This is a genomic window from Polaromonas sp. (genome assembly GCF_036676035.1).
GTDB lineage: Bacteria > Pseudomonadota > Gammaproteobacteria > Burkholderiales > Burkholderiaceae_C > Polaromonas.
In genome coordinates this window covers 1-56,423 of the sequence record NZ_JAKFDR010000005.1, presented here as the reverse complement: position 1 = coordinate 56,423, position 56,423 = coordinate 1, and the positions used below count along the sequence as shown (strand labels likewise).

Genomic DNA, 56,423 nt, shown 5'->3' with positions numbered 1-56,423 from the left:
CTGCGCAGCATTCCCAAGTTGTTTTGCGTGAGCGACTCCACCGCAGCCACCGGCATGCCCGACGGGCCCTACCTGCTGGGCCGCCAGGCCGTGCACAAATGCCTGGGCGGGGTGCGCCTGGCCGACGGGACGCTGGCCGGCAGTACGCTGACACTGGACCAGGCCTTGCGCAACCTGGTGCATGAAATCGGGCTCACGGTGGCCGAGGCCTCCATGCGGGTATCGACCTATGCGGCCGATTATTTGGGGTTGACAGAACGCGGTCGACTGTGCGTCGGCGCGTATGCCGACATGGTGGTTCTGAATGCCGGACTTGAAGTTCGGCAGGTGATGGTGGAGGGGGTGAAGATTGAACTCGCGGATGTTTGAAGAACTGCGCGAGGCCCCGCAGGTGGTGGCGCGCGCGCTGCAGCACGACCACCAGGTCTACGCCGAGGTGGTGCGCGCCCTGGACGCGCGTGCCGCGTCGGCCTGGCTGACCATTGCCCGCGGCAGCTCCGACCATGCCTCGGCCTATCTGGCTTACCTGGTGATGGCCAGGCTGGGCCGCATCGTGACCACGCTGCCGCTGTCGCTGCTGACTTTGTACCATGCACCGATTCGTGGGCGCGACGTGGCGGCGTTCGCGTTTTCGCAATCGGGCGCCAGTCCGGACCTGGTGCTGCCAACGCGCCAGTTGCGCCAGGGCGGCGCATGCACGGTCGCTTTCGTCAACGAGATGCAGTCCGACCTGGCCCGTGCGGCTGAATGGGCCATTGATCTGCGCGCCGGCGCTGAACGCAGCGTGGCCGCGACCAAGAGTTTCATCGCCCAACTGCTGGCCGGCGCGCGGCTGGTGCAGTTGCTGTTGGACGATGCCGGTTTCAGCGAGGCCTTGCAGCGTCTGCCCGACGATCTGGACGTGGCCCTGCGGCAGGACTGGTCGCCCGCACTCGACGTGTTGCGCGAGGCGCAGGGCCTGTATGTGATCGGCCGTGGCATCGGCCTGCCCATTGCGCAGGAAGCGGCCCTCAAGTTCAAGGAAACCTGTGGCCTGCATGCCGAAGCCTTCTCCGGCGCCGAAGTGCAGCACGGCCCCATGGCCCTGGCGCGGCCCGAGCACCCGCTGCTGATTTTTGCGCCTGCCGGGCCGGCTCAGCAGGATTTGCTGGCTCTAGCGGCCAACATGCGCGCACGTGGCGTGGTGGTGTTGCTGGCGGCGCCGGTCGGCACCGTCGGCGCCAACCTGAGCCTGGCGCCCGCCAGCCACGAAGATCTGAGCCCGATGCTCACGATCCAGAGCTTTTATGCCTTTGTGGAGCGGTTGTCGCGCGAACGCGGCTTCGACCCCGACGCGCCACCGCACCTATCGAAGGTGACGCGCACGCACTGAAGGTGCATGCATCCAGCCTGGGCGCTTGAAATTGGGTGGAGCGGGTGAAGGGAATCGAACCCTCGTATGAAGCTTGGGAAGCTGCCGTTCTGCCATTGAACTACACCCGCAGTGCTGTGATTATAAAAGCAGAGCTCAGGGCCGCAGGTAGGCCCAGCCTTCGCTTTGCTTTTTCATGATTTCGGTCACGCCGGCAGGCACGTAGCCCACGGCGGCATGCATGTCGTCCTTGGTCAGCTTCTGGCCGCGCATGGTGTTTTCGCAGGCCAGCACTTTCACGCCGGCCTTGCTGGCGTCGCTGATGCGGCTCGCCACCGGGGCGTCGAATTTGAGCATGCCGATGCCGGGCCCGTAAGCGACGATTTCCACGTCCACATGGGCCGCGCCCACGTCGTCCTGCAGGTTCCTGGCATTGTTGAGCGCCAGGTTCCACTTGGCCGGGTCCGCATCGCTGACCTGGATCACGATCTTGTGGCGTTTTTGAGTTGCAGCCACCGTTGTTTGTGCGTTGGCAGCTATCAAAAGTGTAGCGCTTGCGGCCAGCGCACCGGCCTGGATAAAGCTGCGGCGGTTCATTTGAGAATGTCTCCCAGGCAAAGGTATTTCATTTCAATGTATTCCTCCATGCCGTGGCTGGAGCCCTCGCGGCCCAAGCCTGACTGCTTGACGCCTCCGAAGGGTACATGTTCGGTGGCAATCACGCCAGCGTTGATGCCCACCATGCCGTATTCCAGCGCTTCAGCCACGCGGTAGATGCGTCCGATGTCGCGGCTGTAAAAGTAGCTGGCCAGGCCGAACTCGGTGTTGTTGGCGGCGTCAATCGCCTCCTGCTCCGCCTTGAAGCGGAACACCGGCGCAAACGGGCCGAAGGTTTCTTCTTTCGCGCACAGCATGTCGCCGGTGGCTTCGGAGACCACGGTGGGTTCAAAAAACTGGCCTTGCAGCTTGTGGCCGCCGGCCAGCAGCTTGCCGCCCTTGGCAACGGCATCGGCCACATGGCGCTGCACCTTGTCCACGGCCGAGTCTTCAATCAGCGGGCCTTGCATCACACCGTCTTCAAAGCCGTTGCCCACCTTGAGGGTTTTGACTTTTGCGGCAAACTTCTGCACAAACTCGTCGTACACACCGTCCTGCACATAAATTCGGTTGGCGCAGACGCAGGTCTGGCCGGCATTGCGGTATTTGCTGGCCATGGCGCCCTCGACGGCCGAGTCGATGTCGGCATCGTCAAACACGATGAAAGGCGCGTTGCCGCCCAGCTCCAGCGCGAGTTTTTTGACCGAGGGCGCGCTTTGCGCCATCAAAATACGGCCGACTTCCGTGGAGCCGGTGAAGCTGATGTGGCGCACCACGTCACTGGCGCAAAACACCTTGCCCACGGCGATGCTGTTGGCACTGTCGGCCGTGATCATGTTCAGCACGCCGGCCGGGATGCCCGCGCGCACGGCCAGCTCGGCGGCGGCCAGCGCCGTCAGCGGTGTCAGCTCAGCCGGCTTGATGACGACCGGGCAACCTGCGGCCAGGGCCGGGGCCACCTTGCGCGTGATCATGGCCAGCGGGAAGTTCCAGGGCGTGATGGCGGCGCAGACGCCGATAGGCTGCTTGATCACCATCAGGCGGCGGCTGTTGTCAAACTGGGGCAGGGTTTCGCCGTTGACGCGCTTGGCTTCTTCGGCGAACCACTCGACAAAGCTGGCGCCGTAGGCCACCTCGCCCTTGGCCTCGGCAAAAGGCTTGCCCTGCTCGGCCGTCATGATGCGGCCAATGTCTTCCTGATTCGCCATCAGCAATTGGTACCACTTCATCAAAATCGCGTGGCGCTCCTTGCCGGTCTTGCTGCGCCAGGCCGGCCAGGCGGCGTTGGCCGCAGCCACGGCGGCTTCGGCGTCGGCCGGACCCAGGTTGGCCACATCGGTGAGCTTCAGGCCAGTGGATGGGTCGTTCACGTCAAAACGGGCAGCACCCTTGACCCACTGACCGTTGATCAGCGCGTCGGTCTTGAGCAGAGATGGGTCTTTGAGCAGGGCGAGGGGCGATGTCTTCATGTCCATGGGGAGTTCTCCTGAGAGGATGGGGGCAGATGGCCCGGGTGATTATTTAAGCGGTAAAGTCGTTTTGTCAGTTTTCGAGCAAGGCTCATGGCGGGAGCTGACGCAACTGTTGCAACGGCGGTTTTCAGCTGTCAATCACCCGCCGGGCAAAGCGTTCAAGGTAGTCCATCAGTTGATCGGCGCCGTGCACGGCTGCTTTCTCGTCGCCGGTGGCAATACCCTGGGCCAGCTCCATGTGGTGGCGGGCGCCTTCGGCAATTTCCCCCTCGTGCTGGTAGGCATACCAGAATCGCCGGCATTGCACGACCAGCGGCACCACGCATTTGACCGCCGAATGGTTCTGGCTGGCCTGGTGGTTGACCTCGTCGAGTTCATGGTCGGCCCGCATGTAGTCTTCGAGGTGCCCACGTGCCGCCGCCTTCATCATTTTTTCGGCACAGCGCACGATCTCCTGGCGCTGCGCTGCCGTTGCGCGGCGCGCAGCGCACGCGGCGATGAGGCGTTCGAGCACCCGGCGCGTCTGGATCACATCCAGGTGGTCTGCCAGATCGATGTGGGAGACCAGTAGTCCGCGTCGTGGCTGCTGGTCTATGAGTCCGGTCGACACCATGCGCAGCAGCGCCTCGCGCACCGGCGTGCGGCCGAGCTGGGTCAGCTCGACCAGTTCCGCTTCGACCACCGGGCTGCCCGGCTCGAGCCGCAGCGTGGAAATCAGCGCCTCGATCGCATCATAGGCAAGATCAGCGGCGCGACGCTTCGTTGGGAAGGGAGGTCTAGGCATCGAGGACTGTGGCATGGTGGCGTTTGAGTTGTCGGCGCTGCAGCAGAGCTTGCCACTCACCGACCAGGCCTCTTCGGAAGAACGAGACGCATACGATGAAGGTCAGGCCAATAATGATTGTAACGACACCGCCGAGTTGGGCCAGATGGTTTTGCAGGCTGACCACCAGCGTGGCGCCGACCACCGGCCCCCAGCCCGTGGCAAGACCGCCGAGCAGCGTCATCAGCAGTACTTCGGTCGAAGTCGAGAGCATGACATCGTTGAGCGCCGAGAGCTGCAGGACCAGGGCCTTGAGCGAACCGGCCAGACCGGCGAGCGCGGCCGACAGCATGAAGGCGTAAAGCTTGCAGCGGTCGGTATCGTAGCCCAGCGAGATGGCGCGCGGTGCGTTGTCGCGCAAGGCCTTGAGCACCTGGCCGAACGGGGAGTGCACGATCCGGTGAATCAGCAGGAACGCGAGCACGAACACGCCGAGCGTGAAGTAGTACATGTGGTTATCGGCTGACAGGTCGACGAGCCCGAGCAGCTTGCCGCGCGGAATGCCCTGCATGCCGTCTTCCCCGCCGGTCCAGGGGATTTGCACCGCCAGAAAGTAGGCCACTTGCGAGAGCGCGAGCGTGATCATCGAGAAATAGATGCCGGTGCGCCGGATGGCCAGCTTGCCAATCGTCCAGCCAATGCCGGTGGCGACCACCACACCCGCAAGAATCGCGAGTTCGACCGGAAAGCCTTTGTTGGCGAAGCGGATCATGAGGATGCCGGTGGTGTAGCCGGACCAGCCGAAAAAGGCGGCATGGCCGAACGACACCAGGCCGGTAAAACCGATCAGCAGGTTGAAGGCCAGTGCGAAAAGCGCATAGCACAGCACCTTCATGATGAAGACCGGGTAAGCGATTTCCGGGAAGGCCGGTACCAGCAAGGCCGGTAGCAGCAACACCAGCAGGATGCGGATGGAGGTGGGGACCGCCGGGAGGCGGGAGGCGGGAAGGGTGAATGGGATGGATCGGGTGGATGAGGCGCTCATTTCATTTCTCCTTGCCGAACAGGCCGGCGGGCCGGGTGAGCAGCACCAGCGCCATGATGACGAACACCACCACGGTGGCGGCTTCCGGGTAAAACACCTTGGTCAGCCCTTCCAGCAGGCCGAGGCCCAGGCCGGTGAAGATCGCACCGAAGATAGAGCCCAGCCCGCCGATGACCACCACGGCAAACACGATGTTGAGGAGGTTGGCGCCCATCAGCGGATTGACCTGCATGATGGGCGCTGCCATCACGCCGGCAATGCCCGCCAAGGCCACGCCGAAGCCGTAGGTCAGCGTGATCATCAACGGAATGTTCACGCCAAACGCCTGCAGCAGCTTGGGGTTTTCGGTGCCGGCACGCAGCAGCGCGCCCAGCTTGGTTTTCTCGAACAGGTACCAGGTTGCGGCGCAAATCGTGAGTGAGGCCACGACCACGAAGCCGCGGTAGACCGGCAGGTACATGAAACCGAGATCCACGCCGCCCTTGAGCAGGTCCGGCGGGTCATAACTGGCGCCTGAGATGCCGTAGAAATGGCGCAGCGCGCCTTCCAGCACCAGCGCCACGCCGAAGGTCAGCAGCAGCCCGTAAAGATGGTCGAGGTGGTACAGGCGTTTGAGCAGCGTCTTTTCCAGCAGCACGCCCAGCGCCCCGACGATCAGCGGCGCCAGGACCAGCGCCACCCAGAAGTTGATCTGGAACTCCGGACCAAGCAACAGGGGAAGTTGCGAGAAACCCATCCACGCCAGGAACGCAGCCAGCATGAACTGCGCGCCATGCGTGAAGTTGATGATGTTGAGCAGGCCGAAGATGATGGCCAGCCCCATGCTGAGCAGTGCGTAGAAGCAGCCGTTGATGAGCCCGACCAGCAATTGGGCCAGAAGGGCTTGTGAGGAAATATCGAACATGGTGTGTGCGTGCTGGCTGGAGGTACGACCGCCGTCCTCTTGTTGGAGGGACGGCCGCACGCAGCGCTTGCTTAGTGGCTGATGGCGCAGGCCGGATTGACGGGCGGAAATACATCGGGACCCTTGAGCACCGCCTTGACCTTGTAGTAGTCCCAGGGCGCCTTGGACTCGGCCGGGCTCTTCACCTGCAGCAGCAGCATGTCGTGCACCAGCGCGCCGTCCTCACGCAGCTTGCCGTTGCGAATCACGGCATCGTTGATCGTCATCTTGCGCAGTTGCGTCATCACCGCCTTGGCTTCGTCGGTGCCGGCGGCCTGCACGGCCTTCAGGTAGTTGAGCGTGGCCGAGTAGACGCCAGCCTGGGCGGCCGTCGGCATGCGCTTGTGCTTTTCGAAGAACTTGCGCGACCAGGCGCGCGATTTGTCGTCCAGATCCCAGTAGAAGGCTTCGCTCAGGTACATGCCCTGGGCCTTGTCCAGGCCGATGCTGTGCACATCGGAGATGTAGGTCAGCAGCGGCGCCACCACCTGCTTGCGGGTGATGCCATATTCGTTGGCCTGCTTGATGGCGTTGATCGTGTCGTTGCCGGCGTTCGCCAGTGCGATCACATCGGCCTTGGAGGCCTGCGCCTTGAGCAGAAAGGAGGAGAAGTCATTGCCCGGGAACGGATGGCGCGAGTTGCCGACGATGCTGCCGCCGTTGGCTTTGATGACTTCGGTGGCGTCCTTCTCCAGTGAGTGCCCGAAGGTGTAGTCGGCGGTGATGAAATACCACGACTTCTTGCCTTCCTTGACCAGCGCGCGCGCCGTACCTGCCGCAAGCGCATAGGTGTTGGTGGTCCACTGCGCATTGAGCGGCGAACATTTCTCACCCAGAATCGCGGTGGCGAGCCCCGAGGAGGGCATGCTCACACGGTTTTTCTGCCTGGCAATCTCCATCACGGCCAGCGCGGTGGAGGAGGTCGGAAAGTCGGTCACCATGTCTACCTTGCTCTGGTCGAACCAGCCGCGCGCGAGGTTGGCCGCCACGTCGGGCTTGTTCTGGTGATCGGCAAAGACGAGCTCGACGGGCTTGCCGAGCACCTTGCCGCCCATTTCCTCGATGGCCAGGCGTGCGGCAACCACCGAGCCCTGGCCCGAGAGGTCGGAATAGACGCCGGACAGATCGTTGAGCACGCCGATCTTGACCACATCGTCACTGACTTGGGCCTGCGCCGCGAAGCCCATGCAGGCGACGAGGCAGGCGCTGAGTTTGTTGAGATTCATGAGGAACTCCATGGAAGATTGAAAGGAGAGGGGTGGGGAGGGAAACGGTGGAATGGTCGGCTCAAATGCCCAGCAGTTCATTGAGGCGGTCCTGCCTGGCATCGACTTCGCTGCGGTCAATCATTTCGACGACCTGGCCGTGCTCGATCACGTAGTGGCGGTCGGCCAGGTGTTTGGCGAAGCGAAAGTTCTGCTCGACCAGCACCAGCGTGAAACCCTGCGCCTTGAGCTCGCGGATGACCTGGCCGAGCTTTTGCACGATGACGGGTGCCAGCCCTTCGGTGATTTCGTCCAGCAGCAAGAGCTTGGCGCCGGTTCGCAGAATGCGGGCCATGGCGAGCATCTGCTGCTCGCCGCCCGACAGCCGTGTGCCGGGGCTGTGGGCGCGTTCCTTGAGGTTGGGAAACATGGCGTAGATCTGCTCGAGCGTCATGCCGTTGTCGCCCACCTCGGGCAGCAGCGTGAGGTTCTCCTCGGCGGTCAGTGATGCATAGATGCCGCGCTCTTCCGGGCAGTAGCCTATCCCGAAGCGCGCGATGCGATGCGGCGGCAGGGCGATGACTTCCTTGCCTGCCACATGGATGGACCCCGCGCGCTTGTCGATCAGGCCCAGGATGGCGCGCAGCGTCGAGGTGCGCCCCGCGCCGTTGCGGCCCAGCAGCGTCACGCATTCGCCGGCGCGGACTTCCAGGTTGATGCCTTGCAGCACATGGGATTCTCCGTACCAGGCATGCAGGTCGCGGATGGACAGCATGGTTGGGCTTGAATCAGACATTTTCTTCGGTCCCCATATAAGCTTCACGCACCGCGGGATCGACCGACACCTCGGCATACGGTCCCTCGGCCAGGATTTCGCCGCGTTGCAGCACGGTGATCGTGTCGCTGATGTCGGCCACGACCTTCATGTTGTGTTCGACCATGAGAATGGTGCGGTGCGCCGACACTTGTTTGATCAGGTCCTTCACACGGTCCACGTCCTCATGGCCCATGCCCTGCGTGGGTTCGTCAAGCAGCAGCAGCTCGGGGTCGAGCGCCAGCGTGGTGGCGATCTCCAGCGTGCGCTTGCGCCCATAGGGCAGATCGCCGGCCAGCAATGACGCGAAGGAGGCGAGCCCGACCTGCTCCAGCAGGGCCATCGCGCGGGCGTTGAGGCTGTGCAGCGAGGCGCTCGACTGCCAGAAGCGGTAGTCAACCCCCAGCTTGCGCTGCAAGGCGATTTTCACGTTTTCCAGAGCGCTGAACTGCGGAAAAACAGCCGAAATCTGGAACGATCGCACGATGCCGCGGCGCGCGGTCTGCGCCGGCTTTTCCTGTGTGATGTTGGTGTCGTTGAACAGGATTTGCCCTGCGTTCGGGATGTGGAACTTGGTCAGCAGGTTAAAGACGGTCGTCTTGCCGGCGCCGTTCGGCCCAATCAACGCATGGATGGTTCCGCGCTTGACGCGCAGGTTGACGTTGCGCACGGCGACGAAGCCGCGGAACTCCTTGGTCAGTCCCTTGGTTTCAAGAATGATGTCTTTGTTCATGTGGGTGACTTAAGTTTTGACGCGTCTGCGTTGAGCGCCAATGTGGCAATGCGTGCAGGCGAGATTGGCGTACGCGGCGCGGGCTGTGGCCAACCAAACAGAAACTGCGTGGCGCCGCCGCAGACGCGGCCCTGGCAGGCACCCATGCCGCAGCGGCTGTGCAGCTTTGCCGCAGTCCAGCTTTCGAAGCCGCACAGCTGCTCATGGCTCACGTCTTCACACCGGCACACCAGGGTGTCGGGCGCGGCCAGTTGTTTCAAGCCGGGATGGAGCGCGAAGCGGGTGTGCAAAGCCGTTGCGAAGGCCTCCCAGCGCTGCCGCTGGGGCCACAGCTGCCGGGCTTGATCCAGCTGACCCATGGCCGCGTGGCCGGCAATGGCGCCCTGCACCAGGGCGCGCTCGCTGCCGCCGAAGCCGGTGCATTCACCGGCGGCGTAATGGTCGGGCAGGCTGCTGGCCTGCCAGGCGTCGACCGCAATGGCGTGTTGTGCATTCAGGGCGCAGCCCAGCGCCTGGCCGAGCTGGGTGTTGGGAATCAGGCCGAAGCCGCAGGCCAGGCGGTCGCAAGCGATGTCCAGCGTACGTGCACCCTGCTGCAGGCGTACCGACTCCACGCGGCCCTGGCCCGCAGCCGCCACGACGTGGCTGGACAGGCGATAGCCCGGATGCATGAGCGTCAAGGCCTGCAGGGCCTTGCCGGGCCAGCGCACCAGCGAAGCGGCAAAAGCGGCCACCGCGCCGGTGGACGCCTGTTCGGCTACCCGCAGCACCTGCGCACCGGCGGCCTGGGCCGCGGCCGCGACCGCCAGCAACAGCGGGCCGCTGCCCGCCACCACAATGCGCTCGCCGCGTACCGGCAGGCCACCCTTGATCAGGGCCTGCAGTCCACCAGCACCGGTGACGCCGGGCAAGGTCCAGCCCGGAAACGGCAGCAGCAGTTCGCGTGCGCCGGTGCACACAATCAGCTTGTCATAGCTCAAGCTCCAGCCGCGATCGGCGTCTTCCAGCAGCAGCTGTTTGGGCTGCGGCACGGCCACGATGCGGGTGCCGGACAGCAGCCGCACATTGCGGTGGCGGGCCAGGGCTTCACGCCGCTGCAGTGCGGCGCGGGGCAGATGGGCGCCGGGGCCGTCGCGCCAGATCTGGCCGCCGGGGGCCGGGTTGTCATCGATCAGCGTGATGGCCGCGCCCGTGGGGGCTGCCGCCAATGCTGCAGCCATGCCCGCCGGTCCTGCGCCGACGATCAGCAGATCGCAATGTTCCGGGGAAGGGATGGCCATGGTTCAGGCTCCCGCCATGGCTGCGGTCTGCACCGCCATGCCCTCAACGCACAGCGTCTGGCAGGCTAGGCGGCGCTGGCCGTTAATCAAGACCCGGCATTCCTGGCAGATGCCCATGCCGCAGAACGCTGCGCGCCGCTCGCCGCTGACGGAGATGCGCGTGATGCCGGTGCCCACGATGTACAGCGCTGCGGCCACCGTGACACCTTCAGGCACACGTTGTGGCTGGCCATCAAGCTGGATTTCGACATGGCTGGGCAGGCTGTTCATGCGGCCATTCCAAAACGCTGCGGCAGGTAAGGCGCTGGGTCAAGTTCGGCCCGGCGCCCGGTGATCTGTGCGGCCAGCAGCTGGGCGCTGGCCGGGGCGGTCGTCACGCCCAGGCCTTCGTGGCCCACGGCCAGCCAGAGCCCGGGGCGCTGCGGATGTGGCCCCAGCAGCGGCAGGCTGTCGGGGGTGGCGGCGCGCAGGCCGGTCCAGCAGCGGATGGCGTTGAGATCGGCCAGGGCTGGCATATAGCCAAGCGCCCGCTCCAGCATCTGCGCCAGCATATCGGCATCCACTTCGGGGGAGCTGTCATCGAACTGGCGTGACGAGCCGATCAGTAGTTGCCCGGTAGGGCGTGGCTGCAGGTTGAACGCCACCGAGGGGCCGGTGCTGTGGTGTGCGCTGGTGACGTAGCCCAGTTCCACCAGCTGGTGACGGACCTGGCCCGGGTAGCGGTCGGTAATCAGCAGATGGCCCTTCTTCGGGCGGATCGGCAGTTCGGGGCACAGCTGCGTGGCATGGACGCCATTGGCCAGCAGCACGGCGCCGGCGTCAAGCCAGCTGTTGCCGGCCAGCCGAACGCGGGCACCCTCAATCTCCAGCACTTCGGCGTGCTGTACACGAATCTGCTTCGGGTAATGCGCCAGCAGCCAGCGCGCCGCGTTGGGCGCATAGACCACGCTGTCGCCTGGCACATGCAAGGCGCCACACAGGCCGGGGCGCAGTGCCGGCTCCAGGGCCTGCAGTGTTTGCGCATCGATCAGGTCGCAGGCCACCTCGTGCGCGCGCAGCCGCTCCTGCTTGTCATGGGCCGCCGCCATTTCCTCGTCGTTCGCGGCCAGCCACAACGTGCCGCAGGGGTGCCAGGCACAGTCCGCGGCCATCGCGTCGGCCCACTGCCGCCACACGCCAAGCGAATGGCGGCTGAGCGCGAGCTCGGCGGGGTTGTCGTCCATCACCACCAGATGGCCCATGCCCGCCGCCGTGGCACCGCCCCGGCGGTCGTCGAGCACCAGCACGTCCAGTCCGGCACGTGCCAGCTCATGCGCGCAGGCGCTGCCTACGATGCCGGCACCGATGACGATGACGTCTGCGTCCAGGGTCACAACCGTATGCCCCAGCCAAATGGATCGTCGGCCTCGATCAGCAGCGTGGCTTCTGCGCTCATATGGGCGCGCCCGCGCAGCGTGGGGATGATGTGGTCGCCATCGCGCTCAAAGCTGGCTTCGAACTGGCTGCCGATCACGCTGGCCTGGTGCCAGATTTCACCCGGCGCGAGCTTGCCGTCGGCCGCCAGGCAGGCGATCTTGGCGCTGGTGCCGGTGCCGCAGGGCGAGCGGTCGTAGGCCTTGCCGGGGCACAGCACGAAGTTGCGGCTGTCCGCCACCTCATCGTCGGCAAACAGCTCGATGTGGTCGATCTCAGCGCCCTCCGCACCGGTGATGCCCTGGGCCGCCAATGCTTCGCGCAGCGCCCAGCTGTAGGCGGTGAGGGCGTCGAGGTTGTTGCTGGCCACGCGCTGGCCATGTTCACTGACCAAGAAGAACCAGTTGCCGCCCCAGGCCACGTCGCCGCGCACTGTCCCGTGGCCGGGCACGGTCACGGCGACCTGGTGCAGATGGCGCCAGGCGGGCACGTTGCGCACGCTGACCGAGCGATCCGCATGCAGCGTGGCCTCGACCGTGCCCACCGGCGTCTCTATGCGGTGCACGCCCGGCTGGATGCGGCCCATGTGGGCCAGCGTGGCCACCAGCCCGATGGTGCCGTGGCCGCACATGCCCAGGTAGCCGGTGTTGTTGAAAAAAATCACGCCGGCACTGGCATCGGCGGCGACCGGTGTACACAGCAAGGCGCCCACAATGACATCGCTGCCGCGCGGCTCCAGCACCGTGGCGGTGCGCCAGGCATCATGCTGCTGCGCCAGCACGGCGCGGCGCTCGGCCATGCTGCCGCTTCCCAAATCGGGGAAGCCATCAATAACCAGGCGCGTGGGTTCCCCGCCCGTGTGGGAGTCGATGATCTGGATGCGTTTCATGGGTGTTTCCGTCATGCCGTTGATGATTCGTGCCGTGAGACTCACAAGAAAACAGTGAAAACAATAGGGCAGCTGGCATTGCCCTATTCCTCCTATTCCTTCAACTCAGCGGCTCAAGAAAGCAGACCGCATCAATAACTTGCCAGTGGAACCGGCAAAGCATTCTTGAAGGTGAAAACCGTGACAGGAGCCTGTTTCATATTGCCTTTTTCGTCGTAGGCATAGGTGCCGGCAACCCCTTTGTAGCTGGATTTATAGATTTCTGCGCCTACTTTGTTCGGGTCTGTCGAGTTGGCTTTCTGCATGGCCTGGCCAATGAACAAGGTTTGGTCGTAAAACGAAGCCGCATAGGCATCCGCATCAAGATTGAACCGTTTTTTGTATTTCGCCTTGAATGCGGGGCCATCCGTGGCTTTTTCCAGGATCGAGCCGCCTTGCGCGCAGAAAACGGTATCGTTGACAGCGTCCGCTGCAAGCTTTCCCATTTCCGGGCTGCACAGCGTATCGCCGCCCAATAATTTGGCGGGTATCGCCAGTTGCTTCATTTGCCGCGTCAGCGGTGCGGCTTGCGGTGCATAACCGCCGAAGAAAATAACTTCGGGCTGCTTGGCTTTCAAGTTGGTCAATATGGATGAGAAGTCAACCGATTTGTCCGTGGTGTACTCCTGCCCCACGATGGTGAGACCCAAAGTTTTCGCTTCCTTGAGGAATTCATCCGCCACGCCCTGGCCAAACGCGGTACGGTCATCAATCACGGCAACCTTCTTGACCTTGAGCACCTTGGCCGCATAGACCGCCATGCTGGAGCCAATTTGATTGTCGCCGGCAATGATGCGAAACAGGTTTTTGTAGCCGCCCTGGGTGACTTTGGGATTGGTGCCGACCGTGGACATCATGGCGCCACCCTCGCTATAGACCCGCGACGCAGGAATGGCCACGCCAGAACAATAGGGCCCCATGACATATTTGACACCGCCATCCACCAGTTTCTGGGCGGCGCTGACGCCTGATTTGGCGTCACACTGGTCATCCTCGGACTGCAGTTCAAATTTGAGCACCTTGCCCGCGACCATGATTTTTTTGGCATTGAGCTCTTCAATCGCCAGGCGCACGCCATTTTCATTGTCTTTCCCTGCAAACGCGTTGGCGCCTGACAGCGGACCGGTGTGGCCTATTTTGACCACCTGCTCCTGGGCATTCGCATGGCCTGCCAGCGCAATGGCCATGACGCCAAGAAGCGGAATCATGCTTGGTTTGATTTTCATACCTGTCTCCTGAAATTTCGGGTCGTTTTAATAGGGCTGCCGTCAGGCAACCGACTGGTATTGAACCGGCCGTGTCGCCAGCGCTTTTTTCACGATCGTTTCAATGGCTTCGCGCTCGGCGCCTATCAGCGGCAGGCGTGGACGGCGCATGTGCTCGGTGCTCACGCCGGCCAATACGTCGATCAATTTGAGGTTTTGCACCAGCTTGGTGGACACGTCCAGGTGCAGCATGGGCGTCATCCACTGGTAGAGCTTGAGGGCCTCGGCGAACTTGCCGGCCTTCATCAGGTCGTACAGCGCCACGGTTTCGCGCGGGAAGGTGCAGCCGACACCGGCGAGCAGGCCGTCGCAGCCCAGTGCCAGGCCTTCATAGGCCAGGTCATCCACGCCTAGGAAGAGCTGATAGCGGTTGCCCACCGTGTTGCGCAGGTCGGTGATGCGGCGGATGTTGTCCGAGCTTTCCTTGATCGCGACTATCCACTCGCAGTCGGCCAGTTCGGCCATGTGCTCGGGCCTGAGGTCCACGCGGTAGGCGACCGGGTTGTTGTAGACCATGATGGGCTTTTTCGCGGCCTCGGCCATGGTGCGTACATTCAGCATGGCCTCGCGTGCGTCGGCCACGTAGATGACCGAGGGCATCACCATGAAACCGTCCACACCGAGTTCGTTGGCGCCACGGATGTAGCGCAGCGCTTCGCGGGTGCTGGTTTCCGAGACGTTGGCAAGCACGGGGACGCGGCCCTTGCTGGCCTTGAGGGCGATGTCGGCGACCTGGAGCTTTTCTTCCAGCGTCAGCGTGCTGGCTTCGCCCAGCGAGCCGCAGGTGACGAGGCCGTGAATGCCGTTGCGGATCTGGAAGTCGATGTGTTTGGCCGTGCCTTCGGCATCGATGCGCTCGTCGGCGTGGAATTTGGTGGTGATGGCGGGAAAAATGCCTTGCCAGCGTGGGTTGTTCATGAAAATTGCTCTTTCTGCGGTTGGGTTGGGAGGGTGTCAGGTCGATGTATGTAGATATATTAAGAAGATATTTGAAATATCTTTATTGGGGTATTCGGCAGTGTGCAAATTGGCCGTTTTGGTGTATAGGGGACTGTTCACGCTATTTATGGGGGATGCGTTGCGAGCCAAAAAGGCCATGAGCAAGGCGCAAAACCTATAATCTATTGTTCAAATAAATCAAGCAGTTAGCGTGATCTGCGCCTTGTTCCACACCAGGTGGTCAGTTGCAGCGCGTCCCCATCACACCATGAGCACACCCACTTTTACCGTCGCCGACATCCGCAAGAGCTTTCTGGACTTTTTTGCCTCCAAAGGGCATACCGTGGTGGCGTCCAGCCCGCTGGTGCCGGGCAACGATCCGACGCTGATGTTCACCAACTCGGGCATGGTGCAGTTCAAGGACGTGTTTCTCGGCACCGACAAGCGCAATTACGTGCGTGCAGCGAGTGTGCAGGCCTGCCTGCGCGCCGGCGGCAAACACAACGACCTGGAAAACGTGGGCTACACGGCGCGCCACCACACCTTTTTCGAGATGCTGGGCAACTGGAGTTTTGGCGACTACTTCAAGCGCGACAGCCTGAAGTGGGGCTGGGAGCTGCTGACCGAGGTCTACAAGCTGCCCGCCGACAAACTCTGGGCGACGGTCTACATCGACGACGACGAGGCCTACGACATCTGGACCAAGGAGATTGGCCTGCCGCCCGAGCGCGTGGTGCGCATTGGCGACAACAAGGGCGCCAAGTACGCCAGCGACAACTTCTGGATGATGGCCGACACCGGCCCCTGCGGCCCCTGCAGCGAGATCTTTTATGACCACGGCCCCGAGATTGCCGGCGGCCCTCCGGGCTCGCCCGAGCAGGACGGCGACCGCTACATCGAGATCTGGAACCATGTGTTCATGCAGTTCGACATGCAGCCCGACGGCTCGCTGAAGAATCTGCCCGCGCCCTGCGTGGACACCGGCATGGGCCTGGAGCGCCTGGCCGCCATCCTGCAGCATGTGCACAGCAACTACGAGATCGATATTTTTGACGCACTGATCAAGGCCGCTGCGCGCGAGACGGGTGAGAAAGACCTGGACAACAAATCGCTGCGCGTGATTGCCGACCACATCCGTGCCACGGCTTTCCTGGTGAGCGACGGCGTGAACCCGTCCAACGAAGGCCGCGGCTATGTGCAGCGCCGCATCATCCGCCGCGCGATTCGCCATGGCTACAAGCTGGGCAAGAAGACCCCGTTCTTCCACAAGCTGGTGGCGGACCTGGTCAAGTTGATGGGCGATGCCTACCCCAAGCTCAAGACTGACGAAAAGCGCATCACCGAGGTGCTGAAGGTTGAAGAAGAGCGCTTTTTCGAGACGCTGGAAATCGGCATGCAGATTCTCGATGCGGCGCTGGCCGGTGGCGCCCAGGTGCTGCCGGGCGACGTGGCCTTCAAGCTGCACGACACCTATGGTTTCCCGCTCGACCTGTCGGCGGACGTGTGCCGTGAGCGCGGCCTGAGTGTCGACGAGGTCGGCTTTGGCGTCGCCATGGACAAGCAGAGGGCCCAGGCCCGCGCGGCCGGCAAATTCAAGATGGACCGTGCGCTGGAGTACAGCGGCGCGGGCAATACCTTCACCGGCTATGAATTGCTCGAAGAGCCGGCCAAAGTCGTGGCGCTCTACGCCGACGGCGTGGCCGTGCAGACCTTGAACGCCGGGCAAAGCGGCGTGGTCGTGCTCGACACCACGCCTTTTTATGCTGAAAGTGGCGGGCAGGTGGGCGACCAGGGCCGGTTGACGGCGGGCCCTTCGACAGGCTCAGGACGAACGGAATTCTTGGTGGACGACACCCAGAAAATCAAGGCCGATGTGTTTGGCCACCACGGCACCCTGGAGCAAGGCTCGCTCAAGGTTGGCGATGCCGTGACCGCACAGGTGAACACCGCGCTGCGTGCCGCCACCGTGCGCAACCACAGCGCCACGCACCTGATGCACAAGGCCTTGCGCGAAGTGCTGGGTGAGCATGTGCAGCAAAAAGGCAGCCTGGTCAATGCCGAGCGCACGCGCTTTGACTTTGCGCACAATGCCCCGGTGACCGACGCGCAGATCCGCGAGATCGAGGCGCGCGTGAACGCCGAGATTCTGGCCAACGCCGCCACCGATGCCAGCGTGATGGACATGGAGTCGGCCCAGAAGTCAGGCGCCATGATGCTGTTCGGCGAGAAATATGGCGACGAAGTGCGGGTGCTGAGCATTGGCTCCAGCAAGGAGCTGTGCGGCGGCACCCACGTGGGCCGCACCGGTGACATTGGCCTGTTCAAAATCGTGGCCGAGAGCGGTGTCGCAGCCGGCGTGCGTCGCGTCGAAGCGGTGACGGGCGAGAACGCCCTGGCTTACCTGCAGGAACTCGAAGCAAACAGCGCAGCGATGAGCGGCTACCTGAAGGCATCGCGGGGCGAGCACCTTACTCGCATCGCGCAGGTGCTGGACCAGGTCAAGTCGCTGGAAAAAGAAATTGCCGCGCTCAAGGGCAAGCTGGCCTCGTCGCAAGGCGACGAGTTGATGACGCAGGCGATCGATGTCAAAGGCCTCAAGGTACTGGCCGCCCGGCTGGAAGGTGCCGACGCCAAAACCCTGCGCGACACCATGGACAAGCTCAAGGACAAGCTGAAGACCGGAGTCTTCGTGCTGGCTGCCGTGGACGGCAACAAGGTCCAGATCGCCGCAGGCGTCACCGCTGATAGCGTGACTGTGGTCAAGGCCGGCGAACTGGTCAACTTTGTGGCTCAGCAGGTCGGTGGCAAGGGCGGCGGCAAGGCCGACATGGCCATGGCCGGCGGCACCGATGCCTCCAGACTGGGTGAGGCGCTGAAATCCGTGCAGGCCTGGGTGAGCGAACGGGTTTGAAATTTTCGCTATTAAATTGATAGCTGATGGCGATTGTTTGGCAGGGGCTCAAGGCGTATTTCGCCTTCAATCTGCTGGTGTTGAGCCTGTCGGTCGCTGCCGCGCCGCAAGAGGTCAGCTTCAACAGCCTTGACGGCACGGTGCTCAAGGCCTGGGTGTTCCAGCCGGCCGGCCAGCCGCAAGCGCTGCCGCTCAAAGGCGCTGTCATTGCCTTGCATGGCTGCGGCGGGCTTTACGCCACCACGGGTTCGCGCAAGGGGCTGCTCAATGCCCGGCATCAGGCCATGGCCGAACTGCTGACATCGCACGGCTATGCCGCCGTTTTTCCCGACAGCCTCACGCCGCGTGGCGAGACCGAGTTGTGCACGCAAAAAATCGGCAGCCGCAAGATCGACCAGACCGAGCGCCGCGCCGACGCACTGGCCACGCTGGCCTGGGTGGCCGCACAGCCCTGGGCCCAGCCCGAACGCATCGCCCTGCTGGGCTGGTCGCATGGCGGCAGTGCAGTCCTTTCAGCCACGGATGCGAACCGCAGCGACGTGCGCGGCCAGGCCATTCGGCCGGCGACGGCGATCGCGTTTTATCCAGGCTGCAGCGCTGCGCTGAAGTCGGGCTACAAGCCGAGAGCGCCGCTGGTGCTGATGCTCGGTGAAAAAGACGACTGGACGCCGCCGGGCCCCTGCATCGAACTGGGCAAGGCCGTGCAGGCCGAGGTGAATGTGTACCCCGACAGCTACCACGACTTCGACAATCCCGTGGGCGAGGTGCGCCTGCGGCCGGACGTGCCCAACGGCCTGAGCCCCGACCAGGGCGTGCACGCCGGGCGCAATCCGGTCACCCGCGAACTGGCCTATGCGCGGCTACGCGAGGTGCTGCAAAAGGCTTTCAGGTAGCGCGTTTGGGCATGGGTCAGTCGAGGGCGGGCGTGGTCAAATTCGCTATCGAATTAATAGCTGCTTGCGCGCGTTTTGATTGGGCTCAAGGCACTTTTATCAAGAAATCCCCTCGGGATGCCAATGCCCTAAATCGCCGCCCAGAACACGGCAAACCAGTGCTTCGGGTCGCACCAATGTTCTACATGCCTGAAACCCGCTTGTCGCAGCAAGGCCGTCATGCTCTCCAGCGTGTATTTGTAGGAATTCTCGGTATGGATGCGCTCGCCGCGCGTGAACGCCCGCTGGCCGCCGGGCCAGCGCACCGTCACCTCCGACAAGGCTTGCAGATGCATCTCGATGCGCGATTGCGCTTCGTCAAACAGCGCCACATGCTGCCATTGGCGGACGTCAAAATCGGCTTGCAGCAGTTCATTGACATGCAGCAGCAGGTTTTTGTTGAAGGCAGCCGTGACACCCAGCGTATCGTCGTAGGCGGCTTCGAGCGCGGCCTTGTCCTTGACCAGATCGACGCCCAGCAGCAGCCCCCGCGCCTGCCCCTGGTCGGCTCGGGCAATGCGCTGCAAAAACGCCAGTGCCTGCGCCGGCGTGAAGTTGCCGATGCTGGAGCCGGGGTAAAAAAATACGCGGTCATCCGCCTGAACCTGCGTCGGCAAAGCCAGATGGGCCGAAAAATCCATGCCCACTCCGACGATATCGAGCGCCGGGAAAGCGGTTTGCAGCTGCTCGGCCGCCTGGCGCAGAAACTCGACCGAAATGTCCACCGGCACGTACTGGCGCGGCGTCAGGGTGGGGATCAGCAGGGCCGATTTGGCGCAGTTGCCCGCGCCCAGGTCAATCAGGCAGGGCTGGCGAATGCCGGCATCCGCCACGGCCTGGGCCATGTCGGCCAGGTGGGCCGAAAAAATGCCCGCCTCGGTGCGGGTGGGGTAGTACTCCTGCAAGCCGGTGATGGCCTCAAACAGCTTGGAGCCCAGCGCGTTGTAGAAGTATTTGGGGGCAATGCTGGCCGTGGCCGCGCTTAAACCCCGGGCCAGCTCGGCAGACGCACTGGCCTGACGGCTTGGCAGGGCATCGCCGTACAGATTGATGAGCCGCGGCGAGGCCGCGGGCCGGGTCAGCCCGGGGATGTTTAACGGAAGATTCAAGGTGTCATCCGGTTAATGATGTAATCAGTATAGATTTAAAAACAGCGGTAAAAAGCAAAGGCAAGGCCCCGCATGGGCACCTTCTTTTTCGTGAATCAGTTTTTCAAATGCCTCAAACCTTACAACGTCTACAAGGTCGCCGTCAGTTTTTGCAATCCGCCTTGTGTGTGACCGCCAGTTCGCTGCTCCTGCCTGGGCAGGCGGGCGCGCAGGATGCCAAGGCGCTGGCTTACGAGGTTTCGCGCTGGCCTGCGGCGGCGCCCGTGCCGTCCCTGCAGGCGCTCGACACCCAGGGCAAAACCTGGCGGCTGGCCGACCTGCGTGGGCGTGCCGTGCTGCTCAACTTCTGGGCCAGTTGGTGCGAGCCTTGCCGGGCCGAGATGCCGACCTTGCAGCAGATTGCCGATCTTTACGGCCCCGAGAAACTGCTGGTGCTGGCGATCAATTTCAAGGAGCACCCCACGCGGGCCATCCAGTTTGCCAAAAGCACCGGCCTGAGCCTGCCGGTGCTGCTCGACCCCAAAGGCGAGGTGGCCCGGCAGTGGGGCGTCAAGGTGTTTCCCACGACCATCTTGATAGACAGTGCCGGCCAGCCCCGCCAGCGCGTGCGGGGCGAGGTGGACTGGACCAGCGCCGAGGCTGAGAAACTGATTGCCGGGCTGATGAAGCCTTGATGAAACTCCGGGGGCGCCCGGGGAGACGCCTGGGGGCCTGGCTGCCCGCTCCAGCGATAATTGGCAGGCTGCTCGCGCCTCTGACCGACTTGTCAGAGGCTTGGCTCTAAACATCTCGGGGCACCTTTACATGCCCCGATGCACGTTGCACTTTCTTATCCGGAGATCTCTTCATGACCACCGTACGCCGTACCTTCTTGAAAAATTCCGCTGTTGCCGCCATGGCCGCTGCATTGCCCACCCTCAATTTTGCGCAAACGCCTGTGCAGCGCAGCCACTTTGCACCGCAAAGCGGCGCCTGGCGCACCTTTGAAGTGACCACCCGCGTGGACATCCTCAAACCCCAGGGGGTGACCAAGGTCTGGCTGCCGATTCCTTCGGTCAACAGCGACTACCAGCGCAGTTTCGAAAGCAGCTTTTCAAGCAACGGCAAGACCGACCTGACCGACGACGGCAAGGACGGCGCCAAGATGCTGTATGCCGAGTTTGCGCAAGGCGAAGCCAAGCCCTTCATCGAGCTGACCAGCCGCGTGCAGACCCAGGGCCGCGCGGTGGACTGGTCCCAGAAGACCGCCGTGCGCGAAGACGCCGACACGCTGCGCTATTTCACGCGCCCCACCAAATTCCTGCCGACCGACGGCATCGTGCGCAAGACCGCGCTCGAAACCACCAGGGGCGCCAAAACCGATGTCGAAAAGACCCGGCTGATTTACGACTGGATCGTGGCCAACACCTACCGCGACCCCAAGGTGCGCGGCTGCGGCGAAGGCGACATCAAGACCATGCTGGAAACCGGCAACCTGGGCGGCAAATGCGCTGACCTGAACGCGCTGTTTGTCGGCCTGTGCCGCTCGGTGGGCATCCCCGCACGCGACGTGTACGGCATCCGCCTGGTTCCGTCGGCGTTTGGCTACAAGGAGCTGTCAGGCAACCCGGCCAGCCTCAAGGGCGCGCAACACTGCCGCTCGGAGGTTTACCTGAAAGGCTACGGCTGGGTGGCCATGGATCCGGCCGACGTGGCCAAGGTCATGCGCCTGGAGACCGCCGACTGGATCAAAAACACGACCAACCCGGTGGTCGCGCCCGTGAACCAGGCGCTGTTTGGCGGCTGGGAGGGCAACTGGATGGCCTACAACACCGCGCACGATCTGGCGCTGCCCCATTCCACGGGAGAGAAGCTCGGCTTTTTCATGTACCCGACGGCAGAAAATCCGGCCGGGCGTTTTGACTCGTATGCGCCGGATGATTTCAAGTACCAGATCACGGCCAAGCTGGTATAGCCCCCACGATCGCTCACTCCGTGTAGCTTCCTGCCCCCGAGGGGGCCGCTGCGCCTGCGGCCCGGCAAAGCCGGTTCCGCGGCCCCCGCTGGATGGACCGGGGCAATCTTTCCGCTAGAACTGCAGGCTCAGCCTGCTCTCGAACTGCCTTGGCTGGCCCGTCACGGGGTCGGTGAAGGCAATCGACTTCGCCAGCAGCTGCAGCGGGTAGCGGTAGTCGTCATCGGGTGTGTGCGCCACCGGCGGGTACATCCGGTCATTGAGGATGGGGATGCCCAGCGCGTTCATGTGCATGCGCAGCTGATGCTTTTTGCCGGTGACCGGGCTGAGTGCGTAACGCGCTTTGTCGCCCTTGATTTCCAGCGTATCAATATGGGTTTCGCTGTTGGGCTCGCCCGGCACTTCGAGCTGCCGAAAAAAGGGTTCGTCTTCCACAATCCGGCTTTGGCGCGTGAGCGGAAAGCGCAGGTCCTGGCGCCATGGCGCGATGGCCTCGTAGTGTTTGGCGACGTTGCGCTGCCTGAACAAGGCCTGGTAGGCATCGCGCTCGGCGGGCTGAACTGAAAACAGCACCAGGCCCGCAGTTTCACGGTCAATGCGGTGAATCGGTATCAGCGTGTCAATGCCCAGCCGGTTTTTAAGCCGCACCAGCAGCGTCTCTTGCAGGTAGGAGCCCGAAGGCGTGACAGGCAAGAAATGCGGCTTGTCGGCGACCACCAAGTGCTCGTCCTGGTAGAGCACGGTTTCTTCAAACGGAATGCGGGGCTCATCGTCAATGGCACGGTAGTAGTACACCCGCATGTGGCCCTGGTAGGGGCGCCCAGGCGTGACGGCAGCGCCAAATTCATCGATGACCAAGCCATCCTGCATGCGCTGAAGCCAGACCGCGCGTGTGATGGCGGGAAAGCGCTCCACCAGAAAATCGGTGATGGTGGGCCAGTGGCCGGCGGGCAGGCCAACGCAACTCGGGCTGACCCCGTGACGGGTCACCAAGCCATGTTCGGGTGGGCTGTTCACACCCGCTGGAACACCACGTCCCAGACGCCGTGCCCGAGCTTGAGGCCGCGGTTTTCGAACTTGGTCAGCGGCCGGTAGTCGGGCTTGGGGGCATAGCCGCCCTGGGACTGATCGGCCGTGTTTTTCAGCAGGGGCTCGGCGCTCAGGACTTCGAGGATCTGCTCGGCATAAGGCTGCCAGTCGGTGGCGCAGTGCAGGTAGCCGCCCGGCTTGAGGCGGGCCGCGAGCTTGGCGATCAGCGGCGGCTGGATCAGGCGGCGCTTGTTGTGCTTTTTCTTGTGCCAGGGGTCGGGGAAGAAGATGTGCACGCCATCGAGGCTTGCCGGCGGCAGCATGTGGTCTATGACTTCCACTGCGTCGTGCTGCAGGATGCGGATATTGCCCAGCGAGCGCTCGTCAATGCGCTTGAGCAGCGCGCCCACGCCGGGCGTGTGCACCTCGCAGCAGAGGAAGTTTTTCTCCGGCATGAGCGCCGCGATGTGTGCCGTGGCTTCGCCCATGCCAAAGCCGATTTCGAGGATGGTCGGCGCCGAACGGGCGTAGGTAGCTATTAAATCTATAGCGCCTGGCGCGTAGGGCAGCAGGAATTTCGGCCCCAGATCGGCAAAGGCCTTGGCCTGGCCCGTGGTGGTGCGGCCGGCGCGGCGCACAAAGCTGCGGATGTTTCGGGGATGCGCCACGTCGGCAGGCTGGCCGGGCAGATCGGGCAGATCGCTGGGGGGTAATGTTTCAGTCACCGCCCAATTTTAGTGTGCCGGGCGGCCCATAGCGGCACGGCCTCCTGGAGCCAGCCGGCCGCGGTGCTGGCAGCCGGGTGCAGGCCCAGCAGTTGTCCGGCCTGTGCCAGTACTGCCAGCGGGTCGCGGGTGTCCAGCGGGCGGGCATCGTTTTGCTTGGATAGCTTCTCGCCGTTGCTGCCCAGCACCAGCGGCGTGTGCAGGTAGCGCGGCGTCGGCAGGCCCAGCGCGCGCTGCAGCAAAATCTGCCGGGCGGTGTTGTCGGCCAGGTCCTGGCCGCGCACCACATCGGTCACGCCCTGCGCCGCGTCGTCCACCACCACGGCCAACTGGTAGGCCCACAGGCCGTCGGCACGCCTGAGTACGAAGTCGCCGACCTCGCGGCTCACGTCCTGCTGCTGCTCGCCGAGCAGCCGGTCGTGCCAGTGCAGCTCTTTATTTGCTATTGAATTAATAGCTGACCGCGCAGGATTATCAAGGGCTGATGGCTTGTTTTCCTTTGAAATCTCCGTCAGGAAGCGCCAGGCACGCGCCGGTCGTCCCTTCAGGCCCTGGCGGCAGGTGCCGGGGTAGACCAATTCGCCATGGCGTGCACGCACCTGGCCGGCAGCGGCGAGTGCCTGCGCAATGTCCTTGCGCGTGCAGGCGCAGGGGTAGGCCATGCCCTGGGCGACCAATTGCTGCAGCGCGGCCTGGTAGAGCGCGCTGCGCTGCGACTGGTAGAGCGGCGGCGCATCCGGCACCAGACCGCAGGCGGCCAGTTGATCCAGAATGATTTGATCGGCGCCCGGCACGCAGCGGGGCGTGTCCACGTCTTCAATGCGCACCAGCCAGGTGCCGCCATGGGCACGTGCGTCCAGCCAGCTGGCCAGCGCCGCAACGAGTGAACCTGCATGGAGCGGGCCCGTAGGTGAAGGAGCAAATCGACCTATATAGCCAGACAGATAACAAGCCATAAGAAGGAAGGAACGGTGTTGGGGCTAACTCCAGCGGCCGCCGCGCCGGGCCGCCCCAAGCAAGGCCAGCCCCCTCGGGGGGCAGCGTAGTACGCGAAGCGACAAGCGTGGGGGCTAACAAATTTCCAGCGCCATCTCCAGACCCGATACAAAGCCGTCTTCCACGCGGTGGCCCAGACACCAGTCGCCGCAGGCGCCTATGCCTGACTTGTGGTCCCACAGGTGGGTTTTGCCCAGCGGCTCCATGGTCTGGGCATAGCGCCAGCGGTGCACCGTGGCGTGCGGGGGCTGGGCGCGAATGCCGGTGACTTCGGTAAAGGCCTTGAGAAGTTTGGCCTTGACGCGCTCGGCGTCGTCTTCCAGGTGGCGCTGCGACCAGTCCGGGCTGGCCTGCACGGTCCAGCGTTCGATGGGGTCGCGCCCCGGCTTGGACGACTCACGTGCCAGCCAGGCGATGCGGTGATGGGTGCTGCGCGCGGCATTCCAGTGCGGGCCCAGGTGCGCCAGCGTGGGCTGGATGGCCTGCGGGAAGGCCAGCATCAGGGTCCAGCAGGGCGCCACGCTCACATCCGACAGCTTGGCCATCAGCGGTTTGCCCTGTTGCGAGCTCAGCAGCAGCGCATGCGCCTGCGGGGAGGGCACCGCCAGCACCACCGAGTCAAAGCCGGAGTAGACCGGGCTGCGGGCGCCGGGGCCTTCGGTTTGCAGCTGCCAGCGCCGCGGTTGCAGCCTGTCGGGCTCCAGCCGGATGACTTCGGTTTCCAGCGCCAGGCTGCCGGCCGCGGCCAGTGGCTGGGCCCATTGGCGAACCAGGGCGTTCATGCCCGGTGTGGCCACCCAATGGGCTTCCTTGGGCGGCAGCGCGGAAGCCACCACGCGGCCCAGTTCGTCAAGAATGCGTACGGTGTTGGCGCTCCAGGGGCGTACCAGTCCTTGCGCCGTGGCCAGGGCTTTTTCAAAGCGTGCATCGCGCACCGTGAAGTACTGCGTGCCATGGTCAAAACCGCCAAACTCGGTGTTGCGGGTGGCCATGCGGCCGCCGGCATCCTGGCTTTTCTCGAACACCGTGACCCGGTGGCCTGCCTGCATCAGGGTGCGGGCGCAGGCCACGCCGGCAATGCCTGCGCCAACGACGGCAACATGGCGTGGAGACAAAGAATCAGCAGAAGGGGTGCGGGATTTTTTTGTCATGTCTTTGGGTTTTTCCGGGGTTGATGAAACGGACGAATTAACGGACTCATCAGCGCATTTATAAACGCACTCTACACGCAGACGGGCGCCCTGCGCTGTTCCGCTGCTTTTCCCGCTGTTTTTAAATGGTGGCCTCGCGCTCCAGCAGTGCGGCCCGGGTGGCGGGTTTTTCGAGTTGCGCCAGCCACCACTGCAGGGCGCGCCCATGGCCTGTGCCGGTGGGTGTGCGCCACACATAGCTCAGGCGAACCTGCCGGGTAGGCCGATTCACCTGCTTGGCGACCAGCCTGCCGGTGTCTATGTAGGGCCGGGCCATGTACTCGGGCAAAAAACCACCGCCCAGCCCGCGCAGCTGGGCTTGCAGCTTGGCAGGCATGCCGGGGACCGTGAACACATCCTGGCCGCCCAGCAGGCCCAGCGTCAGGCCACCGCCCCGCTGCACCGAGTCGGCCACGGCGACCGCGCGGTGCTGCTGGATCAGGCTGTCCTGCAGGGGCTCGGGCGCCTTGGCCAGCGGGTGGTGGGGCGCCACGGCGTAGACAAAACGCACCGTGCCCAGGGGCTTGCTTTGAACGGACGTGTTGCTGGTGGCCGGCTCGATGGCGACGCCAATGGCCAGGTCCGCCTGTCCGGAGGTCAGGGCCTGCAGCGTGCCGGACAGCGCCTCTTCGCGAATCTTCACACGGGTCGGCGGGTTCAGCGCAAAAAATGCCTCGCACAACTCCATGAGGGTGGTGCGCGAAATCACGCTGTCGACGGCCAGCGTGAGTTGCGGCTCCCAGCCGGTGGCGACCCGCTTGACGCGGTTGGCAATGGCATCGAGCTCGGCCAGCAGGCGCTCGCCCTCGCGCAGCAGCTCCTTGCCGGCTTCGGTCAGCCGGGCCTGCCGGGAGGAGCGGTCAAACAGCAGCACATCCAGCGCGTCTTCCATCTGGCGGATGCGATAGGTCAGGGCGCTGGGCACCACCCCGAGTTCACGCGCGGCAGCGGCCATGCTGCCCGTGCGATGGACGACGCCTATCAGGCTCAGGGCTTCGGGCGTCAGGACATCGCGGATGCTGTTGATGCTCATTGAAGGTCTAATGATTCAAATAATTTGAATGATGCCATCAAACTGGCGCAACGGCCAGGCCCCGGGTGGGACCTACATTGGAGGCATTGACAAACCTCACGATGAATTGATTTGAAAGGAACCCGCCATGATGACTTTGCGAACTTCCGGTGAACGTGGTTACGCCGACCACGGCTGGCTCAAGTCCTTCCATTCGTTTTCTTTTGCGGGCTATTACGACCCGGCCCACATGGGCTTTGGCAATTTGCGCGTCATCAATGAAGACCGCATTGCACCGGGCACCGGTTTTGGCACGCATGGCCACAAGGACATGGAGATCGTGAGCTATGTGCTCAGCGGCTCCATCGGACACAAGGACAGCATGGGCAACGGCACGGCCATTCCCCCCGGGGATGTGCAGCGCATGAGCGCCGGCACCGGCATCCAGCACAGCGAGTTCAACCACGCCAAGGACGCGACGACGCATTTCCTGCAGATCTGGATTGAGCCCAATGTGCGGGGCATTACCCCTGGCTACGAGCAGAAAACCTTTGCCGACAGCGAAAAGCGCGGCACGCTCAGGCTGGTCGCGTCACCGGATGGTGCGCAGGGCTCGGTGACGATTCATGCCGACGCGAAAATTTATGCCGGCCTGTTGGATGGTCATGAGACGGCCACGCTGCCGCTCGACACGAGGCGCAAGACCTACGTGCACCTGGTGCGCGGGGAACTTAAAGTCAACGGGCACTCTCTGAGTGCGGGCGATGCGGCCATGCTGGAGGCAGAAAGCCGGTTGAATCTCACACACGGCCAATCGGCCGAGGTGCTGGTGTTTGATCTGGCCGCCTGAAGGGGACCTGCAAGGCGGCTTGCACCCACGGCTATTCAAGCTCATGGTTTTCATTTACAACGCGCTATCTACTTTTTAAATTACTTTTTTTTTAACCAAGGAACTCACCATGTTTGCATCACTACAAAACCCCCTGTCCCTCGCTGGCCGCCTGCTGCTGGCGCTGGTGTTTTTGCCGGCCGGCATTGCCAAGATTGGCGGTTTCGCCGGTACCGTCGGCTATGCGGCCTCCGTTGGCCTGCCCATGCCCCAGGTCGGTGTGGCCATTGCGCTGCTGGTCGAGGTGCTGGGCGGCCTGGCCCTGATCGTGGGTTTTGGCACGCGCTGGGCGGCGCTTGCACTGGCGCTGTTCACACTGGTGGCCTCTTACTTCTTCCACAATTACTGGACCCTGCCCGCTGACCAGCAGATGATGCAGCAGCTCATGTTCTTCAAAAACCTGGCCATCACCGGCGGCTTGCTCACGCTGGCCGCCTGGGGCGCCGGTGCCTGGAGTGTTGACGCCAAGCGTGGCGCCTGATGGTTTTTGATACAAGAGATACAAGGAACTTGTGAGATGCCAAAGGTTGTTGTGGTTTACCACTCGGGTTATGGCCATACCCAGCGCATGGCGCAATCGGTGGCGTCAGGGGCGGATGCGCAACTGGTCGCGATCGACGCCGAGGGCAATCTGCCCGAGGGCGGCTGGGACACGCTGGCCGAGGCCGACGCCATCATCTTCGGCTCGCCCACCTACATGGGCAGCATGAGCTGGCAGTTCAAGAAGTTTGCCGATGCCTCGTCCAAGGTCTGGTTTGCGCAAGGCTGGAAAGACAAGGTGGCGGCCGGCTTCACCAACAGCGCCGGCATGAACGGCGACAAGTTGTCCACGCTGAACGCAATGTTCGCCCTGGCCATGCAGCATTCGATGATCTGGGTCAGCCAGGGCCTGATGCCCGCCAACACCAAGAGCGCGAAACGCGACGACGTGAACTACCTCGTGTCGTACAGCGGCGCGATCGCGCAGTCGCCTTCGGATGGCGGGGCCAAGGACATGTCGGCCGGCGACCTGGAAACCGCCAGGCTGTTCGGCAAGCGCGTGGCGCAAGTCGCCGGCAAATTCAGCCGATAAGACCCCATGAGCACGCTCAAACTCACTGGCCATCCCAAAGACCTGGGCGGTGGTTTTGTCGTGCGCCGGCTGCTGCCCGCCATGCAGCGGCAGTCGGTGGGGCCCTTCCTGTTTTTTGACCATTTCGGGCCGGTTACGGTGAGGCCCGAGGTCAACCACGACGTGCGGCCGCATCCTCACATCGGGCTGGCCACCGTCACTTATCTGTTTGAAGGCGCCATCATGCACCGCGACAGCCTGGGTTCGGTCCAGCGCATAGAGCCCGGCGCCATCAACTGGATGACGGCAGGCCGCGGCATTGTGCACTCCGAACGCAAGCCTGACGATTTGCGCGATCAGACCTATGTCAACCACGGCATCCAGCTGTGGGCTGCGCTGCCGCACGAGTACGAAGATGTCGCGCCTGACTTTACCCACACACCTGCCGCCGACATTCCTTTGCTGCAAGTCGGCACGGCGCAGGTACGTGTGTTGATTGGCGAGGCTTACGGCAAAACCTCACCGGTCCATACTTTTTCCAAAACCATTTACCTCGACGTGCAGCTGCAGGCCGGCAGCACGCTGGCGCTGCCCGCACTGGCGCCCGAGCTGGCGGTTTACCCGGTTGATGGCGATGTGCTGATCAATGGCGAGCCGCTGGCGGCCCTTACCCTGGGGGTGCTGCCGTCCGGTGCCCCCGCACAACTGAGTGCCAGCGCACCCGTGCGCCTGATGGTGCTTGGCGGTGATGCGCTGGATGGCCGCCGCCTGATCTGGTGGAACTTTGTCGCCAGCCGCAAGGAACGCATCGTCCAGGCCTCGCAAGACTGGGCCGCGCAGAAGATGGGGCAGGTTGCAGGCGAGACCGAATTCATCCCCGCGCCGCAGCTCAAACTCAACGCAGGCTAAGCGTTGGCAGTGCCTGCATCCACTTGGGGTTTGAGGGCCGGGTCCAGTGCACGGCGTTCGTCAAAGACAAAGCACGCGCCTTCATAGTGTGCGTGGCCAGTTTCTTCGAAGTATTTCAGAATGCCACCATCGAGTTGATAAACATTGGCTACACCGGCTTCGCGCATGAAAATCGCCGCTTTTTCGCAGCGTATGCCGCCGGTGCAAAAGCTCACCACTGTTTTGCCTTGCAGCTCTTCCTGGTGCGCCAGCAGGGCTTGCGGGAACTCGGTGAACTTGCTGATGCGCCAGTCGATCGCATTTTTGAAAGTGCCGACATCGGCCTCAAACGCATTGCGGGTATCGAGCGTGACTACGGGCTGCCCGGTGTCGTCGTGCCCGGCATCCAGCCAGCGCTTGAGTGTGGCCGCATCCACGGCGGGCGCGCGCCCGGCGGCGGGCTGAATGGCCGGGTGGTCCATGCGAATGATTTCGCGCTTGACCAACACCCGCAGCTTGCGAAAGGGCTGGGCGCTGGACCAGCTTTCCTTGACTTCGAGATCAGCAAAGCGGGTGTCGCGCCTCAGCCATGACAAAAAGGCATGAATGCGATCGGCAGGGCCTGCCAGGAAGAGATTAATGCCTTCTTCTGCCAGCAGGACCGTGCCCTTGATGCCGTGCTGTGCCAGCTCCTGGCGTACGGCTTCCTGTCGCTCGGCCAGTTCATCGAGAGAGACAAATTTGTAGGCCGCAATATTCAAAGTCTGCATGATGCCGGCAATTGTAGGCAAGGGTTTCGGGTGAACGCCTCGTGCGGGCTGCATACCACCCTCCCGCACCCTAAAATGGCTGGCATGTTTGTCCATTTACGTATTCACACCGAGTTTTCAGTCGTCGACGGCACCAACCGCATTGATGAAGTGGTGCAGGCCGCTGCCGCGGACCAGCAGCCCGCGCTGGCCATTACTGATTTGGGCAACCTGTTTGGCACCGTCAAGTTCTACAAGGAGTCGCGCGGCGCCGGTGTCAAACCCCTGATTGGGGCCGATGTGTGGACCGAGGTTCCGGGCAAAGGCGTCGCTGCGCCGCCGGCCCGGCTGCTGCTGCTGGTCCAAAACCGCCAGGGCTACCTCAACCTCTCGGAGTTGCTGACGCGAGCCTGGACCCGCAATGTGGTGCGCGAGCAGGCCGTCATCAAGCTGGAGTGGCTGCAGGAATTGGGTGAAGGGCTGATCGCCTTGTCGGGCGCGCAGGGCGGCGCTGTTGGCCAGGCGCTGGTGCAGGGTGATGAGTCACGTGCGCTCGAGTGTGCGCTGCATCTGGCCGGTCTGTTTCCGCATCGTTTTTATCTCGAGCTGCAGCGCGCCCAGCGACCGGACGATGAGCGGCATGTGGCTGCCGCGGTCCAGCTGGCAGCACGGCTCGGGCTGCCGGTGGTGGCGACCCATCCGGTGCAGTTTCTGACCTATGACGACTACGAGGCGCATGAAGCCCGGGTGTGTATTTCCGAAGGTGAAATCCTGGGCAACTCGCGCCGCGTGCGCCGCTTCACCCGCGAGCAGTATTTCAAGTCAGCCGCCCAGATGGCGCAGCTGTTTGCCGACCTGCCATCGGCCCTGGCCAATACGGTGGAGATTGCCAAGCGCTGCAACCTGACCCTGGAGCTGGGCAAGCCCATGCTGCCCGACTACCCCACGCCGGAAGTCGACGGCGTGCGCATGCCGATCGATGCCTACTTTCGCCATGCCTCGTTTGAAGGGCTGGAAGCGCGCTTGCAGCACCTGTATCCCAACCAAGCGCTGCGCGACCAGAAACGGCCGGTGTATGTGGAGCGCCTGGAGTTCGAGATCAGCACCATCCTCAAGATGGGCTTTCCGGGCTACTTCCTGATTGTGGGCGACTTCATCAACTGGGCGAAAAACAATGGCTGCCCGGTGGGCCCGGGCCGGGGCTCGGGCGCCGGTTCGCTGGTGGCCTATGCGCTCAAGATCACCGACCTGGACCCGCTGCAGTACAACCTGCTGTTTGAGCGATTCCTCAATCCCGAGCGGGTGTCCATGCCCGACTTTGATATCGACTTCTGCCAGCTCAATCGCGACCGCGTGATTGATTACGTCAAGGCCAAGTACGGCAAGGAAGCGGTCAGCCAGATCGTGACCTTCGGAACCATGGCCGCGCGCGCGGCGATTCGCGATGTGGGCCGCGTGCTGGACTTTCCCTACGGTTTCTGCGACGGCATTTCCAAGCTGATTCCGAACAAGCCGGGCCAGCACATCACGATCGAAAAAGCCAAGGAGGCCGAGCCGATTCTGGCCGAGCGCGAGCGCAAGGAAGAAGACGTGCGCACGTTGCTGGAGCTGGCGCAAAAGCTCGAGGGACTGACGCGCAACGTCGGCATGCACGCCGGCGGTGTGTTGATCGCCCCCAGCAAGCTCACCGATTTTTGCCCGTTGTATGCCCAGCCGGGCAGCGACTCCGCCGTCAGCCAGTACGACAAGGACGACGTGGAGGCCATCGGCCTGGTCAAGTTTGACTTTTTGGGCCTGGCCACGCTGACCATTCTGGAGATCGCCAAGGACTTCATCATCCAGCGGCACCCGGCCCAAAAGAACTTCCGGTTTGAAGACCTGCCGCTTGATGATCAGCGTGTCTACGCGCTGTTTGGCAAGGGCCAGACCGAAGCCGTGTTCCAGTTTGAAAGTCGCGGCATGCAGGGCATGTTGCGCGACGCCAAGCCGAACCGGCTGGAAGACCTGATCGCCATGAACGCGCTGTACCGGCCCGGCCCCATGGAGCTGATTCCGACCTACATTGCCCGCAAGCAGGGCCGTGAGGTGCCCGAGTACCCCGATCCGCGCGTCAAGCCCATCCTGGAAGAGACCTACGGCATCATGGTCTACCAGGAGCAGGTGATGCAGACCGCGCAGATTCTGGGCGGCTACTCGCTCGGTGGCGCCGATATGCTGCGCCGCGCCATGGGCAAGAAAAAGAAAGAGGAGATGGACGCCCAGCGCGAGGTGTTCCGAAAAGGCGCGGGCATCAACGGCCTGAGCGAAGAGAAAGCCGACGAAGTCTTTGACCTGATGGAAAAGTTTGCGGGCTACGGCTTCAACAAGTCGCACTCCGCCGCTTACGCCTTGCTGGCTTATCACACGGCCTGGCTCAAGGTGCATTACACCGCCGAGTTCTTTGCCGCCAACATGACCGTGGAGATGGACGACACCGACAAGCTCAAGGTGCTGTTTGGCGACGCGCAGAAGATGGGCATTCACTTCGAATCGCCCGATGTGAACCGCGGTGACTACCGGTTTGAGCCCATCAGCGACACCAGCGTGCGCTATGGTCTGGGTGCCATCAAGGGCACCGGCCAGCAGGCGATTGCGGCCATTGTGGCGGCGCGGCAGTCGGGCGGGCCGTTTACCTCGCTCTATGACTTCTGTGTCCGGGTGGACAAGTCCAGGCTCAACAAGCGGACCGTGGAGGCGCTGATCAAAGGGGGCGCTTTTGACAACCTGCACCTCAACCGGGCGGAGCTGCTGGCCTCGGTGGACCGGGCCTTTGAGTTTGCGGCCGCGACCGAAGCCAACGCCAACCAGGGCGGCCTGTTTGACATGTCCGACTCCCACGCGGCAAGCACGCAGGAGCCCCCGCTGGTCGAAGCCGTGCCCTTCGGCGTCAAGACCCGGTTGACCCATGAGAAGACCGCGATTGGTTTTTATTTGTCGGGCCACCTGTTTGACGAGGTGGAGCGCGAAGTGCGCCAGTTTGCCAGGCGCAAGATTGACGACCTGATTGATTCGCGTGACCCGCAGCTGCTGGCCGCCATCGTGAGTGACTTGCGGGTGATCAACGGGCAGCGCGGCAAGCTCGCCCTGTTCAAGCTGGACGACAAGTCGGCCATGATTGAAGCCACGGCCGATGAAGGCGTGCTCAATGCCAACCGCAACCTGCTCAAGGACGATGAACTGGTGATCGTGCAGGGCACCTTGCAGCCGGACCGTTTTTCAGGCGGCTTCAGGCTCAAGGTCACGCAGGTGTGGGACCTGGAAACCGCGCGCTGCCGCTTTGGCAAATACTTGCGCGTGGCCGTCAACGGCACTGCGCCCGACATTTCCAGGCTGCTCAGGGACTTTCCGCCGCGTCGCGAGATGTCGGAGCAGGGCGAGCTCAGCCGCGGCTTGCCGGTGCGCCTGAGCCTCAAGCGCGAGGGGGCCACGGCCGAACTGCAGCTGGGTGAAGCCGCCAAATTCTTTCCGACCGATGCGGCGCTGGCCAGCTGGATGGCGCAGGCCGACAAGGGGATGGCGCAGGTGGTTTATGAGTGAAATCAGGGCTTTGCCCTGGCGGATTGTGCGTAAACAGCTATCGAATTGATAGCGTACTTTTGTTTCATTCTCTGCGCTGGAGCTCGATGATCATCGGTGTGGGCACCCGGCCATCGACATCGCGTGGCAGGGAGCCGGTGCGAATGATGGCCCTCATCACCACCTCATCCCAGGCCTTGTTGCCGCTGGACTTGATCAGCCGCTGGCTGGTGATGGTGCCGTCCAGCGTGGTACGGACTTCGACTTCGGCGATGGGGTTGCCGGGGATGTCGCCGGGGAGCACGATGTTATCTTTGACTTTGGCCCGCACCTTGGCGCCATAGCTGGCCGACGGTCCGCTGGCGCGCTGAGCCGATCCTTTGGCACTGGCGTCACCAGTAGCGCCTGCCAGACCCATCATGCGGTCCAGGGCTTTTTTCCGCTGCTCGGCCAGTGCCGCCGCATTCGCCTGTTCCCTGGCTTCCTGTTTTTTCGCTTCGGTCTTTTTAGCCTCTTCAGTCGCCTTGCGCTTGGCCAGTTCGGCTTCTTTGGCCGCCTTGGCTTTTTGCGCCTGCTCAGCCTGCTGTTTGGCCAGTGCTTTTTTCTCGTCGGCTTCTTTTTGCAGTTGCTTGCGCTTTTTTTCCTGTTTTAGCGCAATATCCGCGTCCGGCGTGCGCGGTGCGGGCCTGGCTTCTGGCGTGCGGGCGGCGGGAGGAGGGGTCGGGGGGGGAGCCTCGGTGAGCCTGGGCGCCGCCTGCTGCGGCAGGGCTGACCACAGCTCGGCTTCAAACGAGGTGTCCCGCTCGTTGCGCTTCCAGTTCACGCCCCAGGTGAGTGCACCGATTAAAAGCGCGTGGACCAGCAATGCCAGCCCGAACGAGCGCAGCGAGTCCGGATCGCGGAGCGGGGCAAATTCAAGGCGGTCGGTGGCGCTGCGCATGGCAATGACTTTCAGCCGGGGCTGCTTCCGGGTTGCAATAGCCAGGGTCAGTTGCTGGTCTGCACGGACAGGCCGACACGGACCACCTCTGCTTTTCGCAGTGCGGCCATGACATTGACCACGGTTTCGTACTTGATGGACTTGTCTGCGCTGATGACGACCGGGGTGGCGTCCGTTGCATGCCTGACCAGCGGTTCCAGCTTCACGACATCATCGGCAACGACTTGCAGGCTGCTCGGCCTTGAATCCGTCTTGAACTTGATTTGAATGGTTTCGTCTTTGCCAATCAGGATCTGCACCGGGTTTTGCGGCTGTACCGGCGCTCGACCGACTTTGGGCAGTGCGATCATGCTGGGCGTGATCAAGGGTGCCGTCACCATGAAGATGATGAGCAGCACCAGCATCACGTCGATAAAAGGCACCATGTTGATCTCGTTGATGGTGCGCCGGCCGCGACCCCGGGATGTGACTGCTGGCATGACGGTCTCCTGCGGCTGGCTAGTGACCTGAAGGCGACGACTGGACGCCCAGGTTGCGCTGCAAAATGTTGGAAAACTCTTCGATGAAGGTTTCCAGCCGGTTGGCGATGCGGTCAATGTCGTGCGCGAACCGGTTGTAGGCCACCACGGCAGGAATGGCGGCAAACAGGGCAATGGCGGTGGCAACCAGCGCCTCGGCAATGCCGGGGGCCACGGTCGCCAGCGTGACTTGCTCCAGCGCTGCCAGCCCGGTGAAGGCGTGCATGATGCCCCAGACCGTGCCGAACAGGCCAACATAGGGCGAGACCGACCCCACGGTGGCCAGAAAAGACAAATTGACCTCAACCACATCGAGCTCGCGCTGGTAGCTGGCGCGCATGGCGCGGCGCGCGCCATCCAGCACGGTGCCGGGGTCGTCAATGCGGCGCTCGCGCAGCTTTTGGTACTCGCGCATGCCGCTGGCAAAGATGCGCTCCATGGGGCCTGACAGCTTGGCGTTTTGCGCGGCTGCGGCAAACAACTCGTTCAAGCTGGTGCCGGACCAGAACTCCCGGTCAAACACGTCGTTGAGTGACTGCACCCGCTTGAGGGCGACGATTTTCCTGAAGATGGCAGCCCAGCTGGCAATGGAGATGCCCACCAGCAGCAGCACGACCAGTTGGACCACCCAGCTGGCATTGAGGATGAGACTGACAATGGATAGATCTTGATTCATGTTGATGAGGTTTTCAGACTGTCCAGGATGGAGGCAGGAATTCTTGCAGGCTTCAGGCTGGCGGTTTCGACCCAGCCAATCCGTATCGTGCCCTCACACAGCAACACTGGTGACGGCCCTGATTTCAGGAGTGCCTGCTGTCTGATTATCAGGGACGCACGGCCGGCCTCCATCAGGCTTGCAGTAACAATCAGTTCATCATCCAGCCGGGCAGGGCGCAAGTAGCGCAGCGAGGTTTCGCTCACCACAAACATGCCATCGGTGCTCTCCCGCAAGCGCTGCTGCTCAATCCCCAGGGATCTGAGCCATTCGGTGCGCGCGCGCTCAAAAAATTTCAGGTAATTGGCATAAAACACAATGCCGCCGGCATCGGTGTCTTCCCAATAAACCCGCAGGGGCCAACGGAAGTCGCTCTTTAGCGAAGCCGGGGGCGGCACGCAATTTTCCGCCGGGCCGCCCCAAGGAAAATTAGCCCCCTCGGGGGGCAGCGAGGACACGTTAGTGCGGAGCGTGGGGGCCATGTCAGCCAAGCACTGCCCTGAGTCGCGCCACGGCTTCCTTCATTTGCGCCATCGAGTTGGCAGTCGAAAAGCGCACAAACTGTTGCGGTGCGGCCTGCCCGAAATCGCGGCCCGGCGTCACCGCCAGATGGGCACGCTTCATCAACTCAAAGGCGAAGTCCCAACTGCCGCTCACGCCCAACTTTATTGCCGCCTGCGAGCAGTCGGCATAGGCGTAAAACGCGCCGTCCGGCATCACCGGGACTCTCAAGCCGAGCCGGTTCAGCTCGGGGATGAAGTAGTCGCGCCTGGCCTTGAACTCAGCGCGGCGGCGCTCGTATTCGGCCAGGCTGTCGGGCTCAAAGCAGGCCAGTGCCGCATGCTGGGCGACCGTGCTGGCGCAGATGAACAGGTTTTGCGCAATGCGCTCGACCACCGGGGCCAGTGCTTGCGGCACCACCAGCCAGCCGAGCCGCCAGCCCGTCATGTTGAAGTACTTGCTGAAGCTGTTGATGCTGATGACGTTTTGACCGAGTTCGCCGGGCATGGCGAGTGCGGTGTGGCCAAAGCGCTCCTCATAGCTCAGGCCCAGGTAGATTTCGTCAATCAGGGTGATGCCACCCTTGCCGTGCACCCACTCATGGATGCGCTGCAGTTCATCGGGCGCTATGGACGTGCCCGTGGGGTTGGAGGGGGAGGCCAGCAGCACGCCGCGCGTCTTGTCATTCCAGGCGGCCTCTACCTTGGCGCGGGTCAGTTGAAAGCGTTCCTGCGCGGTCGTCGGGACCAGGACCGCATTGCCTTCGGCGGCGCTGACGAAGTGCCGGTTGCACGGGTAGCTGGGGTCGGGCATCAGGATGTCGTCGCCCGCCTCGATCAGGGCCAGGCAGGCCAGCTGCAGCGCCGCAGAGGCCCCGGCCGTGATGATGATGCGGCTGGGCGCCACATCGGCATGAAAACGCGAGGCATACCAGCCGCTGATTTTTTCACGCAGGGCCTGCAGGCCGGTGGCCTGGGTGTACTGGGTGCGTCCTTGCTGGATGGCGCGTATGGCGGCTTCCTGCACCAGCGGCGGTGCGGTGAAGTCGGGTTCGCCAATGTTCAGAAAGATCATCGGCTGGCTGGTGTGCGCAACTTCCTGCGCCAGCGCTGAAGCCGCCTTGGCGACCTCCATGACATAAAAGGGCTCAATCCGTTGAGCCCGCTGGGCGATTTTCACGGCACGCCTTTCAAGTCGTCGTTGTTTATCGGGCGTTGTCGGAGGCGACTTCGGCGGCGCGCAGCGCCGGGGCCATTTTGTGCAAAACGCCATTGACGTATTTGTGGCCATCGGTGCCGCCAAAAGCTTTGGCCAGCTCAATGCATTCGTTGATCACAACGCGGTAAGGCACATCCAGGCAGTACCTGAATTCGTAGGCGCCAATCCAGAGCACGGCGTGTTCTATGGGAGAGATCTCCGCCAGCTTTCTGTCGAGCAAAGGCGTGATGCTGTCATCGAGCAGTGACGCGTCGCGAATGCAGCCATGCAGCAAGGCGTCGTAGTGTGCGGAGTCTGCCTTGTGAAAACCCACCAGGTCACGGGTGAATGCATCAATCGACTGGGCTTCGTTGCGCCCGACCAGGTGCTGGTACAGCGCTTGCAGGGCAAATTCGCGGGCACGGGTGCGGGCCGATTTGTCGGCGGCCTTTTTCACACCGGTATCCGTCAGACCGGTACGGGTCTGGGGAGGGCGTTTGGGTTTGGTGGTGTTTTGTTCAGCCATGTGGTACGGGTGTGAGGGGGTGATGACGTTCACTGCCTCAGGCAAGTTCGTTCAGGAGGTTGGCCATTTCGACGGCCACACGGGCAGCGTCGCGCCCTTTTTCGTGCTGGCGGGCTTGGGCTTGTGCGACGTTCTCGGTAGTCAGAATGGCGTTGGCAATGGGCAACTGGTAGTCCAGCGCCAGGCGGGTGACCGCCGCGCCGCTTTCGTTGGCGACCAGCTCAAAGTGGTAGGTCTCGCCGCGGATGATGCAGCCCAGGGCAATCAATGCATCGCAGCTGTCGCGCTCTGCCAGGGCCTGCAGCGCGCAGGGGACTTCCAGCGCGCCGGGCACCTTGACATGTTTGATGTTTTTTTCTTCCACGCCCAGTGCCAGCAATTCATGCCAGCAGGCCTCGGCCAGTGCGTTGGTGATGCTTTCGTTAAAGCGGGCTTGCACAATGCCTATCGAGAGTTTTTTGCCGTCCAGTTTGTCGGATGAGCCTTTTTCTGCACCAAACACGATGAGTTCCCTTTGATTATTTAGTTAGTCTTTTGTGATGTAGCCAACGATTTCCAGCCCGTAGCCGGTCATGCTGGGCATACGGCGCGGGTTGCCCATGAGGTTCATTTTGTGCACGCCGCATTCGCGCAGAATCTGCGCGCCCACACCGTAGGTCCGCAAGTCCATGCGGCCGCGCTCCGGCGCTTGGGCTGCGCGTGCCGTGCCTTCAAACTGGGCCAGCAACTGTGCGGCATCTTCACCGCAGTTCAGCAGGACGACAACCCCCTTGCCTTCATCTGCAATATGCCGCAGGCTTTGGTCGAGGCTCCAGGAGTGCATGGACCGGCCGGTTTCAAGGGCGTCCAGCACCGACAGCGGCTCGTGCACGCGGGCGGCCACGGTGTCTTCAGGTGACCATTGGCCTTTGACGAGTGCCAGATGCAGACCCTGGCTGGGTTTGTCCTTGAAGGCGTGCGCGGTGAATTCGCCGAACGCCGTCTGCAGTGTGCGGCTGCCAATTTTTTCAACCAGGGATTCGTTGCGGCTGCGGTGCTCAATCAGGTCCGCAATGGTGCCGATTTTCAGGCCATGCTCAGCGGCGAAAAGCTGCAAATCAGGCAGGCGAGCCATGGTGCCGTCGTCTTTCATGATCTCGCAGATCACGGCAGCCGGCGTGCAGCCGGCCATGGTGGCCAGGTCGCAGCCTGCTTCGGTATGACCGGCGCGCATCAAGACGCCGCCATCCACCGCTTGCAGCGGAAAGATGTGGCCGGGCTGGACCAGGTCAATGGCGGTGGCATTTTTGGCAACGGCAGCCTGCACCGTGCGGGCGCGGTCAGCGGCAGAAATACCGGTGGTCACACCCTCAGCGGCCTCGATGGACACTGTGAAGGCCGTGCCCATCTTGGTGCCGTTGCGCGCGACCATGGGCGGCAGCTGCAGCAATTCGCAGCGCTCGCGCGTCAGGGTCAGGCAGATCAGACCTCGGCCATACCGGGCCATGAAGTTGACGGCCTCGGCGCTGACGTGATCGGCGGCCAGCACCAGGTCGCCTTCATTCTCACGGTCCTCTTCGTCGATCAGGATGACGATGCGCCCGGCGCGCATGTCGGCAACGATGTCTTCAACAGGGGAAATGGCAACAGTCATGATTTCAGGGTTTCCTTGCGTCTTGGAGCATGCGCTCTACGTAACGGGCAATCAGGTCAATTTCCAGATTGACCAGCGAGTTTGGCTGCAGCCGGTTCAATGCGGTGTTTTGTACGGTGTGGGGAATCAGGTTGATGCTGATCTCGCTGCCTGCCGCGTCACCGCTCAAGTCCGTGACCCGGTTGACGGTCAGGCTCACGCCATTGACGGTGATGGAGCCTTTGTAAGCCAGGTATTTGCTCAGCTCGCGCGGGGCGTGAATGCGCAGCTCCCAGCTTTCACCGACCTGCGCGAAATGGGTCACTTTGCCAATGCCGTCGACATGGCCGGCCACTATATGCCCACCGAGGCGGTCGTGCGCACGCAGTGCTTTTTCAAGATTGATGATGCCGGTTTCAGCCAGACCACTGGTTTTGGCCAGCGATTCGGCTGAAATCTCGATGGAAAACTGGTTTTTGTCGGCATCCAGCGCCATGGCTGTCATGCAGGCGCCGTTCAGCGCAATGCTGTCACCCAAGCCCACATCGTCCAGATAACCGGCCGGCGTTTCGATGGTGAGACGCTTGCCATGGTCTGAAGAGCTGCCCAGGCTATGGATAGCGACGATGCGCCCCACGCCGGTGATGATTCCGGTAAACATCCGGGTATTTTCGCAGGGAATCAAGCCACTTCGTCGGCCAAGGGCGCTAAAGGGGGCTAAAAGCCTGCCATTTGAGGCTCAAAAAATCAGAATCAATGCAAATTAAGCGATTTAGAACTGATCCCGGCCCTCTACCCGCGCCAGCAGGCGCAAGTCAACGCCCACCATGTCAGCCGATAAAAACCGCAGGGGGAGCGCATCGGCCAGATTCTGCAGGGGCCCAAACACCGCCATTCCCTGGCCTGGGCCCAGCAGTTTCGGGGCCATGTAAATCAAAAACTCGTCCACCAGACCTTCGCGGACCAGGGAGCCGTTGAGCTTGTTGCCGGCTTCCACATGGAGTTCATTGATTTCCCGTCGGCCCAAATCCAGCATCATGGCGGCCAGATCGACCTTGCCTCGGGCATCCGGCAGGCAGGTGACGACGGCGCCGCGCGCTTGCAGCGCCGCCTGCTTGCTGGCGTCGTTGGTCGCCGTGTAAATCCACACCTGACCGGCCGCCTTGAAGATATTGGCGTCCAGCGGGGTTTGCAGCAGGCTGTCCACAATGATGCGGTGTGGTTGCCTGGGCGTCTCCACCAGTCTGACATCCAGGCCGGGATTGTCCTGGAGCACGGTGCCAATACCCGTCAGCACCGCACACGAGCGGGCGCGCCAGGCATGGCCATCGGCTCTGGCAGGCCGGGAGGTGATCCACTGGCTTTGCCCGTTGGCCAATGCGGTGGTGCCATCCACGGAGGCGGCGATTTTCATCCGCACCCAGGGCGTTTTGCGGATCATGCGGCTGAAAAACCCGATGTTCAGTTCACGCGATTCCGCAGCGCCGGGGCCCACCACCACCTCAATGCCGGCGGCCCGCAAGCGCTCAAACCCTTGACCCGACACCAAGGGGTTGGGGTCTGCAATGGATGCGACCACCTTTTTGATGCCTGCCGCAATCAGCGCGTCGCAACAGGGGCCGGTGCGACCGTGGTGGGAGCAGGGCTCGAGGGTGACGTAGGCGGTGGCACCCAGCCCCGAGTGATCGTTTTTTGCCGCATCGCGCAAAGCCATGATCTCAGCATGTGGCCCACCGGCTTTTTGAGTGTGGCCATGCCCAAGAGTTCTACCGCTCGAATCGGCAATGACGCAGCCCACTCTCGGGTTTGGTGAGCAAATAGACAATGCCGCGTACGCTGCGTCTAGCGAACCTCGCATAGGCTCCGGAAGGCTTGTTGTCACGGCAGGAGAGGGGGTAAGTTTGAAAAGAAGAACAGAGTTAGCAAGATCCTGTCTTGCAGGACCTCACCCGGCCGGCAGGGTCAATAATGATCGAACTTGAGCGCGGCGTTGTGTTGCTCATGACGATCGTTCCGCCGCCAAAGCCGCCTGCTTTCAATCGCGGGTAGCCGCTGCCGTTAAACAGCAAGTAACCATCTGTCAGACTGCTGGCGGTTGGAATGTTGAGGGTGATATCCGCACTCAATGCTTCATGGCGCAGCACTACTTCGTCCGTGCCGGCGTTATAGACCTGATTCCAGTTGGAATCGGTATAAACCATCCAGCCTGAGCTCCAGTTCGTGCCTGTATTGGGAACCAGGTAAGTGTTAAACCCCTGCTTCATTGCATTGGCTCTGGCGGTATTGGCTGCGGAAATGAAATTGCTGACCGCATCTGACAGCTGCGCATTTTTCTGGAACTGTACAAAGCTCGGTACGGCCACCATCATCAGGATGGTCGCAAGTGCAATCGTTACGATCAATTCGATCAGGGTGAAGCCGCTCTCGCTGCCGGAAGCGCTGGCTTGCAGATTCTGTCTCGATCTGTTGGTGGGCAACATGGCTGCGGCCTTACTTCCAGCACCGCTCAGTATTGGTGCCCGTGCAGGTTCTCCTGCCCTGGGTATCAATTGCCATTGAAGTGATCTGAGGGTCGGAAAAAACGCCGGGGTTCGGCTCCGCAAAAACTTCGACGCAATCCCGCTGGGCGGGGGTCACGCCACTTACCGCCTGGCAAAGTCGTGCGCCGAGCAGGTGACTACTTGTCGCAGATGTACTATCGGACGAGGAATAGTCTTTGAAAGTTTTAGGACTACCTGGGGATGATCCTGCCGCGAAGGTTTGATATGTATTCATTTGGGTCAGGTAGCGTTCCTGCTGCTGCAACAGGTTCATGAGTGCGGCCCGTGCTTCGGCCCGCTTGCCTTTGCGCACCGAGTCTGTGTAGGCCGGGTAGGCAACAGATGCCAGTATCCCAATGATCGCGACGGTGATCATGAGTTCAATCAGCGTAAAGCCCGACTGGGTGCGTTGCCGAACAGACGGCCGTTTTTTTATGGAGCGCATGATTCCCCGCATTGGTTAGTTATTCTTGTTTTCCCGATAACTGTTGATCTGGCGCCAGCTCAGTCTTCCGACCTGTTCGTTGTAGGCCAGTCCGCTTCCACCGGTCGCGGCGACCTTCAGACCTTTGGAGCCCTGTGTGATGATAGCAATACGCCGGGTTGCCGTTCGTTGACCGCTGGTGTCACTGTTGCTGAGTGACGTAGTGCCAATTTCCAGGACCAGGGGGGCGGCCAATATGCCGACCTGGGACAACTCTGACACACCGTTGCCAGTGAGCGAGTTGATTGCATAAAACCGTCCTCCCCCCTCGCCGCAAGAGCCTTTGGTAGGGAACAGGGAGCCAAAAAACAGCTGGCCAAACTCGGCGGTGATATCGCTGATCTGGCGCTCGCCAATGCTTCTGTCGAAATCTATATACCAGCCCATTTTCAGCGTGGGACTGTCCGTGGTTGGGGTGCCGTACACAAAACTCGGAACCGTGACGGTGCCACTGGTCGATACGCTGCCTTGCTGCAATACGGACCGTCCGGTAATCGGCTTGGTGTTATCCAAAAGCGTGTAGAACGAAGTGGTCACATTCGTGGGCACGCTGGTGTCCGGGGTTTCAAGGTATTTTCCGGTGCCAAAGGACACCAGCTTGGCGTCAAAAAAAGCATTGACGACGACGGGCTCACCTGTGATGGGTTGCAGTGTCCCGGCGCTGTCCTTGGCTATGAAAAATGTATTGCTGGTTCCCGTCTTGGCATTGAACTTTGTCAAATTGGTCGTGGCGTCGGTGGTCAGGCTGCCGGTTCCCTTCAAGGTGAAATCAAGCTTCCAGACGTTGCCTTGCATGTCACCCGCAAACAAACTGTCTACCGCGCCCGTCAGGAAGTTTTCAACGGTAGTAAATCCAACCATGCCTTTGGCGATGGCGGTGCTGGTTTGAGGAATCTCGATACGCCAGAAGTTGGTGCCTTCGGTCCAGGGAACCTCGGTCGGGTTGTCGCTTGGTTTTCTCGAGAGGTCGATGATGAAAATGGAGGGATTGCCCGTGGCATGCGCGTAACCATCCGCCGCATAATTGTTCACGCCGCTGGCGACCACTGCATACCATTTATAGACAGGGGTAATGCCTGCGTCGGTGGTGCGAAGTTTTACGATTTGGGGCGTGCCGATCACATTGCCCATCGCGGGATGATCACGCTCTGTGAACTCCCAGAGGACGTTGGCCTTGGTGAAGGTTTCCGGATTGGTCACATCCAGGGCAAAAAGACCCTGGCCACCAGCGCCAACACCGGAAACCAGCACACTGCGCCACTGGCCACCCACATAAGCTTCAGAGACTGCCGGCGTGGCATCGTTAATGCTGGTGTGGCTGTAGTCCTGATCGGGCAGCAGGTTTAATTTGCCCGCTACAAATCCTGGAATGTAGGCGAATGCCTCCTTGCCGTTGGTGTCGTAAAAGGCGTGCAGCATGCCGTCGTTGGCATTGGCAAAAATAACAGGTTTGCGATTTTTGTTGGCATTGAAGAAGGTGTTGTAGTCGGTGCCGGTGATGCTTCCAGATGGCTTGCCCATGTACACCAGGCCGCTGTTGACAATATCGCCTATCACGATGTCGCGCGGCCGGAACGGACCCAGTGGGGTGGTGGGTTTGATTTCCTTGCGCCGGTCGCCGCGCAGGTAATCAAGCCGGTCCGAGCCCAGGTTGTCAATGACAAAGGTGCTGGTGTAGGGCATGGTATTGAGGGCGTCTTTGTGCGCCTGTGCCAAATCAGCCCATTTGAACGGCGTGGGCAAGACAGTTGCTTGCAGTCCAACAGGCGCGCCAATAACAATGTTTCTGGCTGCGCCATGGTCTACCAAGGTTTCATTGGTCAAAACCTGGCCCGCCTCCCAGGTGGGGGTGCTGCCGATGACCAGGGAGGTACCCGCTGCGTCCAGCGAGAGCGGAAATTTGAGCAATCGACCGCTCCAGAAGTTGGCAACCGGGTTAAAGCGAGCCTGAAACACAGCCGCCGCCTGGCCAACCGTGAGGCGTTGTGTGGAAATGGCGCCGCCCGCAATACTGCCGGTTTCCTCAACGACTCGCGCAAATACTTCTGAAAGCGAGTCCAAAAATTTCGCGGCGTCGCTGACCAGGAAATAGTTTTTGGCGTCCCCGTCAGTGGCTTGCCAGAGCACATTGGTGCCACCCGCATAAGGGTTTCCGGTGTTGCCGGCCGCGCTGTCGTCAAAGCCACCATATTTGGCGCCCAGGTACAGCTGTTGTGTCCGGCGAAAATCCACGGGGGCGCTTTTGTTTTTCTCGTTGACATCGATCGAAAATGTTTTGATCCGCCCTTTTGGCAAGTCGGTGCGAAAACTCTGGGTATTGGCCCAGTAAGCCAGGCCCGCCATGTGGTAGGAACCGCCGGTCGATCCGGTATCCATGGTGGCCGCATTGACCAAAGAGGGGTAACGCGTGTTGGCCGGCAGGTTGCCCGCAGTCTGGGTGCGTCCCTGGCTGTCGGTGTAAGTCACCGTCGCTGTGGGGGTTGTTTGGCTCTCAAAGCTGCCAACCACACTGGTCCAGAAAGGAACATCCAGCGCAGGGTTTGTTTCCGCACTGCGGGCAAAGTCGTTATTGCTTGTGTTGCTGTTGCCGGGGACGGATCGGTCACTGTGTGTAAATACATCGGCGATGGTCAGAATGCTGTTTCTCAGGCAGCCTTTGCCCGTATCCGTGGTATCTGTGAAGCCTGTGAAGGGGTCTGTCCAGGTTCGGTAGGCCGGAAAGTTTTCCTGAATGGCCTTGTCGGATGACGTGGTGCCGGTCAAGCCAGAAATAGCCTCGGCGGTAGGCTGCTTGCCCTGCAGGTAGCGGATGGCCTCGTAGTACAGCTCACTGACGGGGTCGAGCCCCTTGTAAGCGCCTACGCTGTCGGGGTTGAGTGTGCCGAACTTGTTGATGTACATGATGGCGCCACTCCTTGGGTAACCCTGTGCACCATACGTGGAATCCCCACTTTGGGGGTTGTCGATAAACACACCTGTGCTGGCATTCCATTCGGTGCGGGCGTTGGCCGCAGTTTCCAGGTTGAAGTTGGCGTCGTAGTTTTTGGGACCCAGGTACTTGAGTGGGGCGCGCAATACGCCGCCGTAACGCGAGCGGTCGTTGTCTTGCAGATAGCCAAAAACAGAAACCCGAAGGTTTTCCGAATTCATCTGGAATTGGCCAACCGGTTTGTATTTGCCGTTCGGGTAGCGATAGCACAGGCCTTTCCATTGCTTGGTGTCCGGGTCGTAGGTCATGAGCCGGTTGGTGGCGCTGTTGGGGTCGCAAACAATATTCCTGACCTCGTAATAGGTATCGTTGTTGTTGGGCCCCACCAGGTCGCTGCTTTGGGCATTGGCCACGCCGAAAGGGTTAGTGCAGCCCCCGGTGGTGTCCTTGGCCTTGGCAAAGTACACCCTGTCCCGGCAGTTGTAGATGTACATGTCGTTGGCACCGATTTTGTTGGCCACTGAAGTCTCAATCATTTGAGAGATCAGCGCATTCGGCAGGACTTTTTCCGTGAAATACGTGCCGTTCCTGTAAAAGTCATCAGGGAGCCAGGCGCGCTCGACAATGGTGAGGCCATTACCTGTACTCTCGTCGGTGGTACGGTTGCCGCCTGTGAGTCCGTAACGCATGATGTCGATGGCCGACGAGGTGGCCCAGTTCATGAAGTTGCCGTTGAAACCGCCACCACCGCAACTTCCGCTCGAGTTGGGCGCGCCACTCCAGTCGAAATAGGCGCCCTTGCCCCCGCTGCCCGGCACATGTTTGTAGCAGCTCTTTGGGTCAAAATAACCCACATATTCTTTGGCCTTGTCAAACGTGTCCCGGTAGGTTTGCCCTACCGTCGGAAATTCAACGGACAGCGCCAGCGTGAGGTTGCCTTTGGTTTTGGCGCCATTCATGTAAAGCGGCTCGGCGGGCAGAACCACTTCGGGCGGCAGGGCAGGCGGAGTGACTGCACTGATGACGACGCCCACCGTGATGGCTGACAAGGCTGACAGCACGGCCAGCCGGATGCCCCAGTTCTTAAATGCCTTGGTGGGTGAGCCTGAAAATGGAATTCGGAAATTCATGACGATTACTCTTTTCGAAAGATCATTTGCAGGACAGCCTGGGTTTCCTTGCGCGGCCCAAAGCCCATGGCGGTGACCCGGAACAGCGTCTTTGGCGCGCTGGCGCTGCTTCCCGGCGTGGTGTCAGGAATCACTTCAATGATGTAGCGGGGCGGCATCTCGGGGCGAATGCCGCTGGTGCCCGTGGAGAGGGTCCGGCCGGTGAATTCGCCAAACTTCGCGGTTTTGGCAGCGGTGGATTCGTCGGTGAAATCAACCAGATACCAGACCGGCTTTTGACCATCAGCCACGGGCAGGCACAAGCCCCGCGAGGTGCCTGTGCCGCAACCGTCCATAAAGCCCACCCCGCTGGTGGCTGAGAATGTGGCCATGCGCTGGTTCACAGAGGTGTTGGGGCCGCGGATGTCGAATTCTGCGTCGATCAGCGCGGCTTCGGCCGCCTGGAAAGCGATTTGCTGATCGCGGTCAAACCGGGTCGAGCGCTCGGACAGCAAGACCATTTGGCTCGCGCCGATACCCAGCACCGTGACCACGATGAGCAGTATCAGCGTGGTGATGAGGGAAAAGCCGCGGTGCCTGCTGCGCACGCTTGTGTCCGGGCTGCTGGATGGGGCTAAAAGGTGGTGCTTCATCTGAGCGTGAGGTCGTTGCGTAAATGCACGGTAAAGGTACTTTGCAGCCGCAAGCGCCGGTCGGCAGCCACTGCCAGATTGGAGCCTGTGTCATCGGTACTGGCATACATGCTGCCCAGTGGGGCAAAAGTGGCCGTGGCAGCTTGCTGGGCAGAGCCCTCGGCTCCCCGCATCACCAGGCCTACGCGTACAGCCCGCACCCTGCGCCAGTTTTCGCGTGTGGCTGCGGCATTGCCCGCAGCAGTCAGTTGATCGGCGCGTAGCCAGCGTTCTGCAACGGTGTCCTGCATGGCGGTAGGGCTGGGTGCAAGCGAGGGGGAAACCCCGTCGGTGCCAAAGAGAACCTGAAAAGACTCAACTCCCTCAATCATCGGGGCCGACGCGGCCCAGACGCCTGTCTCAAAATTGTAGTAAGTGCATGACAGGGAAGGTTCGCCATTGGTCCCTCGCGTCACATGGAAAATACTGACCGCACGATCGTTGAGGTTCCCGCCCGTTAATCCAGCCTCGCCTTGCCCCATGCAGTTGATCATGGTGTTGTCTGGCTTGGCGGCATTGGTCGGGGAATTCACGCCCTGGTAGCGGACCACCAGAACGTCACTGCCGTTCTTGCAGGAAGTGTCATTCACAGTGCATGAGCCGGGCCTGTTATCAGTAACGATCTTGTTGCTGGTGCTCAGGAGCAGGTCGTCAGGCACTTTGTAAATTGCATTGTTCCAGCCGTAAATATCGGGCTCGGGATCATTGCCAAGAAGGGTGGCCGTTGAGCGCAGGGAAATATTGGCTGCTCCAAAATCCTGGTAGCCCGCTTGAATGATGACACGTGCCAGCAGGTCGGTCGCAAAACGCTCCCGGTCCCGCAACTGGGTGGTGGTGTCTACGCTGCGATACCCTTGCTGGCCCAGCAAAAGAGCCGTTGCGGCAATCACTACGACCAGCAGACCCAGGCCAAGCGCGACCAGCAGTTCAATCAACGTCAAGCCATGCTGGTTCCGGCCTGCATTGGGAAAACGGCGTGGCATCATTGGGAGCTTCCTGCGGTCAGTGGCACGACGACAACCGGCACGCCGGTGCTTGCGGCGAACTCGAGCGTTCCGGCCGTGTTGCTTCTTGTCCAGCTCATTTTCAGCACGGCAATATCGCCATCGTCGGTACAGAGCCACCGGGCTTTGCCGGCGGCATCAAAAGGATCTTTGTCAAAACATACCTTGACTCTGGGTGTGGGCAGTGCGTCCTTGACGCGTCCCTGCCAGTCCGCAACATCCCAGGTCGCCGCATCCTTGACGATAGGGCACCCGGCTGTGAAGCAATTGACGGCCGGGGTCGCTATGGTGGTCGTGCCCCCCAGGGTTGTGTCAAAGATATAAGGATTGTCCGCAGCAGCAGTCTTGATGGCCACGGTATGGTTGCCCCGCATTTTTTCGGCAAGTTCACGGGCGAACGTGGCGGCGGCCGCTTGATTGCGGGCCTCCTTGTTGGATTGCATGGCTGTTGTTTGCATGCCAACAGCGCCCAGCATGCCAATACTCAGAATAATGATTGCAATCAGTACCTCAAGAATCGAGAAGCCCGATTGCTCCCGGCGTAATGAGGGGCCGCGAATGGGCGTTGCGCAAGGACAGGCGGTATGTATATGCATGCCCAAAGTGTAAAACCTTGGATCTGAACTTCAGCGCGAGGGCCGACCGCGTATCAGTCAGGACCAACCGGTTGTCCGTCTTTTGAGCTTGTCTGTGCTTCCTCGGGCGTTTTGCCGTATTCGCAAGCAAGCACGTTGGTTGTGGGCGTCTAGCGCCTCACCTCATCCACCAAGGTCTTGAATTCGTCAATGTCTTCAAAGCTGCGATAAACGCTGGCAAAGCGTATATAAGCCACTTTGTCGAGTTTTTTCAACTCGCGCATGACCAGTTCGCCCAAGCGGTTGGAGGCGACTTCGCGCACGCCCAGATTGAGCAGTTTTTCTTCAATCCGCTCAATCGCCGAGTCCACCTGCTCGGTGCTGACCGGGCGCTTGCGCAGGGCCAGGCTCATGGAGCCGAGGATTTTGCTGCGTTTGTACTCGATGCGGCGGCCGTCTTTTTTGACGATGGCCGGAAAGTTGACGTCGGGCCGTTCGTAGGTGGTGAAGCGTTTTTCGCAGGCGCCGCACTGGCGCCGGCGGCGTATGAAATCTGCGTCTTCTGACACCCGGGTTTCCACGACCTGGGTTTCAAGATGACCGCAGAAGGGGCATTTCATGGATTGCAGGCTAGGCAATTTCCCGCCGGGCCGCCCCAAGGGAAATTAGCCCCCTCGGGGGGCAGCGAAGCACACGCAGTGGCGAGCGTGGGGGCCATTTTCTTAACGGTACACCGGGAAGCGACTGGTCAGGGCGTTGACCTTGGCTCTGACCGCTTCAATGTTGGCCGCGTCGCGCGGGTTGTCCAGCACGTCGGCGATCAGGTTGGCCGTCAGGCGTGCCTCTTCTTCCTTGAATCCGCGCGTGGTCATGGCCGGCGTGCCTATGCGCACGCCGCTGGTGACCATCGGCTTTTCCGGGTCGTTGGGAATCGCGTTCTTGTTGATGGTCATGTGGGCGTCGCCCAGCAGGGCTTCCGCTTCCTTGCCGGTGATGCCCTTGGCGCGCAGGTCGACCAGCATCATATGGCTCTCGGTGCGGCCGCTGACGATGCGCAGGCCCCGCTGGATCAGCGTCTCGGCGACGACCTGGGCGTTCTTGGCCACTTGCTGCTGATAGACCTTGAACTCGGGTGCCAGTGCCTCCTTGAAGGCCACGGCCTTGGCGGCGATCACGTGCATCAGCGGGCCGCCCTGCAGGCCGGGGAAGATGGCGCTGTTGATGGCTTTTTCGTGCTCCGCCTTCATCAGGATGATGCCGCCGCGCGGGCCGCGCAGGCTCTTGTGGGTGGTGGAGGTCACCACGTCGGCGTGCGGCACCGGGTTGGGGTAGACGCCGGCGGCGATCAGGCCGGCGTAGTGGGCCATGTCGACCATGAAGATCGCGCCCACAGCCTTGGCCACCTTGGCAAAACGCTCGAAGTCGATGCGCAGCGAGTAGGCCGAGGCACCGGCAATGATGAGCTTGGGCTTCGATTCATGCGCCTTGCGCTCCATCGCGTCGTAGTCGATTTCTTCCTTGTCGTTCAGGCCGTAGCTCACGACGTTGAACCACTTGCCGCTCATGTTGAGCGCCATGCCGTGGGTCAGGTGGCCGCCTTCGGCCAGGCTCATGCCCATGATGGTGTCGCCGGGCTTGAGGAAGGCCAGGAACACGGCCTCGTTGGCTTGCGCGCCGGAGTGCGGCTGCACGTTGGCGGCATCGGCGCCAAACAACTGCTTGACGCGAGAGAGGGCCAACTGCTCGGCGATGTCGACGTATTCGCAGCCGCCGTAGTAGCGCTTGCCGGGATAGCCCTCGGCGTATTTGTTGGTGAGCTGGGTGCCTTGGGCGGCCATGACGGCCGGCGAGGCGTAGTTTTCGCTGGCGATCAGCTCGATGTGCTCTTCCTGGCGCTTGTTTTCGGCCTGGATGGCGGCAAAGAGTTCGGGGTCGGTTTGTTCAACGAGAATGTTGCGGTTGTACATGGCAGTCCTTCAAGACAATGGTCCCTGTGTAAAAACAAGGGCTGCCCAGGCGAACGGCTGAACGCCTTTGTCTCGATGACGCCAGCGGTGCGCTTCCCAGTGGTGTCCCACGTCAGCATCGACAGCCTTCATGGCCGTCATGCCTATCGCCAGTCGCGCACCCCCGTAGTGTAGCTGAGCGCCGCGATTGCGGCCGCTACTTCAAAGACCCCGGGGAGCTCGAAGACCGCCCGAGGCCGGGCTGGGTGATCAGGACTGGGTCCAGAGCAGCCATTTTTTCGCTGGCTTTGTCGCCAGGCCCCAAGGGGGCGGGCTTGGCAGCGGGCAGGGTGACCGGAATCGCACGGGGCGCTGCCGGTGTGTCGTCGTACGAGAGCGGCATGGGCTTGCGGCCCGCGACAGCCCGCAGGCGGGCGTGTTCTGCCATGACTTTGCCGGCGTAGCCGCCGTCGCTATCCAGATTGGCCGCGCCCACGTAATATTTGAGGCCGCCTTCGACCGAGCCGGCACGGGCAATGCATTCCTGCAGCACCTTGACGCCCACTCGCAGGTTGGTGACCGGGTCAAACGCGGCCAGCTTGCCGCCGAAGTTCTCGTACTTGTCGTGATGAATCCTGGTCATCACCTGCATCAGGCCCTGGGCCCCGACGGGGCTCTGGGCAAAGGGGTTGAAGCCCGATTCGATCGCCATGACGGCCAGGATCAGGGTCGGATCGAGCTTGGCCTTCTGGCCAATTTCGTAGGCCTCGGCCACCAGCACGCTCAGCGGCTCCGGGGCCACGGCGTATTTGCGGCTCAGCCAGAAAGCCACCGCCGCCTGCTGGGAGGGCAGGTCCTGGGGGTCGGCCGCCGTGGCGCGCTCAATCGCATCGGGCTCGGTAAACCCAATCGCCGCTTCCTGGCGCTCTTGCAGCCAGGCCATCAGCTTGAATTCGCCGGCTTGACGCAGGTCAGGCCGGGCCGTCAGGGTAATGACCCCAAACACCACCACCAGCCCGAGCAGGGCAAAACTGTTGCTGGTGATGTCGAAAAAGCCCTGGGCGATGTCGTTGGCAATGTTGGAAACACTGCTGCGCACATTTTTTCGGCACGCCGCAAAACTGAAATTTTCTAGCGCTGTCATAGCACCTCCTCCTTTCTACGTGCCTGGCTGGTGAGCCTGGCACTTTGAGTGGGTCGCCATCAAACCACGGCCTTGAGCGGTGGGTGTGGCCCCTCTCCCTCTGCTTGCCACTGGCGTGTAGGCCAGCGGGTTCGGGTTGTCCCTAGCTTTTTCTGGGACTGGCGGATTCTATGGTCCTGTTAAATAACCTGTCAATAATAACAAACTATGTTTTTATATATTAATTGGAATTAAATGCCTTGTTTTGACCCAAAAAGTGACAAAAATTGACACGAAAACACATTTTTTAGCATGCCGCTCTAAATTAATGCGCTGCGCTCGGTTTTTCAAGGTCGGCGGCTGGTCCGGGTAACTGTCCGTGTCGGACGTAAAAAAGTTTGAGCCGCGAACCCGGCAAAAAGTTCTAGCCGTCCATCGGGTAAGGCGCCTCAAGGCGACGCTGTGGTAATCACCAGTTGTCAAGAAAAAGCCAATCACGGGCTAGTTTTCGATTGAAAAATTGGGCTTGCATGCAGGGCATCGCGGGTTTAATCTTCAATTGCCTGAGCATTTCAGGCGCCAACCGGGTAACCAGTCCCGGTAAAAATGAGAGCAATCACTTGCTTTCATCGCACTGGAGACGAACTTCTCTCCTTTGCGAAAGCCGACGGCATGAGCATTAAGCCCGCCGTCAACCCCGGTCGGCCCAGCTGCCCGGGGTTTTTATTTGGGCCCTGCCAAATAAGTATTGACCTTTGGGCCCGGCCCGTTAAGAACTCGCTGCCTACTTCAAGCCTTGGTCGCTGGAACTCATGATCGAGGACCTGGCGATAGCCCGAAGTGGCGCGCCATCGCCCCAGCGGCACATCAAGCGTCTCTATATATAGATGCCGAGTTGCAGTCCCTGTTGCGCCTGGCGCCTGTGCACTGGCGCTGGACGTCCAGGGCAAGGTGCGCGGCCTGGATTTGCCGCCGGGCAGGCTGTTTCTGGGCGCCGCCAAGGCCGTGCCGCCCGAAGCCAAATGGAGCCCGCGCGCAGAACTTAATTTGGCGACGCCCTGAAACCTTCCGAATAAACAGCGAAAATACGCCCAGTGCTTGTCCGCCGGGGTCCTGCGCCCGGGCGGGTGTTTTCGAGCCGCCGCCACAGCGCACGCTGGCCGGCGCGCCGTGTACAGACCTCCCGGGAGGCTGTCCTGCTGACCTTTTGACGGATAGTTATTAATTTTTATGCTGCGCTTTCCCATGTCCAAATCTGCCAAATCCGAAACCACCCCAGCGGGGGCCCCTGCCGTGAAAACTCCGCAGGCCAAAACCGCTGAAGCCCATCCGCTGGACGGGCTGACCGGCGGCGCTTTTTCAGCCCCCACCTCGGGCGAGCGGGCCGCGCGCATCCGCCAGTGGCTGGCCACCGAGCCCGGCGCCGAGCAGATGAGCGAGGTCTACAAAGACCTGGCCAACCGCGACAAGGGCGCGGCCAAACCGCTCAAGGAAAAGCTCGACGAGCTCAAGCGCAGCAAGGGTCAGGAAGCCGTGGCTGCCGAGTGGGCCGAAAAAGCCCAGGGCCTCCTGGGCCTGCCCAAGCTCAACATGGCCGACGCCCTGGCCTGGCAGCGCGACGCCGCCAAAGCCGGCGCGCCGTTGTCGAAAGAGCCGCTGGCCAGCCTCAAGGTGCAGCTGGCCGAGCGCGTCAAAACCATTGAAGACCTGCAGCACCGCACCCAGGTGCAGCGCGAAGCCGCCGTGCTGATTGCCCAGCGCATCGAAGTGCTGTCGATCAAGCCCTGGCGCGACGCGCAGGCCGCGCTGGACACGCTGCGCGCCGATGTCGCGCACTGGCAGGCTCAAGCCGACGAGATCACGCAGGACGCCAACTGGGCCAGCGTGGACACCAAATTTCCGCCGCTGCTCGACGCCTCGCGCGCGCAGCTGCTGGCGGTGTGGGACGCTTTTCAGGGCGCCCTGTCCCTGGCCGTGGCCGCCGCGGACGATGCCGTCGCACCGCTGCCCGCCGTGCCCGTGTGGGCCGATGAACTGCGTGCGGCGCGTGGCGGCGAGCCCGCCACCGGGGAGCAGCCGGCGCAAGCGCCCAAGGCGCCCAAAGCCAGGCTGGACCCGGCCGCTTTGAAAGAAATCCGTGCCCAGGCGGCGCTGGCCGTGCAGGCCGCGCTCTCAAAACTGGAGCAGGAAGTGACCGAAGGCCACGGCAAAGCCACGCCCAAGGCGGCAGCCGACCTGCGCCACGCCCTGAAGGAGCACATCCGCAACATCGACCACGCGCTCGAAGCCGCGGCCCATGCCGCATTGACGGCAGCGGGTGAGCTGGAAGGCTGGCAGCGCTGGCGCGCCGACCAGATCCGTGAAGACCTGGTCGTCAAGGCCGAAGCGCTGGTGGCCAAGCCCATGGGCGGGCGCAAGCAGCAGGAAGCGCTGCGCGCCATGCGCGAGCAGTGGAAAACCAGCGACCAGGGCGGCACGCCCAACCACGCGTTGTGGAAGCGTTTTGATGACGCCTGCAACGAAGCGCACAAAGTCGTGGAAGCCTGGCTTGAAAAAACCAAAGAGCAGCTGGAGGCCACCAAAGCCCAGCGCCGCGCCCTCATTGACGAGGTGCTGGTCTGGGCCGAGGCCCACAAAACCAATACCGACTGGAAGCACCACATCCGCAGCCTCAACGGCTTTGTGGACAAATGGCGCGAAGCCGGGCATTTGAGCGAAAAAGCCTTTGCCGAAATCCAGCCCGCCTGGAAAGCCGCCATGGACGTGGCCGACGCGCCGCTGACCGCTGCGCGCGCCGAAAGCCTGGCGCGCCGCAAGGCCATGATTGAAGAGGCGCAAGTGCTGGGTGCCGAACCACATCTGCGCATTGACGCCATCAAGGCCCTGCAGCAGCGCTGGCAGCACGAGGCGCAAGGCGTGCCGATCGAGCGCAAGCAGGAGCAAAAGCTCTGGGATGCCTTCCGCAAGCCGATTGACGACGCTTTCCAGCGCAAAACGGCCGAGCGCGAAAAAGCCGCAGCCGCGCTGGGCGAACATGATCGCCGCGTGCTGGACGCCGCCAAAGCGCTGGATGCCGCCAACGCCAGCGGCGATGCGCAGAAAATCCGCGCCGCCATGGCCGATCTGGAGGCCGCCCTTCGCGGGCAGACCGCCCAGGCGGCCGTGCACGCCGCCGCCCAGACGGCGGAAGCGGCCCAGGCTGCGCTGTCACAGCCCTCATCTTTACAGTCAAATATGGCTGCAGCCCCCGATACTATTGCGCCAGAAGCTCCTGAAACGATAGCGGATGAGGCGCAGCCGGCAGCTGCTGAAGCTTCTGACGCTGCCGCCGAAGCGCCGCAGCCCGCTGCTGCACCTTTGAAGCCGGCCAAGCCCGTGATCGCCATGCGTGGCGACGACCGACCCGGCATGAAAAAGGCCGAGCCCGTGCCCGCAGGCCGTGGCGGCAAGTTCGGTGACCGCAAAGACGCCCGGCCCGGCAGCCGGCCGGATAGCCGCGGCCCGCGCCCCGGCGGTGACAACAAGTTCGAGCCGCATCGCCCCTCGCGTGATGAGGCCCGTGGTGAGCGTGGCAGCCGTTTCAATGACCGTCCCGCTTACGAAGACCGCGGCCCGCGCCTGGGTGATGCCGCCTTCCGCGCCCAGCGCGAAGCCTTTGACAACGCGCAGCATGCCCTGAAGAAACTGGCGGCCCAGGCCCATGGCGAAGTGCTGACCAATCTGCTGACCGCGTGGGAAAAACGCGACCCCGACCAGGTGCCGGGCTTGCAGGAACTGGGCAGCCGCATCAACGCCGCCACCCGCACGGCCTGGTCGCAAGCCCTGCGCAGCGCGCCGGCGGCGGATGCGTCCGAAGCCCTGCTGCGCCTGGAAATGGCGGCCGACGTGCCCACACCCGCCGAGCACCTGAGCGCGCGCCGCATGCTGCAGCTGCAGCTGCTGACCAAGCGCAACGCACCCGCGCCGACCGAGACCTGGGGGCAGGACGCCGGCAAGGTGCTGGCATCGGCGCACGACGCGCAGGCCGCACGGCGGCTGCAGACGGTGCTCAAACACTTGCTGCGCAAATAGGCGTGGCGTGGAGCCAGGCGCGCTCGTCCTGCGGCCCTTCACGCCGCTGCCAATTCCCGCCGCCATCCGTTCGCCCTGAGGTATCGAAGGGTTCTTCGGGCTTGGCTGGCTCAGCTCAAACCCCGACTTGGCATTTGGCTTGACGCTTCAAATTTCATGCGGCATGATGGCATGAAGTCATAGCAAGGAGCCATCATGCTCAA

General features: G+C 62.2%; 52 protein-coding genes, 1 tRNA gene and 1 riboswitch (1 of these 54 running past the window's edge). Of the genes, 12 read left to right on the top strand and 41 right to left on the bottom strand.

Going from position 1 to position 56,423, the window contains the following annotated elements; translation table 11 throughout:
• Both nagA and V6M61_RS01305 read left to right on the top strand, forming a co-directional pair.
• Positions 1–369: the final stretch of an N-acetylglucosamine-6-phosphate deacetylase gene (gene nagA / locus V6M61_RS01310; RefSeq protein ID WP_332774746.1), read on the top strand. Its footprint begins 768 nt before the window's first position; 369 of the gene's 1,137 nt are visible here — the last part of the coding sequence; the start codon falls outside the window, past its left edge; the stop codon is at positions 367–369.
• Positions 362–1,372 carry an SIS domain-containing protein gene (locus V6M61_RS01305; RefSeq protein WP_332774745.1) on the top strand — a complete coding sequence of 337 codons (1,011 nt, stop codon included), beginning with the start codon at positions 362–364 and terminating at the stop codon, positions 1,370–1,372. The genes nagA and V6M61_RS01305 overlap by 8 nt, the downstream gene beginning before the upstream one ends.
• Before the next feature lie 36 nt (positions 1,373–1,408).
• On the opposite strand, the gene V6M61_RS01300 is transcribed toward V6M61_RS01305, so the two are convergent.
• The 15 genes from V6M61_RS01300 to V6M61_RS01230 all read right to left on the bottom strand — a co-directional run bounded on the left by V6M61_RS01300 (position 1,409) and on the right by V6M61_RS01230 (position 14,727).
• A tRNA-Gly gene (locus tag V6M61_RS01300) sits at positions 1,409–1,482 on the bottom strand.
• A 25-nt stretch (positions 1,483–1,507) separates the two neighbouring features.
• The gene (locus tag V6M61_RS01295; RefSeq protein WP_332774744.1) at positions 1,508–1,948 is read right to left on the bottom strand and encodes a DsrE family protein; all 441 of its coding nucleotides are present in this window, start codon (positions 1,946–1,948) and stop codon (positions 1,508–1,510) included.
• The gene (locus V6M61_RS01290) at positions 1,945–3,423 is read right to left on the bottom strand and encodes an NAD-dependent succinate-semialdehyde dehydrogenase (protein WP_332774743.1); all 1,479 of its coding nucleotides are present in this window, start codon (positions 3,421–3,423) and stop codon (positions 1,945–1,947) included. The genes V6M61_RS01295 and V6M61_RS01290 overlap by 4 nt, the downstream gene beginning before the upstream one ends.
• A gap of 124 nt (positions 3,424–3,547) precedes the next feature.
• On the bottom strand, positions 3,548–4,204 hold the full coding sequence (locus tag V6M61_RS01285) for a GntR family transcriptional regulator (protein WP_332774742.1): 657 nt from the start codon (positions 4,202–4,204) through the stop codon (positions 3,548–3,550).
• Positions 4,197–5,228, bottom strand: a complete 1,032-nt coding sequence (locus V6M61_RS01280) for a branched-chain amino acid ABC transporter permease (RefSeq protein WP_332774741.1) — start codon at positions 5,226–5,228, stop codon at positions 4,197–4,199. The genes V6M61_RS01285 and V6M61_RS01280 overlap by 8 nt, the downstream gene beginning before the upstream one ends.
• Position 5,229: 1 nt before the next feature.
• Entirely contained in the window at positions 5,230–6,132 is a 903-nt protein-coding gene (locus V6M61_RS01275; RefSeq protein ID WP_332774740.1) for a branched-chain amino acid ABC transporter permease, read from the bottom strand.
• Positions 6,133–6,203: 71 nt separating this feature from the next.
• Entirely contained in the window at positions 6,204–7,397 is a 1,194-nt protein-coding gene (locus V6M61_RS01270; RefSeq protein ID WP_332774739.1) for an ABC transporter substrate-binding protein, read from the bottom strand.
• A gap of 61 nt (positions 7,398–7,458) precedes the next feature.
• Positions 7,459–8,172 (bottom strand): ABC transporter ATP-binding protein, encoded by a 714-nt coding sequence (locus V6M61_RS01265; protein WP_332774738.1) that lies wholly within the window; start codon positions 8,170–8,172, stop codon positions 7,459–7,461.
• Positions 8,165–8,923 (bottom strand): ABC transporter ATP-binding protein, encoded by a 759-nt coding sequence (locus V6M61_RS01260; protein WP_332774737.1) that lies wholly within the window; start codon positions 8,921–8,923, stop codon positions 8,165–8,167. The genes V6M61_RS01265 and V6M61_RS01260 overlap by 8 nt, the downstream gene beginning before the upstream one ends.
• Positions 8,920–10,203, bottom strand: a complete 1,284-nt coding sequence (locus V6M61_RS01255; protein WP_332774736.1) for an FAD/NAD(P)-binding oxidoreductase — start codon at positions 10,201–10,203, stop codon at positions 8,920–8,922. The genes V6M61_RS01260 and V6M61_RS01255 overlap by 4 nt, the downstream gene beginning before the upstream one ends.
• 3 nt (positions 10,204–10,206) lie before the next feature.
• The gene (locus tag V6M61_RS01250; RefSeq protein WP_332774735.1) at positions 10,207–10,473 is read right to left on the bottom strand and encodes a (2Fe-2S)-binding protein; all 267 of its coding nucleotides are present in this window, start codon (positions 10,471–10,473) and stop codon (positions 10,207–10,209) included.
• Entirely contained in the window at positions 10,470–11,570 is a 1,101-nt protein-coding gene (locus V6M61_RS01245) for an NAD(P)/FAD-dependent oxidoreductase (RefSeq protein WP_332774769.1), read from the bottom strand. Before V6M61_RS01245 ends, V6M61_RS01250 begins: the two co-directional genes overlap by 4 nt.
• Before the next feature lie 2 nt (positions 11,571–11,572).
• On the bottom strand, positions 11,573–12,505 hold the full coding sequence (locus tag V6M61_RS01240; RefSeq protein ID WP_332774734.1) for a 4-hydroxyproline epimerase: 933 nt from the start codon (positions 12,503–12,505) through the stop codon (positions 11,573–11,575).
• Positions 12,506–12,636: 131 nt separating this feature from the next.
• The gene (locus V6M61_RS01235; protein WP_332774733.1) at positions 12,637–13,770 is read right to left on the bottom strand and encodes a branched-chain amino acid ABC transporter substrate-binding protein; all 1,134 of its coding nucleotides are present in this window, start codon (positions 13,768–13,770) and stop codon (positions 12,637–12,639) included.
• A gap of 42 nt (positions 13,771–13,812) precedes the next feature.
• Positions 13,813–14,727, bottom strand: a complete 915-nt coding sequence (locus V6M61_RS01230; RefSeq protein ID WP_332774732.1) for a dihydrodipicolinate synthase family protein — start codon at positions 14,725–14,727, stop codon at positions 13,813–13,815.
• Positions 14,728–15,016: 289 nt separating this feature from the next.
• Here V6M61_RS01230 and alaS point away from each other — a divergent pair, with 289 nt between their 5' ends.
• Complete coding sequence (gene alaS, locus V6M61_RS01225; protein WP_332774731.1) at positions 15,017–17,659, top strand: alanine--tRNA ligase; 2,643 nt, start codon at positions 15,017–15,019, stop codon at positions 17,657–17,659.
• Between the two features lie 26 nt (positions 17,660–17,685).
• Complete coding sequence (locus V6M61_RS01220; RefSeq protein ID WP_332774730.1) at positions 17,686–18,552, top strand: dienelactone hydrolase family protein; 867 nt, start codon at positions 17,686–17,688, stop codon at positions 18,550–18,552.
• A 128-nt stretch (positions 18,553–18,680) separates the two neighbouring features.
• Here the strand turns inward: V6M61_RS01220 and egtD are convergent, their stop codons facing one another.
• Entirely contained in the window at positions 18,681–19,700 is a 1,020-nt protein-coding gene (egtD, locus tag V6M61_RS01215) for an L-histidine N(alpha)-methyltransferase (protein ID WP_332774729.1), read from the bottom strand.
• A gap of 167 nt (positions 19,701–19,867) precedes the next feature.
• On the opposite strand from egtD, the gene V6M61_RS01210 reads away from it, so the two are divergent.
• Entirely contained in the window at positions 19,868–20,374 is a 507-nt protein-coding gene (locus tag V6M61_RS01210; protein WP_332774728.1) for a TlpA family protein disulfide reductase, read from the top strand.
• Between the two features lie 173 nt (positions 20,375–20,547).
• Positions 20,548–21,654 carry a transglutaminase-like domain-containing protein gene (locus V6M61_RS01205; protein WP_332774727.1) on the top strand — a complete coding sequence of 369 codons (1,107 nt, stop codon included), beginning with the start codon at positions 20,548–20,550 and terminating at the stop codon, positions 21,652–21,654.
• 114 nt (positions 21,655–21,768) lie between these two features.
• Here the strand turns inward: V6M61_RS01205 and V6M61_RS01200 are convergent, their stop codons facing one another.
• The 5 genes from V6M61_RS01200 to V6M61_RS01180 form a co-directional block, all read right to left on the bottom strand.
• The gene (locus V6M61_RS01200; RefSeq protein WP_332774726.1) at positions 21,769–22,647 is read right to left on the bottom strand and encodes an RluA family pseudouridine synthase; all 879 of its coding nucleotides are present in this window, start codon (positions 22,645–22,647) and stop codon (positions 21,769–21,771) included.
• Positions 22,648–22,667: 20 nt separating this feature from the next.
• Positions 22,668–23,408 (bottom strand): tRNA (guanosine(46)-N7)-methyltransferase TrmB, encoded by a 741-nt coding sequence (trmB, locus tag V6M61_RS01195; protein ID WP_332774725.1) that lies wholly within the window; start codon positions 23,406–23,408, stop codon positions 22,668–22,670.
• Positions 23,405–24,364 carry a tRNA glutamyl-Q(34) synthetase GluQRS gene (gene gluQRS, locus V6M61_RS01190; protein ID WP_332774724.1) on the bottom strand — a complete coding sequence of 320 codons (960 nt, stop codon included), beginning with the start codon at positions 24,362–24,364 and terminating at the stop codon, positions 23,405–23,407. The genes trmB and gluQRS overlap by 4 nt, the downstream gene beginning before the upstream one ends.
• A gap of 114 nt (positions 24,365–24,478) precedes the next feature.
• On the bottom strand, positions 24,479–25,555 hold the full coding sequence (locus V6M61_RS01185; protein WP_332774723.1) for an NAD(P)/FAD-dependent oxidoreductase: 1,077 nt from the start codon (positions 25,553–25,555) through the stop codon (positions 24,479–24,481).
• Between the two features lie 121 nt (positions 25,556–25,676).
• Positions 25,677–26,627 (bottom strand): LysR family transcriptional regulator, encoded by a 951-nt coding sequence (locus V6M61_RS01180; RefSeq protein ID WP_332774722.1) that lies wholly within the window; start codon positions 26,625–26,627, stop codon positions 25,677–25,679.
• A gap of 127 nt (positions 26,628–26,754) precedes the next feature.
• On the opposite strand from V6M61_RS01180, the gene V6M61_RS01175 reads away from it, so the two are divergent.
• The 4 genes from V6M61_RS01175 to V6M61_RS01160 all read left to right on the top strand — a co-directional run bounded on the left by V6M61_RS01175 (position 26,755) and on the right by V6M61_RS01160 (position 29,455).
• Positions 26,755–27,456 carry a pirin family protein gene (locus V6M61_RS01175; RefSeq protein ID WP_332774721.1) on the top strand — a complete coding sequence of 234 codons (702 nt, stop codon included), beginning with the start codon at positions 26,755–26,757 and terminating at the stop codon, positions 27,454–27,456.
• Positions 27,457–27,565: 109 nt separating this feature from the next.
• A complete protein-coding gene (locus V6M61_RS01170; RefSeq protein WP_332774720.1) occupies positions 27,566–27,976 on the top strand; it encodes a DoxX family protein in 411 nt (136 codons plus the stop codon).
• Between the two features lie 36 nt (positions 27,977–28,012).
• On the top strand, positions 28,013–28,567 hold the full coding sequence (locus V6M61_RS01165; RefSeq protein WP_332774719.1) for a flavodoxin family protein: 555 nt from the start codon (positions 28,013–28,015) through the stop codon (positions 28,565–28,567).
• Positions 28,568–28,573: 6 nt separating this feature from the next.
• Entirely contained in the window at positions 28,574–29,455 is an 882-nt protein-coding gene (locus V6M61_RS01160; protein WP_332774718.1) for a pirin family protein, read from the top strand.
• On the opposite strand, the gene V6M61_RS01155 is transcribed toward V6M61_RS01160, so the two are convergent.
• Positions 29,452–30,204 (bottom strand): sulfurtransferase, encoded by a 753-nt coding sequence (locus V6M61_RS01155; RefSeq protein ID WP_332774717.1) that lies wholly within the window; start codon positions 30,202–30,204, stop codon positions 29,452–29,454. The genes V6M61_RS01160 and V6M61_RS01155 overlap by 4 nt on opposite strands.
• 84 nt (positions 30,205–30,288) lie before the next feature.
• On the opposite strand from V6M61_RS01155, the gene dnaE reads away from it, so the two are divergent.
• Complete coding sequence (dnaE, locus tag V6M61_RS01150) at positions 30,289–33,759, top strand: DNA polymerase III subunit alpha (protein WP_332774716.1); 3,471 nt, start codon at positions 30,289–30,291, stop codon at positions 33,757–33,759.
• A 64-nt stretch (positions 33,760–33,823) separates the two neighbouring features.
• Here the strand turns inward: dnaE and tolA are convergent, their stop codons facing one another.
• The 19 genes from tolA to V6M61_RS01055 form a co-directional block, all read right to left on the bottom strand.
• Positions 33,824–34,678 carry a cell envelope integrity protein TolA gene (tolA, locus tag V6M61_RS01145; RefSeq protein WP_332774715.1) on the bottom strand — a complete coding sequence of 285 codons (855 nt, stop codon included), beginning with the start codon at positions 34,676–34,678 and terminating at the stop codon, positions 33,824–33,826.
• A gap of 47 nt (positions 34,679–34,725) precedes the next feature.
• The gene (locus V6M61_RS01140; protein ID WP_332774714.1) at positions 34,726–35,157 is read right to left on the bottom strand and encodes a biopolymer transporter ExbD; all 432 of its coding nucleotides are present in this window, start codon (positions 35,155–35,157) and stop codon (positions 34,726–34,728) included.
• A 19-nt stretch (positions 35,158–35,176) separates the two neighbouring features.
• Positions 35,177–35,872 (bottom strand): protein TolQ, encoded by a 696-nt coding sequence (tolQ, locus tag V6M61_RS01135; protein ID WP_332774713.1) that lies wholly within the window; start codon positions 35,870–35,872, stop codon positions 35,177–35,179.
• Positions 35,869–36,309, bottom strand: a complete 441-nt coding sequence (gene ybgC, locus V6M61_RS01130) for a tol-pal system-associated acyl-CoA thioesterase (RefSeq protein WP_332774712.1) — start codon at positions 36,307–36,309, stop codon at positions 35,869–35,871. Before ybgC ends, tolQ begins: the two co-directional genes overlap by 4 nt.
• A gap of 85 nt (positions 36,310–36,394) precedes the next feature.
• The gene (locus V6M61_RS01125; protein WP_332774711.1) at positions 36,395–37,591 is read right to left on the bottom strand and encodes a pyridoxal phosphate-dependent aminotransferase; all 1,197 of its coding nucleotides are present in this window, start codon (positions 37,589–37,591) and stop codon (positions 36,395–36,397) included.
• A gap of 25 nt (positions 37,592–37,616) precedes the next feature.
• On the bottom strand, positions 37,617–38,135 hold the full coding sequence (gene nusB, locus V6M61_RS01120) for a transcription antitermination factor NusB (protein WP_332774710.1): 519 nt from the start codon (positions 38,133–38,135) through the stop codon (positions 37,617–37,619).
• Between the two features lie 37 nt (positions 38,136–38,172).
• Complete coding sequence (gene ribH, locus V6M61_RS01115; protein ID WP_332774709.1) at positions 38,173–38,637, bottom strand: 6,7-dimethyl-8-ribityllumazine synthase; 465 nt, start codon at positions 38,635–38,637, stop codon at positions 38,173–38,175.
• A 24-nt stretch (positions 38,638–38,661) separates the two neighbouring features.
• Complete coding sequence (gene ribBA, locus V6M61_RS01110; protein ID WP_332774708.1) at positions 38,662–39,768, bottom strand: bifunctional 3,4-dihydroxy-2-butanone-4-phosphate synthase/GTP cyclohydrolase II; 1,107 nt, start codon at positions 39,766–39,768, stop codon at positions 38,662–38,664.
• 4 nt (positions 39,769–39,772) lie between these two features.
• Positions 39,773–40,408 carry a riboflavin synthase gene (locus V6M61_RS01105; RefSeq protein ID WP_332774707.1) on the bottom strand — a complete coding sequence of 212 codons (636 nt, stop codon included), beginning with the start codon at positions 40,406–40,408 and terminating at the stop codon, positions 39,773–39,775.
• 111 nt (positions 40,409–40,519) lie between these two features.
• Positions 40,520–41,605: a bifunctional diaminohydroxyphosphoribosylaminopyrimidine deaminase/5-amino-6-(5-phosphoribosylamino)uracil reductase RibD gene (ribD, locus tag V6M61_RS01100; protein ID WP_332774706.1), complete on the bottom strand. Its 1,086-nt coding sequence runs from the start codon at positions 41,603–41,605 to the stop codon at positions 40,520–40,522.
• Positions 41,606–41,666: 61 nt separating this feature from the next.
• Positions 41,667–42,227, bottom strand: coding sequence for a GspH/FimT family pseudopilin (locus tag V6M61_RS01095; RefSeq protein WP_332774705.1), 561 nt, complete (start codon positions 42,225–42,227; stop codon positions 41,667–41,669).
• Positions 42,228–42,237: 10 nt separating this feature from the next.
• Positions 42,238–42,732, bottom strand: coding sequence for a type IV pilin protein (locus V6M61_RS01090; protein WP_332774704.1), 495 nt, complete (start codon positions 42,730–42,732; stop codon positions 42,238–42,240).
• Positions 42,733–42,747: 15 nt separating this feature from the next.
• Complete coding sequence (locus V6M61_RS01085; RefSeq protein WP_332774703.1) at positions 42,748–46,830, bottom strand: pilus assembly protein; 4,083 nt, start codon at positions 46,828–46,830, stop codon at positions 42,748–42,750.
• A 5-nt stretch (positions 46,831–46,835) separates the two neighbouring features.
• Entirely contained in the window at positions 46,836–47,417 is a 582-nt protein-coding gene (locus V6M61_RS01080; protein WP_332774702.1) for a pilus assembly PilX family protein, read from the bottom strand.
• 41 nt (positions 47,418–47,458) lie between these two features.
• Positions 47,459–48,487, bottom strand: coding sequence for a PilW family protein (locus V6M61_RS01075; protein WP_332774701.1), 1,029 nt, complete (start codon positions 48,485–48,487; stop codon positions 47,459–47,461).
• Positions 48,484–49,101 carry a type IV pilus modification protein PilV gene (gene pilV, locus V6M61_RS01070; protein ID WP_332774700.1) on the bottom strand — a complete coding sequence of 206 codons (618 nt, stop codon included), beginning with the start codon at positions 49,099–49,101 and terminating at the stop codon, positions 48,484–48,486. Before pilV ends, V6M61_RS01075 begins: the two co-directional genes overlap by 4 nt.
• Positions 49,102–49,250: 149 nt before the next feature.
• A complete protein-coding gene (nrdR, locus tag V6M61_RS01065) occupies positions 49,251–49,700 on the bottom strand; it encodes a transcriptional regulator NrdR (RefSeq protein ID WP_332774699.1) in 450 nt (149 codons plus the stop codon).
• A gap of 102 nt (positions 49,701–49,802) precedes the next feature.
• Positions 49,803–51,047 (bottom strand): serine hydroxymethyltransferase, encoded by a 1,245-nt coding sequence (gene glyA / locus V6M61_RS01060; RefSeq protein ID WP_332774698.1) that lies wholly within the window; start codon positions 51,045–51,047, stop codon positions 49,803–49,805.
• 36 nt (positions 51,048–51,083) lie between these two features.
• A riboswitch (ZMP/ZTP riboswitch) is annotated at positions 51,084–51,214 on the bottom strand.
• 29 nt (positions 51,215–51,243) lie between these two features.
• Positions 51,244–52,170, bottom strand: coding sequence for a lytic transglycosylase domain-containing protein (locus tag V6M61_RS01055; protein WP_332774697.1), 927 nt, complete (start codon positions 52,168–52,170; stop codon positions 51,244–51,246).
• Positions 52,171–53,394: 1,224 nt separating this feature from the next.
• Between V6M61_RS01055 and V6M61_RS01050 the strand changes: the two genes are divergently transcribed.
• Positions 53,395–56,220 carry a DUF349 domain-containing protein gene (locus V6M61_RS01050; RefSeq protein WP_332774696.1) on the top strand — a complete coding sequence of 942 codons (2,826 nt, stop codon included), beginning with the start codon at positions 53,395–53,397 and terminating at the stop codon, positions 56,218–56,220.
• Positions 56,221–56,423 lie beyond the last annotated feature (203 nt).

What these genes read in the sequence shown, in the direction of transcription:
- V6M61_RS01250 (WP_332774735.1), bottom strand. Translation starts at nt 10,473, where the DNA reads ATGAACAGCCTGCCCAGCCATGTCGAAATCCAGCTTGATGGCCAGCCA.
- ribD (WP_332774706.1), bottom strand. Translation starts at nt 41,605, where the DNA reads ATGCGAGGTTCGCTAGACGCAGCGTACGCGGCATTGTCTATTTGCTCA.
- V6M61_RS01165 (WP_332774719.1), top strand. Translation starts at nt 28,013, where the DNA reads ATGCCAAAGGTTGTTGTGGTTTACCACTCGGGTTATGGCCATACCCAG.
- V6M61_RS01185 (WP_332774723.1), bottom strand. Translation starts at nt 25,555, where the DNA reads ATGACAAAAAAATCCCGCACCCCTTCTGCTGATTCTTTGTCTCCACGC.
- V6M61_RS01095 (WP_332774705.1), bottom strand. Translation starts at nt 42,227, where the DNA reads ATGTTGCCCACCAACAGATCGAGACAGAATCTGCAAGCCAGCGCTTCC.
- ribBA (WP_332774708.1), bottom strand. Translation starts at nt 39,768, where the DNA reads ATGACTGTTGCCATTTCCCCTGTTGAAGACATCGTTGCCGACATGCGC.
- V6M61_RS01160 (WP_332774718.1), top strand. Translation starts at nt 28,574, where the DNA reads ATGAGCACGCTCAAACTCACTGGCCATCCCAAAGACCTGGGCGGTGGT.
- tolQ (WP_332774713.1), bottom strand. Translation starts at nt 35,872, where the DNA reads ATGAATCAAGATCTATCCATTGTCAGTCTCATCCTCAATGCCAGCTGG.
- V6M61_RS01285 (WP_332774742.1), bottom strand. Translation starts at nt 4,204, where the DNA reads ATGCCTAGACCTCCCTTCCCAACGAAGCGTCGCGCCGCTGATCTTGCC.
- dnaE (WP_332774716.1), top strand. Translation starts at nt 30,289, where the DNA reads ATGTTTGTCCATTTACGTATTCACACCGAGTTTTCAGTCGTCGACGGC.
- V6M61_RS01090 (WP_332774704.1), bottom strand. Translation starts at nt 42,732, where the DNA reads ATGCGCTCCATAAAAAAACGGCCGTCTGTTCGGCAACGCACCCAGTCG.
- V6M61_RS01280 (WP_332774741.1), bottom strand. Translation starts at nt 5,228, where the DNA reads ATGAGCGCCTCATCCACCCGATCCATCCCATTCACCCTTCCCGCCTCC.
- tolA (WP_332774715.1), bottom strand. Translation starts at nt 34,678, where the DNA reads ATGCGCAGCGCCACCGACCGCCTTGAATTTGCCCCGCTCCGCGATCCG.
- V6M61_RS01265 (WP_332774738.1), bottom strand. Translation starts at nt 8,172, where the DNA reads ATGTCTGATTCAAGCCCAACCATGCTGTCCATCCGCGACCTGCATGCC.
- V6M61_RS01295 (WP_332774744.1), bottom strand. Translation starts at nt 1,948, where the DNA reads ATGAACCGCCGCAGCTTTATCCAGGCCGGTGCGCTGGCCGCAAGCGCT.
- glyA (WP_332774698.1), bottom strand. Translation starts at nt 51,047, where the DNA reads ATGTACAACCGCAACATTCTCGTTGAACAAACCGACCCCGAACTCTTT.
- V6M61_RS01085 (WP_332774703.1), bottom strand. Translation starts at nt 46,830, where the DNA reads ATGAATTTCCGAATTCCATTTTCAGGCTCACCCACCAAGGCATTTAAG.
- V6M61_RS01305 (WP_332774745.1), top strand. Translation starts at nt 362, where the DNA reads ATGTTTGAAGAACTGCGCGAGGCCCCGCAGGTGGTGGCGCGCGCGCTG.
- V6M61_RS01105 (WP_332774707.1), bottom strand. Translation starts at nt 40,408, where the DNA reads ATGTTTACCGGAATCATCACCGGCGTGGGGCGCATCGTCGCTATCCAT.
- V6M61_RS01055 (WP_332774697.1), bottom strand. Translation starts at nt 52,170, where the DNA reads ATGACAGCGCTAGAAAATTTCAGTTTTGCGGCGTGCCGAAAAAATGTG.
- V6M61_RS01270 (WP_332774739.1), bottom strand. Translation starts at nt 7,397, where the DNA reads ATGAATCTCAACAAACTCAGCGCCTGCCTCGTCGCCTGCATGGGCTTC.
- V6M61_RS01180 (WP_332774722.1), bottom strand. Translation starts at nt 26,627, where the DNA reads ATGAGCATCAACAGCATCCGCGATGTCCTGACGCCCGAAGCCCTGAGC.
- V6M61_RS01075 (WP_332774701.1), bottom strand. Translation starts at nt 48,487, where the DNA reads ATGATGCCACGCCGTTTTCCCAATGCAGGCCGGAACCAGCATGGCTTG.
- V6M61_RS01050 (WP_332774696.1), top strand. Translation starts at nt 53,395, where the DNA reads ATGTCCAAATCTGCCAAATCCGAAACCACCCCAGCGGGGGCCCCTGCC.
- V6M61_RS01175 (WP_332774721.1), top strand. Translation starts at nt 26,755, where the DNA reads ATGATGACTTTGCGAACTTCCGGTGAACGTGGTTACGCCGACCACGGC.
- V6M61_RS01235 (WP_332774733.1), bottom strand. Translation starts at nt 13,770, where the DNA reads ATGAAAATCAAACCAAGCATGATTCCGCTTCTTGGCGTCATGGCCATT.
- V6M61_RS01140 (WP_332774714.1), bottom strand. Translation starts at nt 35,157, where the DNA reads ATGCCAGCAGTCACATCCCGGGGTCGCGGCCGGCGCACCATCAACGAG.
- gluQRS (WP_332774724.1), bottom strand. Translation starts at nt 24,364, where the DNA reads ATGGCTTGTTATCTGTCTGGCTATATAGGTCGATTTGCTCCTTCACCT.
- V6M61_RS01230 (WP_332774732.1), bottom strand. Translation starts at nt 14,727, where the DNA reads ATGAACAACCCACGCTGGCAAGGCATTTTTCCCGCCATCACCACCAAA.
- pilV (WP_332774700.1), bottom strand. Translation starts at nt 49,101, where the DNA reads ATGCATATACATACCGCCTGTCCTTGCGCAACGCCCATTCGCGGCCCC.
- nrdR (WP_332774699.1), bottom strand. Translation starts at nt 49,700, where the DNA reads ATGAAATGCCCCTTCTGCGGTCATCTTGAAACCCAGGTCGTGGAAACC.
- V6M61_RS01170 (WP_332774720.1), top strand. Translation starts at nt 27,566, where the DNA reads ATGTTTGCATCACTACAAAACCCCCTGTCCCTCGCTGGCCGCCTGCTG.
- V6M61_RS01255 (WP_332774736.1), bottom strand. Translation starts at nt 10,203, where the DNA reads ATGGCCATCCCTTCCCCGGAACATTGCGATCTGCTGATCGTCGGCGCA.
- V6M61_RS01240 (WP_332774734.1), bottom strand. Translation starts at nt 12,505, where the DNA reads ATGAAACGCATCCAGATCATCGACTCCCACACGGGCGGGGAACCCACG.
- alaS (WP_332774731.1), top strand. Translation starts at nt 15,017, where the DNA reads ATGAGCACACCCACTTTTACCGTCGCCGACATCCGCAAGAGCTTTCTG.
- V6M61_RS01155 (WP_332774717.1), bottom strand. Translation starts at nt 30,204, where the DNA reads ATGCAGACTTTGAATATTGCGGCCTACAAATTTGTCTCTCTCGATGAA.
- V6M61_RS01290 (WP_332774743.1), bottom strand. Translation starts at nt 3,423, where the DNA reads ATGGACATGAAGACATCGCCCCTCGCCCTGCTCAAAGACCCATCTCTG.
- V6M61_RS01205 (WP_332774727.1), top strand. Translation starts at nt 20,548, where the DNA reads ATGACCACCGTACGCCGTACCTTCTTGAAAAATTCCGCTGTTGCCGCC.
- nusB (WP_332774710.1), bottom strand. Translation starts at nt 38,135, where the DNA reads ATGGCTGAACAAAACACCACCAAACCCAAACGCCCTCCCCAGACCCGT.
- V6M61_RS01220 (WP_332774730.1), top strand. Translation starts at nt 17,686, where the DNA reads ATGGCGATTGTTTGGCAGGGGCTCAAGGCGTATTTCGCCTTCAATCTG.
- V6M61_RS01260 (WP_332774737.1), bottom strand. Translation starts at nt 8,923, where the DNA reads ATGAACAAAGACATCATTCTTGAAACCAAGGGACTGACCAAGGAGTTC.
- V6M61_RS01275 (WP_332774740.1), bottom strand. Translation starts at nt 6,132, where the DNA reads ATGTTCGATATTTCCTCACAAGCCCTTCTGGCCCAATTGCTGGTCGGG.